The organism is Streptomyces sp. NPDC003011, assembly GCF_053591515.1.
Window position 1 is genome coordinate 1 of record NZ_JBSFTY010000070.1, and the last position, 44,987, is coordinate 44,987.

Below are 44,987 nucleotides of genomic sequence, written 5' to 3' on the forward strand. Positions count from 1 at the left end.
AAACGCCCGGTTACATTCCGAACCCGGAAGCTAAGCCTTACAGCGCCGATGGTACTGCAGGGGGGACCCTGTGGGAGAGTAGGACGCCGCCGAACTCCTTTTAGAGCTCTGGCTCTCGGGCATACAAGCCCGAGAGCCAGAGCTTTTTTGCGTTGAGGTAGGGTCAGGGAGCATCGTTGGCACGTTCCCCACAGGAGGCTCCCGGGTGGAGGTCCAGGAGACCCGCGTCCAGACAGACCGGGTCCTCACCATCCCCAACATCCTCAGCATGGCGCGGCTCGCCGGCGTGCCGCTCTTCCTGTGGCTGATTCTCAGGCCTGAGTTCGGTGGTCCCAAGAGTGACGGCTGGGCACTCCTGGTGTTGGCTCTGAGTGGCGTCAGCGACTACCTGGACGGCAAGCTCGCCCGACGCTGGAACCAGATCAGCAACCTCGGCCGGCTCCTGGACCCAGCCGCTGACCGGCTTTACATTCTGTCGACTCTGGTCGGCCTCACCTGGCGCGAGATTCTGCCGCTCTGGTTGACCGCTGCACTTCTGGCGCGGGAGTTGGTTCTCCTGGTGATGGTGGGCATCCTCAGGCGTTACGGCTATCCGCCGCCGCAGGTGAACTTCCTGGGCAAGGCCGCGACCTTCAACCTGATGTATGCCTTCCCGCTGCTGCTGCTCAGTGACGGAAGTGGATGGATCTCGTCACTCGCTGCGATTTTCGGATGGGCGTTCGCCGGATGGGGTACAACGCTGTATTGGTGGGCAGGAGTCCTCTACGTGGTACAAGTCCGCCGCCTTGTCCGTGCGGACGCCACGGCCGACTGACCTCGCCCATTGCTGTGGCTGTATCGGCCCGATGGCCCGCGGGGGAAAAGTGCGGGACAATCTGGACGGGTGAAGTCGGCTAGACCGTTCGTCTTAGAGGAGGACGCTTCCGACATGAAGGCCGTCGTGATGGCCGGAGGCGAGGGCACACGCCTTCGCCCTATGACCTCAAGCATGCCCAAGCCGCTCCTGCCGGTGGCCAACCGGCCGATCATGGAGCACGTTCTGCGGCTGCTCAAAAGGCATGGGCTCAATGAGACCGTCGTTACTGTTCAGTTCCTGGCCTCACTCGTCAAGAACTACTTCGGTGACGGTGAGGAGCTCGGTATGGAGCTCACCTATGCCAATGAGGAGAAGCCACTCGGTACTGCCGGAAGCGTCAAGAACGCCGAAGAGGCGTTGAAGGACGATGCTTTCCTCGTAATTTCCGGTGATGCCCTGACCGACTTCGACCTCACCGAGCTCATCAACTTCCACAAGGAAAAGGGTGCGCTGGTCACCGTCTGTCTGACGCGTGTGCCGAATCCGCTGGAGTTCGGCATCACGATCGTCGACGAGGAGGGCAAGGTCGAACGCTTCCTCGAGAAGCCGACCTGGGGCCAGGTTTTCTCGGACACCGTGAACACCGGCATCTACGTGATGGAGCCGGAAGTCTTCGACTATGTCGAGGCCGATGTGCCTGTCGACTGGTCCGGTGATGTCTTCCCGCAGTTGATGAAGGAGGGCAAGCCGGTCTACGGCTATGTCGCCGAGGGCTACTGGGAGGACGTCGGCACGCACGAGAGCTACGTGAAGGCGCAGGCCGATGTCCTGGAGGGCAAGGTCGACGTCGAGCTCGACGGCTTCGAGATCTCGCCGGGCGTATGGGTGGCCGAAGGCGCAGAGGTGCACCCCGACGCGGTACTTCGTGGGCCCCTCTACATCGGGGACTACGCCAAGGTCGAGGCCGGCGCGGAAATCCGTGAGCACACGGTCGTCGGCTCGAACGTCGTCGTGAAGAGCGGAGCCTTTCTGCACAGGGCCGTCGTCCACGACAACGTGTACGTCGGGCAGCACAGCAATCTGCGTGGATGCGTCGTCGGAAAGAACACCGACATCATGCGTGCGGCGCGGATCGAGGACGGCGCGGTCATCGGTGACGAATGCCTGATCGGTGAAGAATCGATCGTGCAGGGCAACGTGCGGGTCTATCCGTTCAAGACCATCGAGGCCGGGGCGTTCGTCAACACCTCGGTGATCTGGGAGTCACGAGGGCAGGCGCATCTCTTCGGCGCGCGGGGGGTGTCCGGAATTCTGAACGTGGAGATCACGCCCGAGCTGGCCGTGCGGCTTGCCGGTGCTTACGCCACCACGCTCAAGAAGGGCTCGACCGTCACCACGGCTCGCGACCACTCGCGAGGTGCCCGTGCGCTCAAGCGGGCGGTCATTTCCGCTCTCCAGGCCAGCGCCATCGACGTACGCGACCTGGAGAACGTGCCGCTGCCCGTCGCCCGGCAGCAGACCGGACGGGGCAGTGCCGGCGGAATCATGATCCGGACCACGCCCGGAGTGCCGGATTCCGTGGACATCATGTTCTTCGACGGGCAGGGTGCCGACCTGTCCCAGGGCAGCCAGCGGAAGCTGGACCGGGTGTTCGCGCGGCAGGAGTACCGGCGGGCGTTCCCCGGCGAGATCGGGGACCTGCACTTCCCGGCCAGCGTCTTCGACTCGTACACCGGGTCGCTGCTGCGCAACGTCGATACGACGGGTGTCGCCGAGTCGGGTCTCAAGGTCGTCGTGGACGCCTCGAACGGCAGTGCCGGACTCGTCCTGCCCAGCCTGCTCGGCAAGCTCGGAGTGGACTCGCTGACGATCAATCCTGGTCTCGATGAGTCCCGGCCGACCGAGACGGCGGACATGCGCCGGTCGGGGCTGGTGCGGCTCGGTGAGATAGTCGCGTCCTCGCGCGCCGCGTTCGGTGTGCGCTTCGACCCGGTGGGCGAGCGGCTGTCCCTGGTGGACGAGAAGGGCCGCATCATCGAGGACGACCGGGCGCTGCTCGTCATGCTCGACCTGGTGGCCGCGGACCGGCGCAGCGGGCGCGTGGCGCTGCCGGTGACCACCACGCGGATCGCCGAGCAGGTCGCGGCGTACCACGGGACGCAGGTGGAGTGGACGACGACCTCGCCCGACGATCTGACCCGGGTCGGACGCGACGAGTCGACCATCTTCGGCGGGGACGGCAAGGGCGGCTTCATCGTTCCCGAGTTCAGCAGCGTCTTCGACGGCACGGCGGCCTTCGTACGGCTGATCGGGCTGGTCGCGCGGACGCAGTTGACGCTGAGCCAGATCGACGCGCGGATTCCGCGGGCACACGTCCTCAAGCGGGATCTGGCGACTCCGTGGGCCGTCAAGGGCCTTGTGATGCGGCGGGTCGTGGAAGCGGCCGGAGATCGCTTCGTGGACACCACCGATGGTGTGCGGGTGGTGGAGACCGACGGACGTTGGGTGATGGTGCTGCCCGACCCGGCCGAGGCTGTCACCCATCTGTGGGCGGAGGGGCCCGACGACGCCTCCGCGCAGGCCCTGCTCGACGAGTGGGCGGCGGTCGTGGACAGCGCCGGGCGCTGAAAACACGTACCACGCGCGCGTGCCGGACAAGCGTCCCCAAGGGGGCCTGTCCGGCGCGCCGGTGGGGCCGTTCGGAGGTAGTGGTCGCGACGTGGGACGATGTGCGGCATGCCGCAGCAGCCCCCCGTTCGGAGCACCCCCACGCGCACGTCGCGTCCGGACGCGTCCATGTCGCTGCTCACCAACGTCATGGACCACAGCCTCGACGAGGGGTACGCCGAGGCCGCCGCACGCAAGAAGGCCGACGGCACGGGCGGTATGCCCAAGACGCTCCGGGCGAAGCTCGGTCTTGCCGCAGGGCTGGTGCTCGCGGCCCTCGTCGTGACGGTCGGAGCGGCGCAGGCGCGGGTGGCGGCGCCCGTCGTCGCCAAGGAGCGCGAGGAACTGATCGACCGCATCGACCAGGAGACCGAGGGCGCGGACAAACTCGAGGACACTGTCGACGAGCTGCGCGACGACGTGAGCGCACGGCAGCGTGAGGCCCTGAAGAAGAGCGGCGACAGTGACCAGACCGAGCTGCTGGGTCTCCTGTCGGGCGCCACGGAGGTGCACGGCCCCGGAGTGAAGCTGGTCGTCGACGACGCCAAGGATGCCACCGCGGGCGGCGACGGCGGTCCGCGCGAGACCTCGGGGTTCTCCGACACCGGACGCGTGCGCGACCGCGACATGCAGCGGGTGGTCAACGGGCTGTGGGAGTCGGGCGCCGAGGCAGTGTCCGTCAACGGGCAGCGGCTGACGGCCCTGTCGGCGATCCGCGCCGCGGGCGAGGCGATACTGGTCGACAACAAGCCACTCGTGCCTCCGTATACGGTGCTTGCCGTGGGGGACGGGAAGCGGCTGAGCACCAGGTTCCAGAACAGCGCCGACGGGCTCTACCTGCACGCCCTGCAGGAGAACTTCGGGATCCGGACCGCCATCTCCGTGGAGGACGAGCTCCGGCTGCCCGCGGCACCGAGTGTGATCGTACGTACAGCACAGCCAGCACAGCCGAAAACTGAGAAGGACACATCGTGATCGCCGTACTGGGCCTCGTCGTGGGTGTCGTGGCCGGCCTGTTGGTCCGGCCCGAGGTTCCGGCGGTCGTCGAGCCGTATCTGCCGATCGCCGTCGTGGCGGCACTGGACGCCGTCTTCGGAGGTCTGCGGGCCATGCTCGACGGCATCTTCGACGACAAGGTGTTCGTCGTGTCGTTCCTGTCGAACGTGGTGGTGGCCGCGCTGATCGTGTTCCTGGGCGACAAGCTGGGTGTGGGTGCCCAGTTGTCGACCGGTGTCGTCGTGGTCCTCGGAATCCGTATCTTCTCGAATGCCGCGGCGATCCGTAGGCATGTGTTCCGGGCGTGAGGCCGATGAGCAACCAGGACGAGACACCGGACAACAGGCTGCGCAAGGAGCTGCCCGAGGAAGTGCCCGCCGGGGCGCGGCCTCCGGCCGGGGACGGCGGGCGGGCGGAGCCGCAGCTGACCGGTCGCCAGCGGTTGGTGAAGGGGCTGTGGCCGCCGCGCGTCACCAGGGCCCAACTCATCGTGGCCCTGCTCCTGTTCGGCCTGGGCTTCGGCCTGGCCGTCCAGGTCGCGTCGAACAGTGACAGCGGCAGCGCGCTGCGGGGTGCGCGTCAGGAAGATCTTGTGCGCATCCTCGATGAACTGGACGACCGTACGCAGCGTCTTGAAGACGAGAAGCAGGGCCTCGAAAAGCAGCGTGACGAGCTGGAGAACAGTTCGGACCAGGCCGAGGAAGCCCGCAAGCAGACGGTCGAGAAGGAGAGGCAGCTCGGGATCCTCGCCGGCACGGTGGCCGCGCAGGGGCCCGGCATCACGATGACCATCGGCGACACCAAGGGGACGGTCGAGGCGGACATGCTGCTCGACGCGGTCCAGGAGCTGCGCGCGGCCGGCGCGGAAGCGATCCAGGTGAACGGCGTGCGCGTCGTCGCGGGGACCTACCTGACGGATTCCGGCAACGGCGTGGGCGTCGACGGGAACAAGATCAAAGCTCCTTTTCGTTTCAAGGTCATCGGCCAGCCGCAGGACCTCGAGCCGGCGCTGAACATCCCTGGAGGTGTGGTGCAGACTCTTGAGAAGGAGCAGGCCACCGTGACCGTCGAACGCTCGGACAAGATCATTGTGGACGCCTTGCGAGCAGCGAAGCGGCCTGACTACGCTCGGTCGTCCTCGCGGTGAACCGGGGGTGCATGGCTGACGTCCGGCTAGGGCATGAGGTTGCGGGGGGTCGGCGCACCGATTGGGTGGTGCGTGGTGGAAACTGTCTGGTGGATACGGACGTTGTGAGGATGTCCGGGTCGACCGGTGTGTTCAATCAGGGTTCGTCCTGCCCCACGGGCGGGTCTGTTTCGGTCAAGGGGAATCGCCCGTGAAGTTGTTTGCGAAGTTGTTCGGCAAGAGCGCGCGAGAGGGCAGCGCCAATGCGACCGCCCGCCATCGCGCACAGCCTGACGCGGAAGGCCAGCGGCCGCTGTTCCGGGACCAGGTCGGTGGTCCGGGCGGTGACGTTTCCGGAGGTCAGGGCGCGCCGTCTGTTGACCCTGCCCAGTCCGGAGGCATAGGTTTCGGGCAACCGTCAACCTCAAGTACGGGTGGAGGGTTTTCCGCCGACCCGTATGCGTCCAACGCCCCTGGGGGGCAGCCGCGGCAGGAGGATCCGTCCATGTCGGCCCTGGTGTGTACGAGGTGCGGTAACCGCAACGCGGAGAACAGCCGCTTCTGCTCGAACTGCGGGGCGCCGCTGCGGGCCGGGGCGACGGCCGAGCGTCCTTCCGAGACCACGTCCACGATCTCCATCTCCGGGCTCGAGGCCTACGACGCCGAGGTCACGGGCCAGACGCAGATGCCGATGCTCTCCCCGGAGGCGCAGGCGGCCGTCGACGCGCTGCCGCTCGGGTCCGCGCTTCTGGTGGTCCGCCGTGGTCCGAACTCGGGCAGCCGCTTCCTTCTGGACGGTGACCTGACCACGGCCGGGCGTCACCCGCAGAGCGACATCTTCCTGGACGACGTGACGGTCTCCCGTCGGCACGTGGAGTTCCGTCGCGGCCAGGACGGCTCGTTCACCGTGGCCGACGTGGGCAGTCTGAACGGCACGTACGTCAACCGGGAGCGGATCGACCAGGTCGCTCTGAACAACGGTGACGAGGTGCAGATCGGCAAGTACCGGCTGGTGTTCTACGCGAGCCAGCGGGGCTACTGACCCTCTCCCGGACTGCGTCCGGGGGGACCCTCAGGGAAGGTCCATGCTTCAATCACCGAGCGGCGGTGCCGGGCACGGCACCGCCGCCGCGGACAGTGGGCTGATGAGCATCGGCACGGTGCTGAACGTGCTGCGCGACGAGTTTCCCGAAGTGACCATCTCCAAGATCCGTTTCCTGGAGTCGGAAGGACTCATCGAGCCGCGGCGTACCCCCTCGGGATACCGCAAGTTCAGCGTCGGCGACGTCGAACGCCTGAGCCATGTCCTGAGGATGCAGCGGGACCACTATCTGCCGCTCAAGGTGATCCGCGAGCATCTGGACGCCATGGAGCGCGGCGAGGCCGTACCGCTGCCGGTCCTGGGACGCCAGCGGGACGGCGAGGCCGTTCCGGAGACCTCCGAGGGGCCCACGGCGGCTCGGATCGGGCGGGACGAGCTGCTCGCCGCAGCGGAGATCAGCGAGCAGGAGCTGGAGGAGTGGGAGTCGTACGGGCTCGTCGCTCCGTTGCCGGACGGGTCCTATGACGCCGAGGCCGCCACTGTGGCCTCGCTCGTCGCCGAGCTGGGGAGGTTCGGGATCGAACCGCGGCATCTGCGGGTGATGAAGGCCGCCGCCGACCGTGAGGCCGGTCTGGTGGACCAGGTCGTGGCCCCGCTGAGGCGCCACCGCAACCCGCAGACCAGGGCCCACGCGGAAGCCCGTACGAAGGAGCTGGCCGGGCTCACGGTGAAACTGCACGCTGCGCTGGTGCAGACCGCTCTCGGCGTACGGCTGCCCTGACACCGGTCGTCACGCGGGGCGGATCGGTCACCCGTTTCCTGCCCGACTACCCAAACGTCCCGGGCACGGCCTAGGGTTGCTGTGTGAACGAGCTCGATGTCGTAGGTGTCCGGGTCGAAATGCCCTCCAACCAACCGATCGTGCTCCTGCGTGAAGTGGGAGGCGACCGCTACCTCCCCATCTGGATCGGGCCTGGGGAGGCTACGGCGATCGCCTTCGCGCAGCAGGGCATGGCCCCCGCCCGTCCGCTGACCCACGACCTGTTCAAGGACGTGCTGGAGGCCGTCGGCCAGGAGCTCACCGAAGTGCGCATCACGGATCTCCGTGAGGGCGTCTTCTACGCGGAGCTGGTGTTCGCCAGCGGCGTCGAGGTGAGCGCGCGGCCGTCCGATGCCATAGCGCTGGCCCTGCGCACCGGAACGCCGATCTACGGCAGTGACGGCGTGCTCGACGACGCGGGCATCGCGATCCCGGACGAGCAGGAGGACGAAGTGGAGAAGTTCCGCGAGTTCCTCGACCAGATCTCCCCCGAGGACTTCGGCACCAGCAGCCAGTGAGGCGCGGGCGGCCCGGCGGACGCGAGCAGTCCTGCCGGGCCCGTCCGTGTCCGTCGGCGTCTCACATGCCGGCATTTGCCAGCGGCGCGTGAGAGCGTCCTGCGGCCCGCTTCGAGCGCATTCGGCTAGCCTTTCCCCGCGGTGGGGTACGGGAAACCACTCTCAGGGTGATTATCACTCGGCGTGCCGAGTGTGGCGATCGTTGACGCACCCCTGGTGACTGCCTACCGTCGAGAAGGCAGGTCAAGGACGGAGGTCGGCGTGAGAAGCAGCGGCGACGGTACGGCTGGGGGTGCCCCCGGACGCAGTCTCGGGGCGAGCGGTCCGTACCCGCTTCACAGCAACGCGGCCGATCACGCTCCGCAGCGACCGACGGCCGTGCCGAGCAGCGGAGGGGCGACGTCCATGGCGTCCGAGCAGATCGGCTACCGCGGTCCGACGGCGTGCGCGGCCGCCGGCATCACGTACCGGCAACTGGACTACTGGGCCCGCACGGGGCTCGTCGAGCCGAGCGTGCGGCCCGCCTACGGGTCCGGCACACAGCGTCTGTACAGCTTCCGGGATGTCGTCATCCTGAAGGTGGTCAAGCGTTTTCTCGACACCGGTGTGTCGCTGCAGAACATCCGCACCGCGGTGCAGCATCTGCGCGAGAGCGGATTCCAAGACCTGGAGCGCATGACGCTGATGAGTGACGGCGCCACGGTCTACGAGTGCACCACGCCCGACGAGGTCCACGCGCTGCTTCAAGGCGGCCAGGGCATCTTCGGCATCGCCGTCGGCGTGGTGTGGCGGGACGTCGAGAGCGCCCTGTCGCAGTTGCACGGCGAGCGGGTCGACACCGGGGAGACCCTGGTCGGGCCCAACCCCGCCGATGAGCTGGCGCGGCGGCGCAACCGGGCGGTCTGACCGTCCTGCCCGCTCTTGGGCAGGGGCATTGTCAGTGGCGTAGGGCAGCATCGGAGATGTGAGAAGCGCGCCCACGATCCTGCATCTCGACATGGATGCCTTTTTCGCCTCGGCGGAGCAGGCGTCCAAGCCGAGCCTGCGCGGGAAGGCCGTCATCGTGGGCGGGCTGGGGCCGCGTGGGGTGGTGGCCACGGCGTCGTACGAGGCGCGGGTGTTCGGGGTGCACTCGGCGATGCCCATGGCCCAGGCGAGACGACTGGCGCCGAACGCGGCGTATCTCGTGCCGCGCTTCGCGTTCTACCGGGCGATCAGCGAGCAGGTGATGGGGCTGCTGCGGGGCCTGTCGCCGTTGGTGGAGCCGCTGAGTCTGGACGAGGCGTTCGTGGACCTGGAGGCCGGGGGAGCGGCCTGGGACGAGGAGTCGGCGCGGCTGGCCGCGGTGAAGCTGCGGGCGGACATACGGGCGGTGACGGGGCTGACGGGTTCGGTGGGGCTCGCCGCGTCCAAGATGCTCGCGAAGATCGCCTCGGAGCAGGCCAAGCCCGACGGGCTGGTGGTGATCGAGCCGGGGACCGAGCGGGCCATGCTGGGCCCGATGTCGGTGCGGACGCTGCCCGGGGTGGGGCCGGCGACGGGGGACCATCTGCGCCGGGCCGGGATCACCACGGTCGAGGAGATCGCGGAGGCGGGTGAGGACGAGCTCGTACGGCTGCTGGGGAAGGCGCACGGGCACGGGCTGTACGCCATGGCGCTGGCGCGGGACGAACGGCCTGTGGTGGCCGAGCGGGAGACGAAGTCGGTCTCGGTGGAGGACACGTACGACATCGACATCCATGACCGGGTCAGGGTGGGACTGGAGGTGCAGCGGCTGGCGGACCGGTGCGTGCGGCGGCTGCGGGAGGCGGGGCTGTCCGGGCGGACGATCGTGCTGAAGGTGCGGAGGTACGACTTCTCCACGCTGACGCGGTCCGAGACCTTGCGCGGGCCCACGGACGATCCGGCGGTGGTGCGGGAGGCCGCGGCCCGGTTGCTGGACTCCGTGGACACGACGGGGGGTGTGCGGCTGCTCGGGGTGGGGGTCAGCGGGCTGGCCGACTACACGCAGGAGGATCTGTTCGCGCAGGCCGCGGGGGAGCGGGAGCGAGTGGACTCCGGTCCGGTGGAAGCACCCGAGAACGGGCCGGCCGTGGAGCCCGAGGTGCCGGTCGAGCGGCGGTGGCCGTCGGGGCACGATGTGCGGCATGCCGAGTACGGGCATGGGTGGGTGCAGGGGAGCGGGCTGGGGCGGGTGACCGTGCGGTTCGAGACGCCTGACTCGGAGCCGGGGCGGGTGCGGACGTTTCGCGTCGACGACCCCGGGTTGCAGCCGGCGGAGCCGCTGCCGTTGGTGGCGGGGAGTTCTGGGACGGAGGCGAGGGCCGGGGGTGGGGGTGCTCCGGCGGGGGAGGTCTCGGCGTGATGGTTGTGACCGGCGTGCGTGCGGAGCGGCGGGGAGCTGGGGTGCGCGGAGGTTGGGTGCGTGCGGGTGGGACCGGCGGGGGTGGGGTGGCGCAGCTGCGCAGCCCGGCGCTTGCGGGGGTGCCGCCCGTGCCCGCCCGTGCCGTCCCAGCGGCACGACTGCCCGCGGATGGGCGGGGGAGGCGGGGACGGTCGCCTGTGTGCTGGGCGGGTGCGGGTGCGGCTGTGCCCGTGGTCGGGCTGGGGCAGTCGTGGCCCGTGGTTGGGCTGGGTCCGTAGGCGATGGCGTGTGGCGGCTGTGGGGGGTGACTGTGCGACGGCCGTGGTCGGGGACGGCTGGTGGTGACGCGGCGCGGTGACTGCCGTCGTGGGTGACGGTTGGTGGTGATGGTGCGGCTCACCGTGTGACGGTTGCGGGTGGGTGCGTGGCGGAGGGGGTGCGGGGCCTTCGCGGGGTGCGGTGTGGCGGGGGCAGGGGGACTGAGGCCGAGTCGTGGGGGTGCGGTCTGCCTGGGCTGCGACGGTCTGTGGAGGGGGGTGCGTTGTGGCTGGTGGTGCGGCTTGGGGAGGAGGTTGGACCGTGGGGTGTGCGTGGGGGCTGGGCTGTCGGCTCGGGGTCGGTGGGGGCGTCAGGGATCGTCCGTGCCGGCCAGTTTGCCGAAGTCGTGGTCCGGGAGCGGGGGAGGGGCGGACAGGTCGAGGCCGTAGTGGTGGTAGAGCTGGAGTTCCTGCTCGGGGGAGAGGTGGCGGCCTACGCCGAAGTCGGGGGCGTCCCTGATCAGGGCGCGGTCGAAGGGGACGCGGAGGGCGCCCTCGATCAGTTCGCTGGGCTCCAGGGGAACGAAGGCGTCCCGGGAGAAGAGGCCGGTGCGTATGGCCGCCCACTCGGGTACGCCGGTCGCGTCGTCGAGGTAGATCTCGTCGATCGTCCCGATCTTGGTGCCGTTGCGGTCGAACGCCTTGCGGCCGATCAGGTTGCGCGGATCGATGTCGCTCTGCACGGGCCCTCCACTAGGGTCGCAACTCATCCGTAAGCACTACGAAAGAGCACATTCAGGGAGGCGGCCACTCGAACGCTCGGGCGTTGACCGCGCTGGTACGCTGACAAACGGCTGCTGATCCCATGCGGGAGAGTCCTCCAGACATCACCGGAGGCGCCGAAGGAGCAAATCCTCCCCGGAATCTCTCAGGCCCACGTACCGCATGGACGAGGTCACTCTGGAAAGCAGGGCGGGTGTCGACGGCTTCCGCTCTCACCGACGGTGAAAACCGGGCGCCCTCGGGTGCCCGGTGAAGCTCTCAGGTTGAGATGACAGAGGGGGAGGCCGTCCGGGTACCCGTGCCGTGGTGCCCCTCGAAGGTCGCGTCAGACCAGGAGGCCTCCGCAATGACCGCCCACCGCATTCCGCTCTCGGAGCTGGAGCAGGGAATCCCGTTCGAACAGCGCCACATCGGGCCCGACCAGGAAGCGCGGGCCAAGATGCTCGCCCAGGTCGGGTACGGCTCGCTGGACGAGCTCACCGCCGCCGCCGTGCCGGACGTGATCAAGAACGCCGACGCGCTGGACCTGCCCGGTGCGCGGACCGAGGCCGAGGTGCTGGCCGAGCTGCGGTCGCTGGCCGATCGCAACCAGGTCCTCGACTCCATGATCGGACTCGGGTACTACGGAACCTTCACGCCGCCCGTGATCCTGCGCAACGTGATGGAGAACCCCGCCTGGTACACCGCTTACACGCCCTACCAGCCGGAGATCTCCCAGGGGCGTCTCGAAGCGCTGCTGAACTTCCAGACCATGGTCGCCGAGCTCACCGGGCTGCCGACCTCCGGTGCCTCGCTGCTGGACGAGGGCACGGCCGCCGCCGAGGCGCTGGCGCTGTCCCGGCGCATGGGCAGGAACAAGAAGGGGCTGTTCCTGGTCGACGCGGACGTGCTGCCGCAGACCATCGCGGTGATCCGGACCCGTGCCGAGTCGACCGGCGTGGAGGTCGTCGTCGCCGACCTCGATGACGGCATCCCGGCCGAGCTCGGCGAGCGCGAGATCAACGGCGTGCTGATCCAGTACCCGGGAGCCTCCGGTGCCGTCCGTGACATCGAGCCGGTCATCGCGCAGGCCCACGAGCTCGGCGCGCTCGTGACCGTCGCCGCCGATCTGCTGGCGCTGACACTGCTGAAGTCGCCGGGGGAACTCGGTGCGGACATCGCCGTCGGGACGACCCAGCGGTTCGGTGTGCCGATGGGCTTCGGCGGGCCGCATGCCGGATACATGGCCGTGCGGGAGAAGTTCGCGCGCAGCCTGCCCGGACGGCTCGTGGGCGTGTCCGTGGACGCGGACGGGAACAGGGCGTACCGGCTGGCGCTGCAGACGCGTGAGCAGCACATCCGCCGGGAGAAGGCGACCAGCAACATCTGTACGGCGCAGGTGCTGCTCGCGGTGATGGCCGCCATGTACGCCGTCTACCACGGGCCCCAGGGCCTCAAGAGCATCGCGCGGCGCACCCACCGGTACGCCACGATCCTCGCCGCCGGGCTGACGGCCGGCGGGGTCGAGGTCGTGCACGGCTCCTACTTCGACACCCTGACCGCGCGGGTGCCCGCGGAGGCCGCCCAGGTCGTCGCCGCCGCGCGGGAGAACGGGGTCAACCTGCGGCTCGTGGACGCCGACCACGTGTCCATGGCCTGCGACGAGACGACCGGGCGGGCCCAGCTGAGCGCGGTGTGGGCCGCTTTCGGGGTCGAGGGTCACATCGACGCGCTCGACGCGGCCACCGAGGACTCGCTCCCGGCCGCGCTGCTGCGCACCGACGACTACCTCACGCACCCGGTCTTCCACCAGTACCGCTCCGAGACCGCGATGCTGCGCTACCTGCGCCGGCTCGCCGACCGGGACTACGCGCTCGACCGCGGCATGATCCCGCTGGGCTCCTGCACCATGAAGCTCAACGCGACCACGGAGATGGAGCCGGTCACCTGGCCCGAGTTCGGGCAGCTGCATCCCTTCGCGCCCGTCGAGCAGGCGCAGGGCTATCTCACGCTCATCCGCGAGCTGGAGGAACGTCTCGCCGAGGTCACCGGGTACGACAAGGTGTCGTTGCAGCCCAACGCGGGTTCGCAGGGCGAGCTGGCGGGACTGCTCGCCGTACGCGGATACCACCGCGCCCGCGGTGACGAGCAGCGGACCGTCTGCCTGATCCCGTCGTCCGCGCACGGGACGAACGCGGCCAGCGCCGCGATGGCCGGGATGAAGGTCGTCGTCGTGAAGACCGCCGACGACGGTGAGATCGACGTCGAGGACCTGCGGGCGAAGATCGAACAGCACCGGGACGAGCTGGCGGTGCTGATGATCACGTACCCCTCCACGCACGGTGTGTTCGAGGAGCACGTCGCCGACATCTGCGCCCAGGTGCACGAGGCGGGCGGGCAGGTGTACGTCGACGGCGCCAATCTGAACGCGCTGGTGGGGCTCGCCAAGCCCGGGCACTTCGGCGGGGACGTCTCGCACCTGAACCTGCACAAGACCTTCTGCATCCCGCACGGCGGCGGCGGTCCGGGCGTCGGGCCGGTCGGTGTGCGCGAGCACCTGGCACCGTATCTGCCGAACCACCCGCTGCAGCCCGCGGCCGGGCCGGAGACGGGCGTCGGGCCCATCTCGGCGGCGCCCTGGGGCTCCGCGGGGATCCTGCCGATCTCGTGGGCGTATGTGCGGCTCATGGGCGGTGAAGGACTGAAGCGGGCCACTCAGGTGGCGGTGCTGAGCGCGAACTACGTCGCCAAGCGGCTGGAGCCGCACTACCCGGTGCTCTACACCGGTCCGGGCGGGCTCGTCGCCCACGAGTGCATCATCGACCTGCGGCCGCTGACCAAGGCGACCGGTGTGAGCGTCGACGACGTGGCCAAGCGGCTCATCGACTACGGGTTCCACGCGCCGACGATGTCGTTCCCGGTGGCCGGGACGTTGATGATCGAGCCGACCGAGTCCGAGGATCTGATCGAACTCGACCGGTTCTGCGAGGCGATGATCGCGATTCGCGCGGAGATCGAGAAGGTCGGCTCGGGCGAGTGGCCCGCGGACGACAACCCGCTGCGCAACGCCCCGCACACCGCCGGCGCGCTCGGCGGCGCGTGGGAGCACGCGTACACGCGCGAGGAGGCCGTCTTCCCGGGCGGGGTGTCGGTGGCGGACAAGTACTGGCCGCCGGTGCGCCGTATCGACCAGGCCTTCGGCGACCGCAACCTGGTCTGCTCCTGCCCGCCGCTGGACGCGTACGAGGACTGATGTCCCTACGCGACCTGATGTCGCGTACGGGTACGCGTACTGACGTGTCGTGGAGAGGGCTCCGTCCGGTCGTGCACCGGGCGGGGTCATCACCGTGGTCGTCGGTGAGAGTCATGCTGGGTATGCGTGTGTTTGTGCCGCTTTGACGGTTGCCCAGACAGGTGCGCCGGGGTGCAGGTCGAGTTCGGCCGCGGCGACCGTCGTGAGGTCGGCGGCGAGGGGGAGTTCGCCGGTCAGGTCCGCGCGGATCTGGTCGCCGTGGGTCTCCAGGCCGGCCACTTCGCAGCGCCACAGGTTGCGGGCGCTGGAGCCGGTGGGGCGGTCGCGGTGAAGGGTTACCGCGCTCGGGGGGAAGGCGACGAAGACGGGGCCGGACAGGTCTTCGGTGGTGGTGAGGGCGGGGCCGGCGTCGAGCCGGACCGTGTGGCCTTCGGCCCGCCCTCGGTAGAGGTTGAGGCCGACCAGCTGCGCGATGTAGTCCGTACGGGGATGGCGGGCGATGTCGGAGGGGGTGCCCTCCTGGACGACCCGGCCGTGCTCGACGACGACGAGCCGGTCGGCCAGCACCATGGCGTCCAGCGGGTCATGTGTGACCAGGACCGCCACGGCCTCGAACTCGGTCAGGTGGCGGCGGAGTTGGGCGCGTACCTCCAGGCGGGTGCGGGCGTCCAGGGCGGCCAGGGGCTCGTCGAGGAGGAGCAGGCGGGGGTGGGTGGCCAGGGCGCGGGCGAGGGCGACGCGCTGGGCCTGGCCGCCGGAGAGCTTGCGGGGCTTGGCGCCGGCGTGCTCGGCCAGGCCCATGCGGTCCAGCCACTCGGCGGCCTGGGCGCGGGCTTCCGCCTTGGTGGCGCCGTGGCAGCGCGGGCCGAAGGCCACGTTGTCGAGGGCGGACAGGTGGGGGAAGAGCAGGTAGTCCTGGAAGACCACGCCGACCGGGCGGGATTCGGGTGGCGTACGGTCCAGCGCGGCGCCGTCGAGGCGCAGATGCCCGTCCGTGAGCGGGACGAGACCGGCGAGGGCGCGCAGGGCGGTGGTCTTGCCGGCGCCGTTCGGACCGAGCAGGGCGACGACGTCGCCGGGAGCGGCGGTGAGGGTGATGTCGAGGCGGAAAGTGCCGTGCTCGACGACGAGGCGGGCGTCCAGGCCTGGGGGGCCTGGGGGTTGTGGGGCGTGTGAGGGGTCTGGGTCGGCGGTGGTGCGGGTGGCGTCGGGGTCGGGGGCGGCTGGGGTTGCGTCAGGCATGAGGGGAACGTCCGGGTCGGGTTCGGGGCCCGCTTGGTCAAGGGCCCGCTTCAGTGTCGGGAGCGTGCGGCATGATTTCGGGAGTGTCCGGGAGGTCTCTCCTGGTGTCCGGCATGGTCTCGCCTCGGGGGTGTCCGGCGGCAGGGGCTCGGGGGTCGTCCGACGTGGTGTCCCGCATGGTCTCGCCTCCGGGGTGTCCGGCGGCAAGGGCCCGGAGGTTGTCCGACGGGGTGTCCGGGTGCCTCGCACCCTGCCGGAAAAGTTCGGCATCGGGCTCAGGATGCGGTCATCCAGCGGTCCCGCAGGCCCGCCAGTACGGCGATGGACACGGCCAGCAGCACCAGGCTGAGGGCGATCGCGGCCGCCGGGTCGTTCTGCAGGGCCAGGTAGACCGCGAGCGGCATGGTCTGCGTACGGCCCGGGAAGTTGCCGGCGAAGGTGATCGTCGCACCGAACTCGCCCAGCGCCCGGGCCCAGGCCAGCACGGACCCCGCCGCGATGCCCGGCGCGATCAGCGGGAGGGTGACCCGGCGGAACGCGGTGAAGCGGGAGGCGCCCAGGGTGGTGGCCGCCTCTTCGTAGCGCGGGTCGGCGGCGCGCAGGGTGCCCTCGACGCTGATGACGAGAAACGGCATCGCCACGAACGTCTCGGCGAGGACGACGCCCGCCGTGGTGAACGGCAGGGTGATGCCGAACCAGGAGTCCAGCCACTGTCCTACGACGCCGTTGCGGCCGAGCGCGAGCAGCAGGGCCACACCGCCGACCACCGGGGGCAGGACGAGGGGCAGCGTGACCAGGGCGCGGACCAAGCCGCGGCCGGGGAAGTCGGTGCGGGCCAGCAGCCACGCGAGCGGCACGCCGATGACCAGGCTCAGCGCGGTCGCCGCCGTGGCGCACACCAGCGACAGCCGGAGCGCCTGCCAGACCTCGGCGCTGGCCAGCTGCTCGGGGAGGCTGCGCCAGGGGGCTCGTACGAGGAGGGCGACCAGGGGGAGGAGAAGGAAGGCCATGCCTGCGAGCGCGGGGAGGAGGAGGGGGAGAGGGGCGCTTCGGCCTCGGGTTCGGCCTTGGTTCCAACCTCGGTTCTGGCCTCGGTTCCGGCCTTGGGGTCGGTCTCCGTCGGCCTTGCGGTCATGCCTGCGCCCCGGTCCGCCCTCCCGGGTGACGGGGCCGGTCATGGCTTGAGGAATCCGGCGTCGGTCAGGACCTGCTGGCCCTCGGTGGACTTGACCAGTGCGATGAACGCCTTCGCCGCGTCGCGGTTGGGGGCGTTGTCGAGGAGGGCGATCGGGTAGTCGTTGACGGCCTTGGCCGACTCGGGGAAGTCCACGCCCTCCACCTTGTCACCCGCCGCCTTCACGTCGGTCTTGTAGACGACGGCGGCGTCGGCCTCCTTCAGCTCGACCTTCGTCAGGGCGCCCTTGACGTCCTGTTCGTAGGAGACCGGCGTGAGTTCGAGACCGCTGGCGTCCAGGGCGGTCCGGGCAGCCGCGCCGCACGGCACCGTCTTGTCGCACAGGACGACCTTCAGGCCCGGCTTGGTGAGGTCCTTGAGGGAGGAGATGTTGTCGGGGTTGCCCGGCAGAGTGGCGATCTCCAGTTGGTTGCGGACAAAGGTGGTGGGTGTGCCGACGGCGGCCTTCTGGTCCGTCACGGTCGTCATCGTCTTGGCGCTGGCGGCGGCGAAGACGTCGGCCGGGGCGCCGCTGGTGATGCTCGCGGCGAGCGTGTCGCTGCCGCCGAAGTTAAAGGTGACCTTCGTTCCGGGGTGCTCCTTCTCGAACTCCTTGCCCAGGGTCGTGAAGCTCTCCTGGAGGGAGGCGGCGGCGAAGACGGTCACCGTGCCGGAGAGCCGCGCCGAGGTTGCGGACCTGCCCGCAGCGGAACCCGCGCCGGCTTCTGCGCCAGAACTCGCGTCGGAGGACGAGCAGGCGGTGAGGGTCAACAGCGCGGCGGCTCCCGCGCCGATCGCCAGCAGTGCCCCGTGGGTCCGAGGGATTCGGGGGGCCTGGCGGGTCCGGTGGGTCGGTTGGGTCCGGTGGGTCCGGTGGGTCCGGCGCGCGGAACGGTTCATCTCGGGTCCACTCCATCGGTCGGTCCGCGGAAAAGCCCGTCGGCCCTTCCGATACGCCGATCATACTTCCGCATATGCGAGGCCTAAGTCACTTGTGTCATAGCATGAGCTGCCGTAAGTGCGGTCGGGGGTGGGCATGTGCGTTTCTATGGACGCCGTCGTCCATTCGGTACGTGGCCGCTCAGGTGCGGTCGACATGTACGTTCGTCGACTTCACGCGGGCTGTGGCCTCCATACCGACCTCCAGACCGAGTTCCTCGACGGCCTCGCGGGTCAGGAGGGAGACGAGCCGGTGCGGACCGGCCTGGATCTCGACCTGGGCGGCGACATCGCCCAGCTTGATCGCGGTGACGATGCCGGGGAAGGCGTTGCGGACGGACGTGTGCGGTGGATCCTCCTCGCCGTTTCCGGCCTTGGCGAGTTCCACCGAGAACGCGGCCAGGTCCCGCCCGTCGATGAGTCGTCTGCCGCTGTCGTCGCGGTGGGTCGCCATCCGGCCGGCGTCCGCCCAGCGGCGGGCGGTGTCGGGGCTCACGCCGAGCAGTCGTGCTGCCTGGCCGATCGTGTAGGACTGCATGCGGTCACGATAGGGGCCGGTGGGGAACCGCGGGCGTGGGGCTGGCCGTTGCGTATAACGCGATATGGCGTCAGTGCGTCGGGTGGGGGACGGGAGTGGGGCGTGTCGGTCTCGGACGGGTCGGTGCGTGGTGACGGGGCCGCCGGTGTCGCCGCGCGGCTCGGGCTGAGGGTCTCGCACACGGACCGGGACGAGGTCGTCGACGTGCTGCGTGTCGCGGCGGGGGACGGTCGGCTGACCGCTGCTGACCGCTGCTGACCGCTGAGGAGCTCGACGAGCGGGTGGAAGCGGCGCTGGCCGCGCGCACTGTGGGAGAGCTGGCCGTTCTGACGGCGGAGCTGTCGACGGGCACGGCACGAGTGCGGGCGTTGGGGCGGGTGTCGGGGAGGCTCACTGGCGTTGCTGACGCGGCCGGGGGTCGTGGTGGACGCGCCCCACGGCGGTTCGGCCGGTAGCGGCAGTGGGGCCGGCTGGTGGAGTGGCCTCGATGAGGGCCGCCGACTTGGCCGGCGGCGGTCACTCGCCACTCACCCTCGCGCGGAACCTCGTCACTCCACCGCTCAGCCCTCCCGGCCACCTGCCCTGAGAATGGGGTCAAGCGCCGGTGCACGGGCAGGGCGCTTCCCGGCGGGGATCCGCCCCGACGCCCGGATCGTCTCGATGCGCACGGCCGCCCGCATGACCGCACCGGCTCGGCCGTGCGGTAGGTGCGTGACGTCTTGCCCCGCTTCCGAGAGCCACCTACAGTGCAGCTCCGTAACGTTCGCCAGATCATCCGAAAGTTTCGCCCCCACCGCGACGCTCGAAGGGACTGACGCGCATGCGGACGTACGACAACCCCGTGCTCGGTGGCTTCCACCCCGACCCCAGTGTGTGCCGGGTGGGCGAGGACTACTACCTCGTCTGCTCCAGCTTCGAGTACTTCCCCGGCGTTCCGCTCTTCCACAGCCGTGACCTCGTGCACTGGCGGCAGATCGGCAACGTCCTTGACCGGCCCGGGCAGTTGCCGCTGTCCGACGACACGGTGGCCTCCGCCGGGATCTACGCCCCGACGATCCGTCACCACGGCGGCCGCTTCTACATGATCACGACGAATGTCTTCGGCGGCGGCAACTTCCTCGTCACCAGTGAGCGGCCCGAAGGTCCCTGGTCCGACCCGGTCTGGATCGACCTGGAGGGGATCGATCCCGACCTGGCCTGGGACGACGACGGCTCCTGCTGGTGTGCCGTCTCCGGTGTCCGGGTCGCCCGCATCGATCCCGTGACCGGGAAGGTGCTGGAAGGGCCGCTGCCGGTCTGGTCTGGCACCGGGGCGCAGCACCCGGAGGCGCCGCACCTCTACCGCATCGGCGACTGGTGGTACCTGATGCTCGCTGAGGGCGGCACCGCCCACGGCCACAGCGTCTCGATCGCCCGCGCCCGTTCCCCGCGCGGCCCCTACGAACCCGCCCCGGTAAACCCGGTCCTCACCCACCGCAGCACCGGACTGCCGATCCAGTGCACCGGCCACGCCGACCTGGTCCAGGCACCCGACGGCACCTGGTGGATGCTGCTGCTGGGCACGCGGCCCCGCGGCTTCTTCCCGTCCTTCCACGTCCTCGGCCGGGAGACCTTCCTGACCCCCGTGGAGTGGGTGGACGGCTGGCCGCGCGTCGGCCCGGTCCGGGAACGGCATCCCGCGCCGGAGGCCTGGCACCCCGTCGAACTCCCGCCGCAGCGGGACGACTTCGACGCCGGGCGCCTGGCACCGTATTGGATCTCCCCGCGCAGCCGGCCGGAGGGCTCCTGGTCGCTGACCGAGCGGCCCGGCCGGCTGACCCTGCATGCCACCGGGGACACGCTCGACCGGCCGGGGCACACCTTCGTCGGGCGCCGGCAGCAGCACCCCGACTGCCGCGCCGCCGCCCGCCTGGACCCAGGAAGGGGCCGCGCCGGCCTGTCCGTACGCATCGACGAGGCCCACCACTACGACCTCGAGGTCGCCGGGGGAGAGGCCAGTGTGATCGCCCGGATCGGACCCGTACGGCAGTGCCTCGCCCGGCAGCCGGTCCCGCCGGGGCCGGTCACGCTCGTCGTCGAGATCGGCACGGCGTCCCCGGTGCCCCCGACCGCCACCAGTTCCGGCGAACCGGCCCCCGGGATCAGGCCCGGCGGCCCCGACACGATCGCCTTCTCGGTCGAGACGGAGCGCGCGGACCGGAGCGCGGACACGAGTGCGGACGAGGGCGGGGGCGGGGACGAGGGTGCGGGCGCGGGCGGGGACGGGCGCGGTGAACCGCTCGCCGCACTCGACGGCCGCTATCTGTCGACGCAGGTCGCCGGAGGCTTCACCGGGCGGGTGATCGGCATGTACGTGACCGAGGGCAGCGCGTCCTTCGACTGGTTCGCGTACGCGCCGTCGCGCGCCTGAAGCAGCCGCTTTCCGGAACGAGTCGGCGGCGAGGTCGCCCAACATTCCCCCCGTACAAGGGGTTGCCACCGTTTGACAGCTGTCTCTAGGGTGCGGGCAACGACGAACTTTCCGAATTATCTTCGAAACTTTCGAAATCAGCGGACGGGCGTGGACGCGCCGTCCCGTACCCAAGGAGCGCATGATGGGTGACCCGGCACTGTCCCGCCGCGGCTTCCTGGCGGCCTCCGCCGCCGCCGGACTGGGCATGACGGCACTGAGCGGCTGTGGCGGCGACTCGGACGGAGGGTCGTCGGGGACGACCACCGTCGAGTGGTGGAACATCTCCACCACGCAGCCCACCAAGGACGTCTGGGCCTCCCTCGCCAAGAAGTTCGAGGCCCAGAACCCCAAGGTCAAGATAAAGATCGTCCAGCTGGAGAACGACGCCTACAAGTCGAAGATGACGGCGCTGACCGCCTCCGGGAAGCTGCCCGACATCTTCCACACCTGGGGCGGCGGTGTCCTGAAGCAGCAGGTGGACGCCGGGCTGGTCGAGGACCTCACGGACCGGACCAAGCCATGGGCCGACGGTCTGCTGTCGGTCGCGAAGGAGCCGTATCTGCTCGACGAGAAGGTGTACGGCATCCCGTTCGACATCGGCATGATCGGCTTCTGGTACAACAAGGCGCTCTTCGAGCGGGCCGGCGTCAGCACGCCTCCGACCACCTGGAGCGGCTTCCTCGACGCGGTGGGCAAGCTGAAGGCCAAGGGCATCACCCCCATCGCCCTCGCGGGCAAGGAGAAGTGGCCCGGCATGTACTACTGGGCCTACCTCGCCATGCGCACGGCGGGCGCCGAGGCCCTGCAGAAGGCCAACGAGGACCAGGACTTCACCGGAGCCGACTTCGTCGCGGCCGGCGAGCGCCTCAAGGAACTCGTGGACCTCCAGCCGTTCCAGAAGGGCTTTCTCAACGCCGCCTACTCGACTCCCAGCGGCCAGGCCGCCGCCGTCGGCAACGGCAAGGCGGCGATGGAACTCATGGGCCAGTGGGCCCCGGTGGTGCAGGCGGACGTGGGCAAGGGACTCGGGGACGACCTCGGCTTCTTCCCGTTCCCCGAGATCCAGGGCGGCAAGGGCGCCCTCACCGAGGTGTTCGGCGGGGGCGGCGGACACGCCCTGCGCAAGGACGCCCCGCAGGCGGCCGTCGACTTCCTGAAGTTCTTCGCCTCCGAGGCGACCGACGTCGAGCTGGTCAAGAAGACCGGCGTCCTGCCGGTGGTGCCGGCGGCCGAGAGCGCCATCACCGACCCCAACACCAAGGCCGTACAGACGCAGTTGAAGGCGGCCACCGGCTTCCAGCTCTACCTCGACCAGGCGTACGCCCCCGCCCTCGGCCAGGAGGTCAACGACAGCGTGGCCGCGCTCGTCGCCGGCTCGAAGTCCCCCGAGCAGGTCACCGAGTCGCTCACCAAGACCGCGAAGGAAGAGCAGTAGCCGGCGATGACCTCCACGTTCCTTCCGGACAAGCGGACCGGCCCCGACGTCGACCCGCCGCCCCCGGCCGCCGGTGCGGCCCGGGGGCGGGCCCGGCGCCGCGCGCTCAACTGGCTCACCGCGATGGGCTTCCAGCTGCCCGCCCTGGTGCTGTTCCTCGGCCTCGTACTGCTGCCGATGCTGTTCGCCCTGTACGCGGCCTTCTTCCGCTGGGGCGGCTTCGGCATGCCCTCCGACTACATCGGCGTCGACAACTTCACCCGGCTCTTCGACGATCCGGTGTTCCTGGGCGACCTGTGGCGCTGTCTGGTCCTGGTCGTGCTGTCGCTGGCCCTGCAACTGCCGTTCGCGCTCGCCATGGCCGTGCTGCTGAACCAGCGGATGCGGGGCCGGGCCGTCTACCGGATGCTGTTCTTCGCGCCCTACATCCTGTCCGAGGCCATCACCGGTGTCCTGTTCGCCATGATCTTCGCCCCGGACGACGGTCTCGCCGACCAGGTCCTGGGCAGCGTGGGCCTGGACGGGCTCGGCGGGACCTGGTTCGCCGACCCCTCCACCGTCATGGCGACCCTCTTCATCGTCATGACCTGGAAGTACTTCGGCTTCCACATGATGCTCCTGCTGGCCGGACTCCAGTCCATCCCGGCCGAGTTGAACGAGGCGGCGCTCATCGACGGCGCCAGCGCCTGGCAGCGCTTCCGCAACGTCACCCTGCCGCTGCTCGCGCCCACCCTGCGCATCAGCGTGTTCCTGTCCGTCATCGGCTCCATCCAGCTCTTCGACCTGGTGTGGGTGATCACCCAGGGCGGCCCCGACCACCACTCCGAGACCATGGCCGTGACCATGTTCCAGTACGGCTTCAAGCGCTACCAGGTCGGTTACGCCAGCGCGATCAGCGTGGTCATGTTCGGCATCAGCCTCGTCTTCGCCCTCGCCTACCAGCGGTTCGTGCTCCGCCGCGACCTCGAAGGAGCGACCACGACCATGCGAGGAGGCGGGAAGTGACGCTCGCTCAGCACACGCGTCCACAGCAGACACCCACGGGGAAACCCGCCCGCCGCAGGAAGAGCCGGCGCACGCTGCCGGTGCACGTCGTCCTCGTCGTCGTCGGCGCGGTGATGGCCGTACCCCTGCTCTACGCGGTCATCTCCGGCTTCAAGTCCACCGACCAGCTCTCCCGCAACCCGATCGGGCTGCCCGACCCGTGGGTGACCTCCAACTACACCGGCATCCTCGGCTCGGGCGCCTTCTGGCAACTGGTCGGCAGCAGCACGCTCATCGCGATCGGGACGACCGTCCTGGTCGTCGCGGCCTCCGCGCTCGCCGCGTTCTCCTTCGCCCGGTTCGCCTTCCGTGGACGGGAGTTCCTGTTCACCCTGTTCACCATGGGGCTGATGTTCCCCTTCGCGGTGGCGGCCCTGCCGCTGTTCCTGCTGCTGCGGTCGCTGGGGCTGCTGGACAACCCGCTGGGCGTGATCCTGCCGCAGGCCGCGTTCGGACTGCCGATGACGATCATCATCCTGCGCGGGTTCTTCCGGCAGATCCCCGGCGAGCTGGAGGAGGCGGCCACGCTCGACGGGTGCACGCCGCTCGGGTTCTTCTGGCGGGTCCTGCTGCCCATGGCGCGGCCCGCGCTCGGCACCGTCTCGGTGCTGGCCGTGGTCACCAGCTGGAACAACTTCTTCCTGCCGCTGCTGGTGTTCACCGACTCCACGTGGTGGACCATCCCGATCGGCGTGCAGCAGTTCCAGGGCCAGTACTCGGCGGAGTACGCCAAGGTCTTCGCCTACCTGGTGCTGGCCATGGTTCCCGCCCTCGCCTTCTACTCGGTCGCCGAGCGTCAGCTCGTCGGCGGCCTCACCGCGGGCGCCACGAAGGGATGACCGGCGCCCGCGACCGTACGGCTCACCCACACCCCCGACCGTGAGGAGTCGCACCATGCCCACCATGCCCACCACGACCACCCGCTCCCGCTCCCGCCTCAGACTCGCGGGGGCTCTCGCGACCGTCCTGGTCGCCGCCGGGATCGCCACCGGACCGGCCGCCCAGGCCGGCGAAGAGCACGGCGCACCGCACGGTGAGCGGGCCACCCTCGCCGACCTCGCCCAGCGGCACGGCCGTTACTTCGGCAGCGCCACCGACAACCCCGAGCTCACCGATGAGCCCTACAAGGCCATCCTCGGCAGCGAGTTCGACCAGATCACGCCCGGCAACGGGATGAAGTGGTACGCCACCGAGCCCGAGCAGGGCGTCTTCGACTGGTCCAAGGGCGACGAGATCGTGGACCTCGCCCGTGCCAACCACCAGAAGGTACGCGGGCACACGCTCGTCTGGCACAGCCAGCTGCCCGGCTGGCTCACCGGCCGCGACTGGACTCCGTCGGAGCTGAGGGCCGTACTGAAGAAGCACATCCAGGCGGAGGTGCGGCACTACCGGGGCAAGGTCTTCGCCTGGGACGTCGTCAACGAGGCGTTCAACGAGGACGGCACCTACCGCGAGACGATCTTCTACAACACGCTCGGCCCCGGTTACATCGCCGACGCGCTGCGCTGGGCCCGCCAGGCCGACCCGAAGGTCAAGCTCTACCTGAACGACTACAACATCGAGGCGATCGGCCCGAAGAGCGACGCCTACTACCGGCTGGCCCAGGAACTCAAGGCCCAGGGCGTTCCGCTCGACGGCATCGGCCTCCAGGCCCACCTGGCACTCCAGTACGGCTATCCGACCACCCTGGAGGACAACCTCCGCCGCTTCTCCCGGCTCGGCCTGGACACCTCCCTGACCGAGGTGGACATCCGCATGTACCTGCCCGCGGACGAGGCGAAGCTGGCCACGCAGGCCCAGTGGTACCGGGACGTGACCGAGGCGTGCCTCGCGGTGCGCCGCTGCGTCGGCATCACGCTGTGGGACTACACGGACAAGTACTCCTGGATCCCGGCGTTCTTCGAGGGGGAGGGCGCGGCGCTGCCGTGGGACGAGCAACTGGCGCCGAAGCCCGCTTACTTCGCGATCAGGGAGGCGCTGACGTGACGTGCTGAAGTGACGCGCTGACGTGACGCGCTGAACGGGGCGAGACCCGTTCCCGGGCGCCTGCGAGGGGGGTGCCCGGGAACGTCCCGTCGACGGCGGCCGGGACGCCGTGACTACGCCGTGGCCACCGGTGCCGTGCTGGCCCTGACCACCAGCTCGGTACCGAGTTCCACCCGCGGCGAGTCCGGCTGTTCGTCGCGGGTCAGCCGCAGCACCGTGCGGGCGGCCAGCTTGCCCATGTCGGCGAGCGGCTGCCGGATCGTCGTGAGCGGCGGGGCGGACCAGCGGACTTCTGGAAGGTCGTCGAAACCGACCACGCTCATCTCCTCCGGCACCCGCAGGCCCCGCCGCCGCAGCGCCTCGATCGCGCCGAGCGCCATCTGGTCGCTGGCCGCGAACACGGCGGTCGGCGGCTCGGCCAGGTCCAGCAGGGCGTTGCAGCCGGTGAAGCCGGACTCCGGGTGGAAGTCGCCGGGGACGACGAGCGTGTCGTCCCTCGCGAGACCGGCGCCCTCCAGGGCGGCGCGGTAGCCGTCGAAGCGGGCCCGGGAGCACAGCAGCCGGGGCGGACCGGCGATCAGGCCGATCCTGCGGTGCCCCAGCGAGAGCAGGTGCTCGGTGGCCGCGAGTCCGCCCGACCAGTTGGCGGCGCCGATGGTCGGCACGTCGAGGGCGGGGGAGCCCGCCGGATCGACGACGACCAGGGGGACGCCGAGGATGCGCAACTCCTGGTGCAGTACGGGCTCCAGGGTCGAGGTGACCAGGATGACGCCGTCGGAGGCGCGGGCCCGCAGGTTGCGCAGCCACGCCCGGGCGTCCCCGGTACGCCCGTGGATCGCCGACACCACGGTGCCCACCCCGGCCGCGTGGGCGACCTCCTCGACCCCCCGGATGATCTCCACGGCCCAGGGGCTGTCGAGGTCGTCGAAGACGAGGTCCAGCAGGGCGGCGCGGGTGCCGGGAGCGGCGGGGCGCTTGCGGTAGCCGTGCCGTTGCAGCAGGTCCTCGACTCGGGCCCGGGTCCGCGGCGAGACGTCGGAGCGGCCGTTGACGACCCGGGACACGGTCGGCACCGAGACCCCGGCCCGCCGGGCGATCTCCGTGATCGTGACCTTGCCCCGTGCCTCGGGCGCCGGCCCGGCGTCGGTCTCGCGTGCTGCCACTTCCCCACCTCCGTCGACGGGTGCCACGCCGGCCCCCTGCTCACCGGACGAGCGCTCGCATGCTCACCGGACGAGCGCTCGAAACTTCCAGGAGTCTTCCGGAAAGAGGACGACCATGGGAAGAGGCCAGCTCCGCACCCCCCGGGACCGCAGCTCACACAGGGCACTACGCTGAGTGACCTCCCTCGGACATGCGTCGGGGCCGGTGCGCAGTCGATGCCGCGAGCCGGCCCCTCAGTGCTCCGGGCAGAGCGATGGCCACCAGTACTCCGGGCGGAGCGACAGCCGCCCGGGCCGGTTCAGGCGGCCGTCACCACCTGGCCGGCCAGCGGACGGTGCGGGGCGATGACCCGGCCGTCCGGCAGAAGCTCACCGGTGTCCTCGAAGAGGAGGACGCCGTTGCACAGCAGGCTCCACCCCTGCTCCGGGTGGTGCGCCACGAGACGGGCGGATTCCCGGTCGGCGGAGTCGGCTGTCGGGCACGGCGGCTGGTGCTGGCACATTGATGGGATCTTTCGCTCTGTCGTGACGGATGAGATGGCTGTCGTGTCTGTTCCGCGGCTTGAAGCGTCGTTCATGGCCGCCCCCCGTTGTGATAAGTCGGTCCGAACCCAGTGTTGCCCCACGGGCGTCAATCCGCAGGGATTTCGCTGCACCACTTCTCATAGGTTGAGGACGCATCACCCGCGCGGACGGTTCACCCCAACTGCACTGTCCCTTCGGGTGGTTCGCAGTGGCCTGATAGGGCTAGTCCGGACGGGGTCAGCCTCGCCTCCGGCTCGTACGAGCCATAAAGTGCTCGTACGAGCGAAAGGGTCACCGCATATCCCGGTGCGAGCCTATAGGGGCCGGAAACAGCGTCGTACCCCGCCACCGGGAATTCCGGTGCGGGGTACGACAGCCGCCGAGACGGGGGTTTCAGGCGGGCGAGCTGAGCAGTGGTGCGGGAGTCACCCGATGGGTGAGGACCGGCAGCAGATCGGCCACCCGGTGCGGACGGTGGGCCGCGATACCGGGCGGGGCGGGGGCCAGCGGGACCAGCAGGTCCGTCGCGGCGGGGTGGCCGGCCGCGCCGTCGGCGGTGCAGTCGGCGTGCAGCCACAGCGTCAGCATGTACAGGCCGGGCACCGACAGCAGGCGCGGCTGGTAGGGCTGGGCGACGGTCTCGGCCTGGCGCAGCGCGCGCTCGGTGGAGGCGATGTAGGGACCTTCGAAGAAGCGGGAGAAGGCCCATCCGTCGGCGGTCAGCATGGTCTCGGCCGCGGCCACCACCCGGTCGCCGCAGCGGATCAGGAAACGCCAGCCGGCCAGCCGGGTGACGGGGGCGCCGGCGGCGTCGATCCCGTCCAGGACATGCACGGGCAGCGGCAGCTCGGGGGTGGCGGGCCCCTGGGCGTGCAGCAGGGAGGGAGTTCGGGCCTCGCGGACCGCGGTGGGTGAGCCGAGGGCGGTCAGGACGGATCGAAGGGCCGGCGCGGGAGCCGGGGGGACATGCAGCGGCATGGTGGGTCGCCTCTCATTCGACAGGCACAGTGGCGCGAGGGCGGGGCGGGGGCGGACGGCGCTGTCAGCTCACGAGGCATGCGAGGCGGGAGCCGTGGTCCGGTGAACCGGGGATGCGGGTGAGGCCTGCCGCACGTCACCCGACGGCAGGATCGAGGGCCGCAGGCGCCAGCCTTCTGCCTTGTTCGCCGAGTTTATACGACATATGTTCACGCAGTGTTTCGGCTAGCCGCTTTCAGTAAGGACGGCAAGAGTTCATTCGGTCGGTGATTCGCGGGAATCATCCCGATTCCCAGGCGATCGCACGGCGGTGACCTCGGTCCATGCCCGAAACGCGGACGGCCCGTTCTCATCGGCGTTTTTCACGAGTTCCGCTGGGAACTCGGCACCGCGCCGCGCACCATGCCTGGTGAATGTGCCACCGGTCACATTCGCAAGAGTAGCGGCTGCCGGGCCCGTCCGGGACGTTATCGATCGTCTTGGCGGGGCATCATCCCACCTGACCCGCACGCCGGCGGCCGGCTCGACGCCCCGCCCGATCAAGGAGGACGCTCCCATGGGGGAGAAGGTCGTGGCAGGCCAGTTCGACCTGTCCGATCGCCAGCGCTACCGCGACAAGCTCCGACAGTGCCTGTCGGTGCTCGAGCGACTCCTGGCCGACGAGCGGTTCGACCGCCCGAAGAACCTGATGGGGCTTGAGATCGAATTGAATCTCACCGGCTCCGACGGTATGCCGAAAATGCTCAATGCGCAGGTGCTCGAACGCATCGCAAGTCGAGACTTCCAAACAGAACTCGCCATGTTCAACCTGGAAGTCAACATAGCCCCCCACCGATTGGGCGGCCGGGTATTCGACCAGCTCGCGGAGGAACTCCGCACCTCGCTGGCGTACGCCGACCGGAAAGCGAACGAGGTCGACGCGGGCATCGTGATGATCGGCATTCTGCCGACTCTCGACCGGGACGACCTGGTCTCCTCCAACCTGTCCGACGTCGACCGCTACGCGCTGCTCAACGACCAGATCGTGGCCGCCCGCGGGGAGGACTTCGCCCTCGACATCGACGGCGTCGAGCGGCTGACGTGCACCTCCCGGTCCATCGCGCCCGAAGCCGCCTGCACCTCGGTGCAACTCCATCTCCAGGTCACCCCGGGCCGCTTCGCCGACGTGTGGAACGCGGCCCAGGCCGTCGCCGCCGCGCAGATAGCCGTGGGCGCCAACTCGCCGTTCTTGTTCGGCCGCGAGCTGTGGAGCGAGTCCCGGCCGCCGCTGTTCCAGCAGTCCACCGACACCCGCCCGCCCGAGCTCCAGGCCCAGGGCGTACGTCCGCGGACCTGGTTCGGCGAGCGCTGGATCTCCTCCGCGTACGACCTCTTCGAGGAGAACCTGCGCTACTACCCGGCCCTGCTGCCGATCTGCGACGACGAGGACCCCCTGGAGGTCATGGACGCGGGAGGCGTCCCGAAGCTGGCCGAGCTCGTCCTGCACAACGGGACCGTCTACCGCTGGAACCGGCCGGTCTACGACATCGCCGACGGTGTCCCGCACCTGCGCGTCGAGAACCGCGTGCTGCCCGCCGGGCCGACCATCACCGACGTCCTCGCCAACGCGGCCTTCTACTACGGCGTGGTCCGCGCCCTCGCCGAGGAGTCGCGTCCGGTGTGGACCCGGCTGCCGTTCGAGGCCGCCGCCGCCAACTTCGACGCCGCGTGCCGGCACGGCATCGACGCCCGTCTCACCTGGCCGCGGCGCGGTCGTCATGGCGGTACGGCCGAGGTGGACGCCGTCACCCTCGTACGCGACGAGCTGCTGCCGCTCGCCGAGGCCGGGCTGGAGGCGTGGGGGGTCGAAGCCGCCGACCGTGACTTCTACCTCGGCGTGATCGAGGAGCGGTGCCGGCGCCGGGTCAACGGCGCGTCCTGGCAGTCCGCGACCTTCCACCGGGCGCTGGAGGCCGGGATGTCGCGCGACGCGGCGCTGGCCGCCACGACCCGCCGCTACCGCGACCTGATGCACAAGGGAGAGCCCGTGCACACCTGGCCCGTGGGGCTGCCTGAGCCGGTGCCGCTGGGGTGAAAGGTCGTGGGCCGCCGTCCGTAAGCGGTCCGCTCCGCCGAGCACGCCCCACCCCGTACCGGCTCGCCTCCGCCGGCCTGTGGCGCGGGGACGCGCGTGGACCGGGGTCGCTGCCGCCCGCCCCGCGCTGATCGGGCAAGCTGTGATGTCCCAGGACGGTGGCGCCCTTCCCCGTTGCCCTGCCGACCGTCGCGCCGGGATCCGGCCGCACGGCAGGCAGAAGGGGAGACGCGCTCCGGCGGGACAACTCAACTGGAGGCAGGTGTGCAGTCGGAGGCGGGCCCGGTGGCCGATCACGTTCCCCCGGAGCGGCGTTCGCGACGGATCCTGCGGGACGAGACGCTGCTGGTTCTGGGGCTCTCGCTCGGCGCGAGCGGTGTGTCGGCCCTGATCAGTTTTGTCGGATCGGTCACCCGGCCGGGGGGTCTGAAGGACCAGGCGGCCACCCTCAACGCCTCGGCCGCGCCCGGCCGTCCGTGGCTCGATCTCGCCTGGCAGCTGTTCGGTATCACCTCGGCGCTGGTGCCCGTGGCGCTGGTCGCGCACTGCCTGCTGCGTGAGGGGCAGGGCCTGCGGACCCTCGGCTTCGACCGCGCCCGGCCCTGGCCGGACCTGGGCCGGGGGGCGGCGGTCGCGGCGGTGATCGGCAGTAGCGGAATCGCCTTCTACCTGGCCGCGCGCGGTCTCGGCTTCAACCTCACCGTGGTGCCCGAGGCGCTGCCGGAGGTGTGGTGGAAGTACCCGGTGCTGATCCTGTCGGCGATGCAGAACGCGATCGTCGAAGAGGTCATCGTCGTCGGCTATCTCCTGCGCCGCCTGGGCCAGTTGGGCTGGACCCCCGGCAGGGCCCTGATGGCCAGTTCCGTCCTGCGCGGCTCGTACCACCTCTACCAGGGCATCGGCGGCTTCATCGGGAACATGGTGATGGGCGTGGTCTTCGTCCACCTGTACCGCCGCTGGGGCCGGGTGGGACCGCTGGTGGTCGCGCATTCCCTGCTCGACATCGGGGCGTTCGTCGGTTACGCCCTGCTGGCCGGCAAGGTGGGGTGGCTGCCGACGGCGTGAGGCCGTCCGGGAGGGGCGTACGGGCATCCCGGACGCCCCTTCCTGGCGCGCCTTCCTCTTCTCCGCGCCTCTGCCGAGCCGTTCAGGCGAGCAGCTCGCCCTCGATGACGGTGACCGCGCGGCCGCTCAGCAGGGTGCGGCCGCCCCGTAGTTCGGTGCGGACGCGGCCGGAGCGGGCGGAGGCCTGCAGCCCGGTGAGCTCGGCGCGGCCGAGGCGCTGGGACCAGAACGGGGCGAGAGCCGTGTGGGCGCTGCCGGTGACCGGGTCCTCGTCGATGCCGATGTTCGGGAAGAAGCAGCGGGAGACGAAGTCGTAGCCCCGGTCCGGGTCCTCGGCGCGGGCGGTGGCGATGATGCCGCGCTCGGAGTAGGCGCCCAGGGCTTTGAGGTCGGGCTTCAGGGCGTGGACCGTCTTCTCGTCGGCGACCTCGACCAGCAGATCGCCGATGTCCGGCCCGGTGTCGAACGTGGTGAGCGGCTCGGCGCCGAGGGCCTCGGCCACGCCGTCGGGGAGGTCGACGGGGGTGAGCGGGGCGGTCGGGAAGTCCAGGGTGATCGAGCCGTCCTCGCGGGGCGTGGCGATCAGGACGCCGCTGCGGGTGGCGAACCGCACCGGGCCCTGGTGGGCGCCGGTGGTCCGCAGCACGTGGGCCGTGGCGAGCGTGGCGTGCCCGCACATCGCGACCTCGGCGGCGGGCGTGAACCAGCGCAGCGCCCAGTCGGCCTCACCGCCCTCGGGCAGACGGTGGGCGAACGCGGTCTCGGCGTGATTGACCTCCAGGGCGACCTGCTGGAGCCGGTCGTCGTCAGGGAAGGCGTCGAGGAGCAGGACCCCGGCCGGGTTGCCGGCGAAGGGACGGTCGGTGAAGGCGTCGACGATTCGGATACGCATGCCTCGAAGCTAGGGGCTCACCGGCGCCGTCGGCCAAGGCCAATGCGCGGTGGCTGGCCCCTTGTGCACCGCCTCGCGGGAAGGCCCGACCCGAGCGGCCCCGGCCGGCCACTGATCCGTTCCTGCCCGGACGGCAGTTGTCACCCGGAGCCGGCTTCCGGATCGATCCGAAGTGGACCGCACGGATCAGGCGGTCCGGATCGCGGTCACCCGCCCGGTCATCAACCCGGCCACCAGGTTCGCTCGTTCGGCCATGTTCTCGACCAGCAGGTACCCGTGTTCGGCAGGGGCCGCGCCGCCGACGGCTCCGAGGCCGTCGAGGGTCGGCACTCCCAGCGCGGCCGTGAAGTTCCCGTCGCTCCCGCCGCCCACGGCCACGGCCTCGATGCCGGGCAGCAGAAGCAAGCCCGTGCCCCAAGCCGTCCGACCCCGACACGACGCCGACGAACCCCACCTGTACGTCCGACGCGCACTCCCAGGCGGCTTTGACAGCGCAGGCTCGCTCACGGTCACCTCGCCGACGCCGACGCCCATGCCCCTCGCTGTGAGCGTCGGCCACCCGGCGCGACGCCATGCCCCGGACACAGAAGGCGTCACTCCTCGAGCGACCACCCGTTCCGTACACCGCGAGAACCAGATCACTTCAGACGGCAGACCAGGTCCTCTCGTACGGGGACAGAACGGGGACAGGTTCGCGACCCTCAGTCGATACAGAACTCGTTGCCCTCGATGTCCAGCATCGGGATGCACGCATCGTTGCCGTCGTACAGCGTTTGCACGTGTACCGCGCCAAGCGGGACCAACCGTGCGCATTCGGCCTCAAGCGCGGCGAGGCGCTCCTCACCCACGAGTCCGGTGCCGACCCGCACGTCAAGATGCACCCGGTTCTTGGCGGCCTTCCCCTCGGGGACGCGCTGGAAGTACAGCCGCGGGCCCACGCCTGAGGGATCGATGCAGGCGAACCAAGAATCCCGCTGCTCAGGTGGCTGCGAGCCCTTGAAGTCATCCCAAGTGGCGAATCCCTCCGGCGGCGGCGGTACGACGTACCCCAACACCTCGCACCAGAAACGAGCGAGGCGTTCAGGTTCTGCGCAGTCGAAGGTGACTTGGAACTTCTTGATCGACGTCATCGGCCCACCATATTGGCGCGTGCCGTTCACCGAGATCCTGGGGTCCCACGGCGTGCGGGGTGAGGTCCCGCGTGACCTGAGCAGCGTCAACGGGCCAGATCGCCTCAGACGACGAGCGAATCGGACCAGGTCACCTGCGGCAGGGGTCGATTCGCATGAGACAGGACACAGGCGTGAGGCGAGGAGGGCATTGCCATCCGACTGCTTCCGATATATCGTTGAAGCATCGCGACAGATCAACGATGGAATGGAAGTGATGGCGATGCGTACCCACGGATTCGAGCGTGGACATGGACGTCGGCAGGATGGTCCGGGCCGTCGTGGCCAGGACGGCTTCGACGGGCGGCGGGCGGCTTTCGGGCCCTTCGGGCCGGGTGGTCCCGGCGGCCCCGGCTTCGGTGGACCGGGCTTCGGACCGGGATCCTGGGGTCCCAGGGGTCGGGGCGGACCGCGGGGGAGGGCGCGGCGCGGTGACGTGCGCGCGTCGATCCTCGCCCTGCTGAAGGACCGGCCGATGCACGGCTACGAGATGATCCAGGAGATCGCCGAGCGCAGCGGCGGGGCGTGGAAGCCCAGCCCCGGCTCGGTGTACCCCACCCTCCAGCTGCTGGAGGACGAGGGGCTGATCGTCAGTGAGACCGAGGGCGGCAAGAAGCTGTTCCGGCTCACCGACGCCGGTCGCACCGCGGCAGAGGAGGGGCCCGACGCGCCCTGGGAGGAAGCCTCGCGCGGCGTCGACTGGGAGGCACTCGGTGAGATCCGCCAGGCCGGCGTCGGTCTGATGGAGGCCTTCGGGCAGGTCTGGAAGACGGGCAGCAAGGAGCAGCGCGACAAGGCGCTCACCGTCATCAACGACGCCCGCAAGAAGCTGTACCTGATCCTCGCCGATGAGGACTGACGGTCCGGCAGTGCTGATCAGGCGCCCCGGGGAGCGATCCCCGGGGCGCCTTCGCGTGCCCGGACGTGCCGCCGTCAGCCCACCATCCCCGCCGGCTTGCGCAGCGACTCGTTCAGCGCGGCCGTCGCCGAGTCCTTCAGCCTGCCCGCGAGGGTCGGCGGACCGCCGTGGGGGAAGGCGGTGTGGGGCGTGTTCCACTCGCCGTACGCGGGCCAGTCGGTGAGCCGGTCCCAGACCTTCTCGGCGGGCGCCGGGAGACCTGCCTCGCTGGCTGAGCCACTCAGCCCACCCGCTGGATCACCGCAGCGTCGAACAGGTCCCACGCGCGCGGGAACGTGCTTTCGTCGTGACAGTGCCACGCCTCCCAGAACAGGTCGGCGGGCAGCGCGCCCTCCGGGGCGTACACCCGGTACACGTACTGCTTGCCGTCGACGGCAAGCAGAGCCACCAGCCAGCACCTGCTCTCCATGCCCCTGGGAGACGGATCGGCGGGGCGCCGTGGTTGCGTACGGGGCGCAGAACCAGGCGGCGCGCGCCCTCGGGGTGATACGGCGTGATCTCCTCCGTAAGGAGGAGATTCCGGCACCCTGGGTCCCCTTCCCGTGGGACGCCACAATGGTTCCTCTCGCGGATGACGCGGAGCGGAGGGGCTGATGGGGTAAGGGATGTGCACCCTCGTATCCCCCGGCAGTCGGCCCACGAGTCCGACGGCCGGCGCCCGGCCCGGACCGACGACGACGTCGGTCTCAGTGACGAACTGGCAGCGGTGGTCTCCGGTGCCCGTCGGAGAGCGGTCAGGGACGGGGACCGCCAGATCGACACCGCTCATCTGCTGCACTCGCTGCTGGAGTCGGACCCCGAGGTGCGGGAGGTCTTCGGCGGCGAGCCGCAGCTGGCGCGTCTCATGGGCTACCTCGTGCAGCGCAGCATCGGCTACGGACTGCGCTGGCAGGGCACCATCGAGGACTCCGGTGCCGTACCCGCCGTGAGGCGTACGGAGGGCTGCTCGCCGGCGGTCGCGGGCGCGATGGAGTACGCCCACGAGCGCGCCGCCCGCCGCGGCGGACCGGTCCTCGGCATCGACCTGCTCGCCGCGATCGTCGCCGACCCGGAGGCCCGGGCCGTCGAGGTGCTGCACCGTGCGGGAATCGACGCGCACGAGGTGCACGAGGTGCTGGTCCGGGTGGACTGCCGCTTACGGCGGACCGCCTGAGCGGACCTTCCGAGAGGACCGGTCGGGCATTCCGCCCGAGCATTCCGCCCGAGCATTCAGGCTGAGCATTCCGCCCCCGCGCGGGTTCCGGTCCACTCGGTGAGACAGGTGTCAACGGGAGTGACGCTCATGTCATGGCCTGTCATCATGTGCCGGTGCATACGTCTGAGAGCAGTCAGGGTCACCAGGGAAGGGGCGCCGGGCTCGGTCTCGCGCTGGCGTCCGCGCTCGCCTTCGGCGGGTCGGGAGTCGCGGCCAAACCGCTGATCGAGGCGGGACTGGGCCCGCTGCACGTGGTGTGGCTGAGGGTGGCGGGCGCCGCCCTGCTGATGCTGCCGGTCGCGGTCCGCCACCGCGCCCTGCTGCGCAGCCGCCCCGCCCTGCTCGCCGGATTCGGACTGCTCGCCGTCGCCGGTGTCCAGGCGTGCTACTTCGCCGCGATCTCCCGGATCCCCGTCGGGGTCGCCCTGCTCGTCGAGTACCTCGCCCCCGCGCTCGTGCTCGGCTGGGTGAGGTTCGTGCAGCGGCGCCCGGTGACGCGGGCCGCGGCGCTCGGGGTGGTCCTCGCGGTGGGCGGGCTCGCCTGTGTCGTCGAGATCTGGTCCGGCCTGAGCTTCGACGCGCTCGGTCTGCTGCTCGCGCTCGGTGCCGCCTGCTGCCAGGTCGGCTACTTCGTGCTGTCCGACCAGGGCAGTGACTCCCGGGACCAGGCACCCGACCCGCTCGGCGTGATCGCCTACGGCCTCCTCGTCGGCACGGCCGTCCTGACCGTCGTGGCCCGCCCCTGGAGCATGGACTGGTCCGTCCTCGCCCGTACGGCGGACATGGACGGCACCCCCGTCGCGGCCGGTCTGCTGCTGGGCTGGATCGTGCTCGTCGCCACGGTCCTCGCGTACGTCACCGGCGTGCTGTCGGTGCGCCGGCTCTCCCCGCAGGTCGCCGGTGTGGTGGCCTGCCTCGAAGCGGTCGTGGCGACCGTCCTGGCCTGGGTGCTGCTCGGCGAGCACCTCTCGGCCCCGCAGATCATCGGCGGCGCGGTCGTCCTGGCCGGCGCCTTCATCGCGCAGTCGTCGGCGCCCGCCCGCAGCCCCGCGGAGCCCGTGGCGGGCGGCGGCGAAAAGGAGTTGTCGACGCGCGGAACCGCTGCCTAGGCTGCCGATCATGCATCGTCACACGCTCGTTCTCCCGCCGCCCGCCGCCTAGGCGGGCCCTCCGGAATCCACGCCCGGCACGCCGCCGGGCGTGACGGTGCTGCCCGCGGAAGAAGTCCGTGGACCCCGCCGAGCGGGCGTCCTTCCCGAACTTCTGCGCCTGTGCGCATCCGTGGAGAGAACGCGTGTCGAATGCTGCTTCTGGCCTGCCCGTCGGGCGAGGCCTTTTCTACCTGACCGTCGCCGGGATCGCCTGGGGTACCGCCGGCGCGGCCGGCTCCCTGGTCTACCGGGCCAGTGACCTCGGACCCGTCGCCCTGTCGTTCTGGCGCTGCGCGGCCGGACTCGTGCTGCTGGTCGCGGCCCGCCGCCTGCGCCCGCGTGCCCGGCGCGCCGTACCGGTACCGCTCGGCCGCAGGGCGCTGCGGGCCGGTGCCACGGGCGTGGGACTGGCCGTGTTCCAGACGGCCTACTTCGCCGCTGTCGCCGCCACCGGGCTCGCCGTGGCCACGGTCGTGGCCCTGGGCGCCGGTCCCGTCCTGATCGCGCTCGGCGCGCGGCTGACCCTGGGGGAGCGGCTCGGGCGGGGCGGGACACTCGCCGCCGCCGGGGCGCTCGCGGGACTCGGGGTGCTGGTCCTCGGCGGCCAGGACGCGTCCGTCCGTCCGTGGGGTGTCGTGCTCGGGCTGGTGTCGGCGGCCGGGGGCTGTGCGATGACCCTGCTCACCCGCCGGTGGGGCCGGGACGGCGGATCGGACGCCACGAGCACGTCCGTGTCGGCGTTCGGGGTCACCAGCGTGTGTCTGCTGCCGTTCGCCCTGGCCGAGGGACTGGTCCCGCACACCGGCGATCCCGGCCGCCTGGTGTGGCTGCTGGTCTACATCGCGGCCGTCCCCACGGCCCTCGCCTACGCGCTCTACTTCGCGGCCGCCGTCGTGGTCCGCCCGGCCACCGTGTCGGTGATCATGCTGCTGGAGCCGGTGAGCGCGGCGGTGCTGGCCGTCGCGCTGCTGGGCGAGCGGCTCACCTGCGCGACGCTCGCCGGCACCCTGCTGATGCTCGGGTCGGTCGCGGGGCTCGCGGCGGCGGAGGCACGGGAGGCGCGGAAGGCGCGGGAGACACGGGAGGCGGCGGCCGGGGAGCCGGTGCTCGTGTGAGGGGCGGGGCCCTTTCCGCGCGGGTACGCGCGCGCGGGAGGGCCCTTTCCGGTGTGCGTACGCGTGGGGGAGGGCCCTGTGGCCGGGCCGCGTCCTACGGGACCGCCAGGTAGTCCGGCAGTTCGGTGCCCGGGGCCAGGCCGGCGTCGGCGACGGGGGCGTCGTAGCCCTTGCGCAGCGGGACGACGCCGGCCCAGTACGGGAGGGCGAGGTCCTCGGGCTCGTCATTGACGCCGCCGGTGCGGAGCTTGGCGGACACCTCGTCCAGGTCGAGGCGGATCACGGCGGTGGCGGCCAGTTCCTTCTTGTTCGCGGGCCGGGAGTCGGCGGTCCGGCCGGGAACCACGTGGTCGACCAGCGCGTCCAGCGCGGCCCGCTTCTCCTCGGGGTCGGTCACGTCGTGGGCGACGCCGTGCACCACCACCGAGCGGTAGTTGATCGAGTGGTGGAACGCCGAGCGGGCCAGGATCAGCGCGTCGACGTGCGTGACGGTCAGGCACACCGGCAGTCCCGGGTCCGCCTTCCCCGTCATCCGCAGCGGGCGCGATCCCGTCGAGCCGTGCACGTAGAGCCGCTCGCCCACCCGGCCGTACAGCGTGGGCAGCACGACCGGCACACCTTCGCGGACGAAGCCGAGGTGGCACACGAGGCCCTCGTCGAGTATCGCGTGCACCAGCTCCTTGTCGTACGAGGCCCGGTCGGGGGAGCGCGTGGGGACGGTGCGGTCGGTGGGGGTGTAGGCGGCGGGCGTCGTCGGCTGCTGGGTCCCCTGCATGGCGCTCTCCATTGCACTAGTGCATACTTGGCTTTGTGCTAGAAGAGTATCGGATCGAAGGCCGGGGCGCGGCGGAGATTTCGGCGAGCGTGGAGCGCGCGGTGGGGGCCGGACAGCTGGAGCCCGGGCAACCGCTGCCGCCGATGCGCGAGTTGGCGGCCAGGCTGGGCGTGAACCCCAACACCGTGGCGGCCGCGTACCGCATCCTGCGCGAGCGCGGGGTCATCGAGACCGCCGGGCGCCGGGGCAGCCGGGTGCGCTCCAAGCCGGCCACCACCGGACGCGAGCACATCAGGGTGGACGTCCCCCCGGGCGTGCGGGACATGGCCGCCGGCAACCCGGACCCGGCCCTGCTGCCGTCCCTGGCGGAGGCGTTCGCGGCGGCCGGCGAGCAGGGCGACCGGGAGCCCGTCCTGTACGGGGACGCCCCCGTCGAACCGGAGCTGGCGCGCATCGCGCGGACCGGGATGGACGCCGACGGGGTGCCGGACGGACCCCTCGCCGTCCTGTCCGGATCGCTCGACGCCATCGAGCGCGTCCTGGCCGCCCACCTCAAACCGGGCGACACCGTCGCCGTCGAGGACCCGGGATGGGGCAGCCTCCTCGATCTCGTCCCGGCGCTCGGGCTGCGCACGGCCCCGGTGGGCGTCGACGACGAAGGACCGCTGCCCGACGACGTCCGCCGTGTCCTCGCGGCCGGGGCGCGCGCCCTGGTCGTCACCGACCGGGCGCAGAATCCCACCGGTGCCTCGGTGAGCGCCCCACGCGCGCGTGCCCTGCGGTCCGTGCTCCGGGCGTACCCGGAGACCCTGCTGATCGAGGACGATCACGGCCACGGCATCGTCGACCTCCCCCTGCATCCCCTGGCCGGCACCACCCGCACCTGGGCCTTCGTCCGCTCGGTCGCCAAGGCCTACGGCCCCGACCTGCGGCTCGCCGTGCTCACCGGGGACCGTGTCACCGTCGACCGGGTGCGCGGCCGGCAGCGGCTCGGGCCGGGCTGGGTCGGCCGGATCGTCCAGCGGGCCGTGCTGCGGCTGTGGGCCGACGGCGCGCTGGACTCGCAGGCCGTGGCGGAGGCCTACCGCGAGCGCCGGGACCTGCTGATCGACGCGCTCGCGGAACGCGGGGTCGAGGCCCGCGGACGCTCCGGCCTGAACGTGTGGATCCCCGTCCCGGACGAGACCGGGGCCGTCGCCCGGCTGCTGCACGCCGGCTGGGCGGTCGCGCCCGGCGCGCGCTTCCGGATGAGCGCGCCGCCCGGCATCCGGGTCACCGTCGCGACGCTGACCCGGGACGAGGCCGGACCGCTGGCGGACGCCGTCGCCTCCGCCGTCGGTACGGCTCCCGCCCGGGGTCATGTCTGAGCGGTCAGGAGGCGGCCCTCGGCTTCGGTCTCACCTGCGTGAGCGCCGCGCCCGCCAGCACGATCGCCGCGCCCACCGGAGTGGACCAGGTCAGCGACTCGCCGAGGATCGCCACCCCGGCGGCCGTGGCGATGACCGGGATGAAGTACGTGACCATCTGGGCGGTCGTCGGACCGACCTCGGTGACCAGGCCGTACTGCAGAAGTACCGCCAGTCCCGTGCCGAGGGCGCCCAGCGCGGCGGTGGCTAGCAGGGGGACCATCGGGAAGCGGCCCGGCACGCTCGTGAACAGCGGGGTGACGACCGCCAGTTGGAGGGTGGCCAGCAGCAGCTGGGCGCCGGTCAGCGACAGGTTCGAGTGGCCGGTGCCGGCCAGGGTGCGGCGGACGTAGATCCAGCCGACCGGGTAGCTGAGCGAGGCCAGCAGGGCCAGGGCGGTGCCCGTGGCGTCCAGGCCGTGGAAGCCCTGCCAGGCGCCGAGGACCGTCAGTACGCCCAGGAAGCCGAGGCCGAGGCCCGCGACCCTGACCCGGGTCGGCCGGTCCTCGGACAGCGCGACCAGGGACAGGGCCATGCCCCACAGCGGCGAGGTCGCGTTGCAGATCCCGGCCAGCGTGGACGGGATGGTCAGCTCCGCGTAGGCGAACAGCGAGAACGGGAGCGCGTTGAGGAGGAGGGCGGCGACCGTCAGATGCGCCCAGGTGCGTGCGCCGCGCGGAAGCCGCTCCCGCCTGACCGCCATCGCCGCGGCGAGCACCGCCGTACCGAACACCAGACGCCCGAGCGTGACCTGGAAGGGGGCGTATCCCTCCGTGCCCACCTTGATGAGCAGGAAGCTGAAGCCCCAGATCAGCGAGAGGACGCCGAAGCGCAGCCGCCAGTCCAGGGCGGGACGGGGGCGGGGACGGGGGGTGGCCGCGGTCGGCCTCGGGCTCGGGGCGGCGGTGACGGTGGTCATGAGGACCACGATGACGTCCACCATCTCGTAGCACAAGCGAGATTTTTTCCGTAATACCTCGTAGTATCGCTTACATGTTGAACCTGGAGCGCCTGCGCACCCTCGACGCCCTGGCCCGGCACGGCTCGGTCAGCGGCGCGGCCGGGGGCCTGCACATCACGACCTCGGCCGTCTCGCAGCAGTTGTCCAAGCTGGAGCGGGAGGTCGGACAGCAGCTCCTCGCCAAGAACGGGCGGGGGGTGCGGCTCACGGACGCCGGCCGGCTGCTCGCCGAGCACGCGGCACGCATCCTGTCGCAGGTCGAAGTCGCCCAGTCCGACCTGGAGGCCCAGCGCGGGCAGGTCGTCGGCGAGCTCAGACTGTCGGCGTTCCCCACCGCCGCGCGCGGCCTGTTCCCCTCCGCGCTGGCCGCGCTGCGCGCGCAGCACCCGGCGCTGCGCATCCGCTCCTCGGAGCTGGAACCCGAGAGCGGTATCGCCGGGGTGATCCGCGGCGACCTCGACCTCGCGGTGGTCCTCGACTGGTACAACAAGCCGATGACGCTGCCCGACGGCCTGGTCAAGGCCCCGCTCCTGGAGGACCCCGCCGACGTGGCGATGCCGGCCGGCCACCGGCTCGCGGGGCGCGACGAGGTGGACCTCGCCGAGTTCGCCGAGGACGAGTGGATCACCTGGGGCGAGGGCGAGTTCTGCCACGAGTGGCTGATGTTCACCCTGCGGTCCAAGGGCATCGAGCCGATCATCGGCCACCGCGCCGCCGAGACACACACCCAGCTCGGGCTGGTCGCCGCCGGGCTGGGGGTCTGTGTCGCGCCCCTGCTGGGGCGGCACCCGATGCCCGCGGAGGTCGTCACCGTCCCGCTGAAGCAGCGGGTGCGCCGGCATGTGTACGTGGTCTGGCGCGCGGACGCCGACCGTCGCCCGTCGATCCGGGCGGCGGTGAAGGCCCTGGAGACGGCGGCCGAAAAGCTGGGGTAGCGGCTACAGCGACCCCAGCTTGCGGAAGTCCCAGGAGACGGTCCTCTCGGGTGTCAGCCGCACCCACGCGTGCCGGCCGTCGTGCGGCATCTCCTCCAGGCGGAAGTTCTTGCGGGCGAACAGCGTCTCGGGGAGGTCGAGTTCGGCGCACAGCTCCCCGGTGCGCGGGGCCTCGCCCACGAACTCCACGGCCCCGGACAGCTCGACGCCGCGCAGCTCGTCGTACTCCTCGCCGGTGTCGACCACGACCGCGACCCGTGGATCGCGCCGCAGATCGGCCCAGCGCTTGCTGCGCACCACCGAGTACAGCCACATCGACGTGCCGTCCCAGGCGAACCAGAGGGTGCTCACATGGGGAGCGCCGTCCGGGGACACGGTGGCGACCCGGCAGGTGCGCTGGCTGGTGAGGAACTCGTCCAGCTCACCCGGCGTCATCATGATCTTCCGGCCCCGGCGCTGTGTGACGGTCATGCGGCCCCCTCTTTCTCTCACGTCGTGCCAGAGGAGATCCTCTGACATCACGTCAGAAAAGGATGGGTCGTCTTCCGTCCCCGCGCAATGGTGGCTAGTCTCACCCGCCCCGCACCGTCGGCGACCAGGGGGAGCCGTGCCGTCGTACCAACAGCTCAGCGAACTCCTCGACCCCGCGACCACCGTCCTGCTCACCGTCGAGTGCCAGCAGGGTGTCGTCGGACCGGACAGCGCCCTGCCCGAACTCGCCGAGGCGGCCCGCTCCTCGGGCGCCCTCGCCCACGTGGCCCGGCTGGTCGCCGCCGCGCACGACAGCGGCGTCCAGGTGATCCACGCGATCGCCGAACGCCGCCCGGACGGCCGGGGCGCGAGCCGCAACGCCCGCCTCTTCCGCGCCGCGGAACGGCTGCCCGTCCAGCAGGTGCCGGGCACCGCCGCGGTCCAGGTGGCGGCGCCCATCGAGGTCGCCGAACAGGACATCGTCGTACGACGGCTGCACGGGCTGTCGCCGATCCAGGGCACCGAGGTCGACGCGCTGCTGCGCAACCTGGGCTGCCGCACGCTGGTCGTGACCGGCGTGTCCGCCAACGTGGCGGTTCCCAACGCCGTGTTCGACGCCGTGAACCGCGGCTACACCGCGGTGGTGCCGACGGACGCCATCGCCGGGGTGCCCTGCGACTACACCCCGGCGTTGATCCGCAACACCCTCGCGTTGGTCGCCACGGTCGCGACCACGGACGAGGTGCTGGCCTGCCTGGAGCGTCCGTCCCGGATCACGCGAGCGTGATCGAGTCACCGTCCACGCTGACCTGCCGGGCGGCCAGCGGCTCGGTCGCGGGGCCCTTCTGCACGCTGCCGTCGGTGATGGAGAACTGGCTGCCGTGGCAGGAGCAGGACAGAACGTCCTCCTTGAGATCCGTCATCGGGCAGTTCTTGTGGGTGCAGATGGTCGAGAACGCCTTGTAGTCGCCCGCCGTCGGCTGGGAGACCACCACCTTCTCGTCGCTGAACACCTTGCCGCCGCCCTCCGGTATGTCGGAGGTCTTCGCGAGCGCGGTGCCGGCACCGGCACTCTGTCCGGCGTTCTGTTCGGCGTTCTGTCCGGCTCCCTGGTCGGTGGACGAGCCAGAGGCGTCGTCGTCCGACCCGCACGCGGTCAGCGCGGCGGCGAGTCCCGCCGCGCCCAGACCCGCCACGACGGTGCGGCGGCTCGGTGCCGGAACGGGATGGTGCGATTCGCTGGCCATGCTGACGGTCCCTTCCACAGATGCCTCTGAACTGCCCAGAGGTACGGGCCCGGGGTGCCGGTTGTTCACCCACCCCTCAGTAACCTGGGGCGATGCTCGAGGAAGCCGGCGTGGCCCGCTGTCTCGCGTCCCTGTATGAGGGCGGCGCGCTGCTCCGATGAACCTGCCCCGATGCCCCGGCGAACGCAGGTACGGACTATTGCCCGATCTCACGGGACATGCGAGGCACAGTGCGGGGTAAGCGCAGGCGTGTGAACGGGGGAAACAACGGTGGACCCGAGAGACGGAATCTGTCCCTGATGGTGAGGGCGCCGTGATGCCTGACGGGCCGCTGCCGCAGGACACCGTCGCCCTGGGCGGTGCCGGCCACGTCATCGCTGAGGCACGCCATCGCGCGGTGGACTTCCTCACCCGCGTCCGGGCCGAGCACGGCCTGCCGGTGTCCGCGCGTGCGATGGACCTGACCCAGCTGGTGGTCAGCGAGCTGGTCACCAACGCGCGCAAGTACGCGCCCGGGCCGGTGCTGATGAAACTGCGCATAGTCGGGGACCTGGTGGAAGTGGCCGTGTGGGACAGCGACCCGGTGCTGCCGGTGGCCCGGGCCGCTGACGCGGGCAGAGTCGGACAGCACGGCCTGGAGATCGTCATGGCCGTCGCTCGGGACTTCGAGGTCCAGCGGGAGCCGGCCGGCAAGCGGATCACCGCCCGCATCGCTCTGGCCGACGACCTGGGCGGGGACGTCACCGGTCGCGGCTCCCAGTAGGGCCGACTGTTCGAGGCCGATTGCCTCACCGCCGAACGCGCGGAAATCTGCCTTTGTCGGAGTAGACATTGGTCGCCGGTGTGGTTATGGTTTCTCTCGTAGCCAGAAGGACAGCAGGACCTGGCAGACACGAACTGCCGGTCAGTAGAAAGAAGTTGCAGTTCGCAGGACGGTGCGGTGGTGGAGTTCCGAAGCCAGAGCGGTAGCAGGACGGCGACGGGACTGACGACCGGACCGGGTGGCCCGCAGTGATCAGGGGCCGCCATGAGCAGGACCCGCAAGTGCAGTTCGCATCACCAGTTGGTACGCATCACCAGCAGTACGCAGTACCCCGAATGGCAAGCAGTTGATCAGCGAGGGAAGAACGGAGGAACCCGCGCCATCAGGATCGCCCGGGCGGAAGCCTTGAGCCCGGGTACCGCAGGACATCGATAGTGAGGTGGTCTCCGGTCGAGCAACCGCGATCCCAGCATCCCCGGCAGCGTTTCGGTCGGGTGTGCGGAAACAGAAGGCCGGCGCAGTACCAGGGCCGGCAGATGGTGTAGCAGTTCCTTCGGGGCCCTGGTGCCATAAGGCACCAGGGCCCCTCCACGCGTTGCGCAGAGAGGTGAAAGTGACAGCAGGCGACTCCTACGGCCGTCTCGAAGACGACGACTATCCCGCCTACACCATGGGGCGGGCCGCCGAGATGCTCGGCACCACCCAGGGCTTCCTGCGCGCCATCGGCGAGGCCCGCCTCATCACCCCGCTCCGATCCAAGGGCGGCCACCG

General features: G+C 70.7%; 44 protein-coding genes, 1 rRNA gene, 2 pseudogenes and 1 riboswitch. Of the genes and pseudogenes, 30 read left to right on the plus strand and 17 right to left on the minus strand.

Going from position 1 to position 44,987, the window contains the following annotated elements; translation table 11 throughout:
• The 11 genes from rrf to ACWD0J_RS30160 form a co-directional block, all read left to right on the plus strand.
• Positions 1-95: ribosomal RNA gene (rrf, locus tag ACWD0J_RS30110) — 5S ribosomal RNA — on the plus strand; the annotation flags it as partial.
• 110 nt (positions 96-205) lie between these two features.
• Positions 206-814: a CDP-alcohol phosphatidyltransferase family protein gene (locus ACWD0J_RS30115; protein WP_451498995.1), complete on the plus strand. Its 609-nt coding sequence runs from the start codon at positions 206-208 to the stop codon at positions 812-814.
• 114 nt (positions 815-928) lie between these two features.
• On the plus strand, positions 929-3,424 hold the full coding sequence (locus tag ACWD0J_RS30120; RefSeq protein WP_451499032.1) for a sugar phosphate nucleotidyltransferase: 2,496 nt from the start codon (positions 929-931) through the stop codon (positions 3,422-3,424).
• Between the two features lie 99 nt (positions 3,425-3,523).
• Positions 3,524-4,438 (plus strand): DUF881 domain-containing protein, encoded by a 915-nt coding sequence (locus ACWD0J_RS30125; RefSeq protein WP_451498996.1) that lies wholly within the window; start codon positions 3,524-3,526, stop codon positions 4,436-4,438.
• Positions 4,435-4,767, plus strand: a complete 333-nt coding sequence (locus ACWD0J_RS30130) for a small basic family protein (protein WP_003988855.1) — start codon at positions 4,435-4,437, stop codon at positions 4,765-4,767. The genes ACWD0J_RS30125 and ACWD0J_RS30130 overlap by 4 nt, the downstream gene beginning before the upstream one ends.
• A 5-nt stretch (positions 4,768-4,772) precedes the next feature.
• Complete coding sequence (locus tag ACWD0J_RS30135; RefSeq protein WP_451498997.1) at positions 4,773-5,606, plus strand: DUF881 domain-containing protein; 834 nt, start codon at positions 4,773-4,775, stop codon at positions 5,604-5,606.
• 61 nt (positions 5,607-5,667) lie between these two features.
• Entirely contained in the window at positions 5,668-6,627 is a 960-nt protein-coding gene (locus ACWD0J_RS30140; protein WP_451498998.1) for an FHA domain-containing protein, read from the plus strand.
• Between the two features lie 43 nt (positions 6,628-6,670).
• Positions 6,671-7,408, plus strand: a complete 738-nt coding sequence (ftsR, locus tag ACWD0J_RS30145) for a transcriptional regulator FtsR (protein ID WP_451498999.1) — start codon at positions 6,671-6,673, stop codon at positions 7,406-7,408.
• 83 nt (positions 7,409-7,491) lie between these two features.
• Entirely contained in the window at positions 7,492-7,965 is a 474-nt protein-coding gene (locus tag ACWD0J_RS30150) for a bifunctional nuclease family protein (protein WP_004002801.1), read from the plus strand.
• Between the two features lie 261 nt (positions 7,966-8,226).
• Complete coding sequence (locus ACWD0J_RS30155) at positions 8,227-8,871, plus strand: MerR family transcriptional regulator (protein WP_451499000.1); 645 nt, start codon at positions 8,227-8,229, stop codon at positions 8,869-8,871.
• Positions 8,872-8,929: 58 nt separating this feature from the next.
• The gene (locus ACWD0J_RS30160) at positions 8,930-10,330 is read left to right on the plus strand and encodes a DNA polymerase IV (protein WP_451499001.1); all 1,401 of its coding nucleotides are present in this window, start codon (positions 8,930-8,932) and stop codon (positions 10,328-10,330) included.
• Between the two features lie 628 nt (positions 10,331-10,958).
• Here the strand turns inward: ACWD0J_RS30160 and ACWD0J_RS30165 are convergent.
• Positions 10,959-11,330 (minus strand): PRC-barrel domain-containing protein, encoded by a 372-nt coding sequence (locus tag ACWD0J_RS30165; protein WP_451499002.1) that lies wholly within the window; start codon positions 11,328-11,330, stop codon positions 10,959-10,961.
• Between the two features lie 115 nt (positions 11,331-11,445).
• A riboswitch (glycine riboswitch) is annotated at positions 11,446-11,541 on the plus strand.
• A gap of 175 nt (positions 11,542-11,716) precedes the next feature.
• On the opposite strand from ACWD0J_RS30165, the gene gcvP reads away from it, so the two are divergent.
• Positions 11,717-14,602, plus strand: coding sequence for an aminomethyl-transferring glycine dehydrogenase (gene gcvP, locus ACWD0J_RS30170; RefSeq protein ID WP_451499003.1), 2,886 nt, complete (start codon positions 11,717-11,719; stop codon positions 14,600-14,602).
• 111 nt (positions 14,603-14,713) lie between these two features.
• Here gcvP and ACWD0J_RS30175 read toward each other — a convergent pair whose 3' ends face one another.
• The 4 genes from ACWD0J_RS30175 to ACWD0J_RS30190 form a co-directional block, all read right to left on the minus strand.
• Positions 14,714-15,844 carry an ABC transporter ATP-binding protein gene (locus tag ACWD0J_RS30175; protein WP_451499004.1) on the minus strand — a complete coding sequence of 377 codons (1,131 nt, stop codon included), beginning with the start codon at positions 15,842-15,844 and terminating at the stop codon, positions 14,714-14,716.
• Between the two features lie 275 nt (positions 15,845-16,119).
• Positions 16,120-17,022 carry a molybdate ABC transporter permease subunit gene (modB, locus tag ACWD0J_RS30180; RefSeq protein WP_451499005.1) on the minus strand — a complete coding sequence of 301 codons (903 nt, stop codon included), beginning with the start codon at positions 17,020-17,022 and terminating at the stop codon, positions 16,120-16,122.
• Positions 17,019-17,918, minus strand: a complete 900-nt coding sequence (gene modA / locus ACWD0J_RS30185) for a molybdate ABC transporter substrate-binding protein (protein ID WP_451499006.1) — start codon at positions 17,916-17,918, stop codon at positions 17,019-17,021. Before modA ends, modB begins: the two co-directional genes overlap by 4 nt.
• 181 nt (positions 17,919-18,099) lie before the next feature.
• Positions 18,100-18,495, minus strand: coding sequence for a TOBE domain-containing protein (locus ACWD0J_RS30190; protein ID WP_451499007.1), 396 nt, complete (start codon positions 18,493-18,495; stop codon positions 18,100-18,102).
• A gap of 102 nt (positions 18,496-18,597) precedes the next feature.
• Between ACWD0J_RS30190 and ACWD0J_RS30195 the strand changes: the two genes are divergently transcribed.
• The 7 genes from ACWD0J_RS30195 to ACWD0J_RS30225 all read left to right on the plus strand — a co-directional run bounded on the left by ACWD0J_RS30195 (position 18,598) and on the right by ACWD0J_RS30225 (position 25,412).
• On the plus strand, positions 18,598-18,753 hold the full coding sequence (locus tag ACWD0J_RS30195) for a DUF1707 domain-containing protein (protein ID WP_451499008.1): 156 nt from the start codon (positions 18,598-18,600) through the stop codon (positions 18,751-18,753).
• A gap of 23 nt (positions 18,754-18,776) precedes the next feature.
• On the plus strand, positions 18,777-18,950 hold the full coding sequence (locus ACWD0J_RS30200) for a hypothetical protein (RefSeq protein WP_451499009.1): 174 nt from the start codon (positions 18,777-18,779) through the stop codon (positions 18,948-18,950).
• Between the two features lie 365 nt (positions 18,951-19,315).
• On the plus strand, positions 19,316-20,905 hold the full coding sequence (locus ACWD0J_RS30205) for a glycoside hydrolase family 43 protein (RefSeq protein WP_451499010.1): 1,590 nt from the start codon (positions 19,316-19,318) through the stop codon (positions 20,903-20,905).
• 184 nt (positions 20,906-21,089) lie between these two features.
• Entirely contained in the window at positions 21,090-22,382 is a 1,293-nt protein-coding gene (locus tag ACWD0J_RS30210; protein WP_451499011.1) for an extracellular solute-binding protein, read from the plus strand.
• A 6-nt stretch (positions 22,383-22,388) separates the two neighbouring features.
• Positions 22,389-23,387, plus strand: coding sequence for a carbohydrate ABC transporter permease (locus ACWD0J_RS30215; RefSeq protein ID WP_451499012.1), 999 nt, complete (start codon positions 22,389-22,391; stop codon positions 23,385-23,387).
• 113 nt (positions 23,388-23,500) lie between these two features.
• Positions 23,501-24,265, plus strand: a complete 765-nt coding sequence (locus tag ACWD0J_RS30220) for a carbohydrate ABC transporter permease (protein WP_451499033.1) — start codon at positions 23,501-23,503, stop codon at positions 24,263-24,265.
• Between the two features lie 64 nt (positions 24,266-24,329).
• Positions 24,330-25,412, plus strand: coding sequence for an endo-1,4-beta-xylanase (locus ACWD0J_RS30225; protein ID WP_451499034.1), 1,083 nt, complete (start codon positions 24,330-24,332; stop codon positions 25,410-25,412).
• Positions 25,413-25,525: 113 nt separating this feature from the next.
• Here the strand turns inward: ACWD0J_RS30225 and ACWD0J_RS30230 are convergent, their stop codons facing one another.
• The 3 genes from ACWD0J_RS30230 to ACWD0J_RS30240 all read right to left on the minus strand — a co-directional run bounded on the left by ACWD0J_RS30230 (position 25,526) and on the right by ACWD0J_RS30240 (position 28,078).
• A complete protein-coding gene (locus ACWD0J_RS30230) occupies positions 25,526-26,575 on the minus strand; it encodes a LacI family DNA-binding transcriptional regulator (RefSeq protein WP_451499013.1) in 1,050 nt (349 codons plus the stop codon).
• 299 nt (positions 26,576-26,874) lie between these two features.
• Positions 26,875-27,078, minus strand: a complete 204-nt coding sequence (locus ACWD0J_RS30235) for a DUF5999 family protein (RefSeq protein ID WP_451499014.1) — start codon at positions 27,076-27,078, stop codon at positions 26,875-26,877.
• Between the two features lie 415 nt (positions 27,079-27,493).
• A complete protein-coding gene (locus ACWD0J_RS30240) occupies positions 27,494-28,078 on the minus strand; it encodes a hypothetical protein (RefSeq protein WP_451499015.1) in 585 nt (194 codons plus the stop codon).
• Positions 28,079-28,634: 556 nt separating this feature from the next.
• On the opposite strand from ACWD0J_RS30240, the gene ACWD0J_RS30245 reads away from it, so the two are divergent.
• Together ACWD0J_RS30245 and ACWD0J_RS30250 are read left to right on the plus strand one after the other, a co-directional pair.
• The gene (locus ACWD0J_RS30245) at positions 28,635-30,152 is read left to right on the plus strand and encodes a glutamate-cysteine ligase family protein (protein ID WP_451499016.1); all 1,518 of its coding nucleotides are present in this window, start codon (positions 28,635-28,637) and stop codon (positions 30,150-30,152) included.
• Between the two features lie 264 nt (positions 30,153-30,416).
• A complete protein-coding gene (locus ACWD0J_RS30250; RefSeq protein WP_451499017.1) occupies positions 30,417-31,217 on the plus strand; it encodes a CPBP family intramembrane glutamic endopeptidase in 801 nt (266 codons plus the stop codon).
• A gap of 82 nt (positions 31,218-31,299) precedes the next feature.
• Here ACWD0J_RS30250 and ACWD0J_RS30255 read toward each other — a convergent pair whose 3' ends face one another.
• The 3 genes and pseudogenes from ACWD0J_RS30255 to ACWD0J_RS30265 form a co-directional block, all read right to left on the minus strand.
• Complete coding sequence (locus ACWD0J_RS30255; protein ID WP_451499018.1) at positions 31,300-32,109, minus strand: PhzF family phenazine biosynthesis protein; 810 nt, start codon at positions 32,107-32,109, stop codon at positions 31,300-31,302.
• Positions 32,110-32,295: 186 nt separating this feature from the next.
• A pseudogene (locus ACWD0J_RS30260) lies at positions 32,296-32,508 on the minus strand (M20 family peptidase); the annotation flags it as partial.
• Positions 32,509-32,810: 302 nt separating this feature from the next.
• Positions 32,811-33,239, minus strand: coding sequence for a VOC family protein (locus ACWD0J_RS30265; RefSeq protein ID WP_451499019.1), 429 nt, complete (start codon positions 33,237-33,239; stop codon positions 32,811-32,813).
• A gap of 262 nt (positions 33,240-33,501) precedes the next feature.
• On the opposite strand from ACWD0J_RS30265, the gene ACWD0J_RS30270 reads away from it, so the two are divergent.
• The gene (locus ACWD0J_RS30270; protein ID WP_451499020.1) at positions 33,502-34,137 is read left to right on the plus strand and encodes a PadR family transcriptional regulator; all 636 of its coding nucleotides are present in this window, start codon (positions 33,502-33,504) and stop codon (positions 34,135-34,137) included.
• 74 nt (positions 34,138-34,211) lie between these two features.
• Here the strand turns inward: ACWD0J_RS30270 and ACWD0J_RS30275 are convergent, their stop codons facing one another.
• Together ACWD0J_RS30275 and ACWD0J_RS30280 are read right to left on the minus strand one after the other, a co-directional pair.
• Positions 34,212-34,421 carry a hypothetical protein gene (locus ACWD0J_RS30275; protein WP_451499035.1) on the minus strand — a complete coding sequence of 70 codons (210 nt, stop codon included), beginning with the start codon at positions 34,419-34,421 and terminating at the stop codon, positions 34,212-34,214.
• A complete protein-coding gene (locus ACWD0J_RS30280; protein WP_451499021.1) occupies positions 34,418-34,585 on the minus strand; it encodes a hypothetical protein in 168 nt (55 codons plus the stop codon). The genes ACWD0J_RS30275 and ACWD0J_RS30280 overlap by 4 nt, the downstream gene beginning before the upstream one ends.
• A 219-nt stretch (positions 34,586-34,804) precedes the next feature.
• Between ACWD0J_RS30280 and ACWD0J_RS30285 the strand changes: the two genes are divergently transcribed.
• From ACWD0J_RS30285 to ACWD0J_RS30295, 3 genes are all read left to right on the plus strand, one after another.
• A complete protein-coding gene (locus ACWD0J_RS30285; RefSeq protein WP_451499022.1) occupies positions 34,805-35,350 on the plus strand; it encodes a Clp protease N-terminal domain-containing protein in 546 nt (181 codons plus the stop codon).
• 149 nt (positions 35,351-35,499) lie between these two features.
• Positions 35,500-36,501 carry an EamA family transporter gene (locus ACWD0J_RS30290; protein WP_451499036.1) on the plus strand — a complete coding sequence of 334 codons (1,002 nt, stop codon included), beginning with the start codon at positions 35,500-35,502 and terminating at the stop codon, positions 36,499-36,501.
• Positions 36,502-36,686: 185 nt separating this feature from the next.
• Positions 36,687-37,658, plus strand: a complete 972-nt coding sequence (locus ACWD0J_RS30295) for a DMT family transporter (protein WP_451499023.1) — start codon at positions 36,687-36,689, stop codon at positions 37,656-37,658.
• A 94-nt stretch (positions 37,659-37,752) separates the two neighbouring features.
• On the opposite strand, the gene ACWD0J_RS30300 is transcribed toward ACWD0J_RS30295, so the two are convergent.
• Positions 37,753-38,433 carry a pyridoxamine 5'-phosphate oxidase family protein gene (locus ACWD0J_RS30300; protein ID WP_451499024.1) on the minus strand — a complete coding sequence of 227 codons (681 nt, stop codon included), beginning with the start codon at positions 38,431-38,433 and terminating at the stop codon, positions 37,753-37,755.
• Positions 38,434-38,468: 35 nt separating this feature from the next.
• On the opposite strand from ACWD0J_RS30300, the gene ACWD0J_RS30305 reads away from it, so the two are divergent.
• Positions 38,469-39,800, plus strand: a complete 1,332-nt coding sequence (locus ACWD0J_RS30305) for an aminotransferase class I/II-fold pyridoxal phosphate-dependent enzyme (RefSeq protein ID WP_451499025.1) — start codon at positions 38,469-38,471, stop codon at positions 39,798-39,800.
• A 4-nt stretch (positions 39,801-39,804) separates the two neighbouring features.
• On the opposite strand, the gene ACWD0J_RS30310 is transcribed toward ACWD0J_RS30305, so the two are convergent.
• Complete coding sequence (locus tag ACWD0J_RS30310) at positions 39,805-40,758, minus strand: DMT family transporter (protein ID WP_451499026.1); 954 nt, start codon at positions 40,756-40,758, stop codon at positions 39,805-39,807.
• Positions 40,759-40,832: 74 nt separating this feature from the next.
• Between ACWD0J_RS30310 and ACWD0J_RS30315 the strand changes: the two genes are divergently transcribed.
• On the plus strand, positions 40,833-41,735 hold the full coding sequence (locus tag ACWD0J_RS30315; RefSeq protein ID WP_451499027.1) for a LysR family transcriptional regulator: 903 nt from the start codon (positions 40,833-40,835) through the stop codon (positions 41,733-41,735).
• A 3-nt stretch (positions 41,736-41,738) separates the two neighbouring features.
• Here the strand turns inward: ACWD0J_RS30315 and ACWD0J_RS30320 are convergent, their stop codons facing one another.
• On the minus strand, positions 41,739-42,206 hold the full coding sequence (locus ACWD0J_RS30320) for a pyridoxamine 5'-phosphate oxidase family protein (protein WP_451499028.1): 468 nt from the start codon (positions 42,204-42,206) through the stop codon (positions 41,739-41,741).
• A 136-nt stretch (positions 42,207-42,342) separates the two neighbouring features.
• Here ACWD0J_RS30320 and ACWD0J_RS30325 point away from each other — a divergent pair, with 136 nt between their 5' ends.
• On the plus strand, positions 42,343-42,993 hold the full coding sequence (locus ACWD0J_RS30325) for a cysteine hydrolase family protein (protein WP_451499029.1): 651 nt from the start codon (positions 42,343-42,345) through the stop codon (positions 42,991-42,993).
• On the opposite strand, the gene ACWD0J_RS30330 is transcribed toward ACWD0J_RS30325, so the two are convergent.
• A complete protein-coding gene (locus tag ACWD0J_RS30330; protein WP_451499030.1) occupies positions 42,980-43,453 on the minus strand; it encodes a Rieske (2Fe-2S) protein in 474 nt (157 codons plus the stop codon). The two genes, ACWD0J_RS30325 and ACWD0J_RS30330, sit on opposite strands and share 14 nt — an antisense overlap.
• Positions 43,454-43,769: 316 nt before the next feature.
• Here ACWD0J_RS30330 and ACWD0J_RS30335 point away from each other — a divergent pair, with 316 nt between their 5' ends.
• Both ACWD0J_RS30335 and ACWD0J_RS30340 read left to right on the plus strand, forming a co-directional pair.
• Positions 43,770-44,216 (plus strand): ATP-binding protein, encoded by a 447-nt coding sequence (locus ACWD0J_RS30335; RefSeq protein WP_451499031.1) that lies wholly within the window; start codon positions 43,770-43,772, stop codon positions 44,214-44,216.
• Positions 44,217-44,829: 613 nt separating this feature from the next.
• Positions 44,830-44,987: pseudogene (locus tag ACWD0J_RS30340) on the plus strand (MerR family transcriptional regulator); the annotation flags it as partial.

Bases quoted from the DNA above. Each gene is read 5' to 3' on its own strand.
- ACWD0J_RS30190 (WP_451499007.1), bottom strand. From the start codon at position 18,495: ATGCAGTCCTACACGATCGGCCAGGCAGCACGACTGCTCGGCGTGAGC.
- ACWD0J_RS30205 (WP_451499010.1), top strand. From the start codon at position 19,316: ATGCGGACGTACGACAACCCCGTGCTCGGTGGCTTCCACCCCGACCCC.
- ACWD0J_RS30300 (WP_451499024.1), bottom strand. From the start codon at position 38,433: ATGCAGGGGACCCAGCAGCCGACGACGCCCGCCGCCTACACCCCCACC.
- ACWD0J_RS30120 (WP_451499032.1), top strand. From the start codon at position 929: ATGAAGGCCGTCGTGATGGCCGGAGGCGAGGGCACACGCCTTCGCCCT.
- ACWD0J_RS30175 (WP_451499004.1), bottom strand. From the start codon at position 15,844: ATGCCTGACGCAACCCCAGCCGCCCCCGACCCCGACGCCACCCGCACC.
- ACWD0J_RS30330 (WP_451499030.1), bottom strand. From the start codon at position 43,453: ATGGCCAGCGAATCGCACCATCCCGTTCCGGCACCGAGCCGCCGCACC.
- ACWD0J_RS30125 (WP_451498996.1), top strand. From the start codon at position 3,524: ATGTGCGGCATGCCGCAGCAGCCCCCCGTTCGGAGCACCCCCACGCGC.
- ACWD0J_RS30310 (WP_451499026.1), bottom strand. From the start codon at position 40,758: ATGACCACCGTCACCGCCGCCCCGAGCCCGAGGCCGACCGCGGCCACC.
- ACWD0J_RS30220 (WP_451499033.1), top strand. From the start codon at position 23,501: ATGGCCGTACCCCTGCTCTACGCGGTCATCTCCGGCTTCAAGTCCACC.
- modB (WP_451499005.1), bottom strand. From the start codon at position 17,022: ATGACCGGCCCCGTCACCCGGGAGGGCGGACCGGGGCGCAGGCATGAC.
- ACWD0J_RS30270 (WP_451499020.1), top strand. From the start codon at position 33,502: ATGCGTACCCACGGATTCGAGCGTGGACATGGACGTCGGCAGGATGGT.
- ACWD0J_RS30135 (WP_451498997.1), top strand. From the start codon at position 4,773: ATGAGCAACCAGGACGAGACACCGGACAACAGGCTGCGCAAGGAGCTG.
- ACWD0J_RS30240 (WP_451499015.1), bottom strand. From the start codon at position 28,078: ATGCCGCTGCATGTCCCCCCGGCTCCCGCGCCGGCCCTTCGATCCGTC.
- ACWD0J_RS30255 (WP_451499018.1), bottom strand. From the start codon at position 32,109: ATGCGTATCCGAATCGTCGACGCCTTCACCGACCGTCCCTTCGCCGGC.
- ACWD0J_RS30215 (WP_451499012.1), top strand. From the start codon at position 22,389: ATGACCTCCACGTTCCTTCCGGACAAGCGGACCGGCCCCGACGTCGAC.
- ftsR (WP_451498999.1), top strand. From the start codon at position 6,671: ATGCTTCAATCACCGAGCGGCGGTGCCGGGCACGGCACCGCCGCCGCG.
- ACWD0J_RS30320 (WP_451499028.1), bottom strand. From the start codon at position 42,206: ATGACCGTCACACAGCGCCGGGGCCGGAAGATCATGATGACGCCGGGT.
- modA (WP_451499006.1), bottom strand. From the start codon at position 17,918: ATGAACCGTTCCGCGCGCCGGACCCACCGGACCCACCGGACCCAACCG.
- ACWD0J_RS30245 (WP_451499016.1), top strand. From the start codon at position 28,635: ATGGGGGAGAAGGTCGTGGCAGGCCAGTTCGACCTGTCCGATCGCCAG.
- ACWD0J_RS30210 (WP_451499011.1), top strand. From the start codon at position 21,090: ATGGGTGACCCGGCACTGTCCCGCCGCGGCTTCCTGGCGGCCTCCGCC.
- ACWD0J_RS30265 (WP_451499019.1), bottom strand. From the start codon at position 33,239: ATGACGTCGATCAAGAAGTTCCAAGTCACCTTCGACTGCGCAGAACCT.
- ACWD0J_RS30315 (WP_451499027.1), top strand. From the start codon at position 40,833: ATGTTGAACCTGGAGCGCCTGCGCACCCTCGACGCCCTGGCCCGGCAC.
- ACWD0J_RS30235 (WP_451499014.1), bottom strand. From the start codon at position 27,078: ATGTGCCAGCACCAGCCGCCGTGCCCGACAGCCGACTCCGCCGACCGG.
- ACWD0J_RS30335 (WP_451499031.1), top strand. From the start codon at position 43,770: ATGCCTGACGGGCCGCTGCCGCAGGACACCGTCGCCCTGGGCGGTGCC.
- ACWD0J_RS30225 (WP_451499034.1), top strand. From the start codon at position 24,330: ATGCCCACCACGACCACCCGCTCCCGCTCCCGCCTCAGACTCGCGGGG.
- gcvP (WP_451499003.1), top strand. From the start codon at position 11,717: ATGACCGCCCACCGCATTCCGCTCTCGGAGCTGGAGCAGGGAATCCCG.